Origin of the sequence: Tenacibaculum pelagium (assembly GCF_014062345.1) — a bacterium.
Taxonomy (GTDB): Bacteria; Bacteroidota; Bacteroidia; order Flavobacteriales; family Flavobacteriaceae; genus Polaribacter; species Polaribacter pelagius.
Map to the genome: position 1 here is coordinate 57672 of NZ_JACGLS010000007.1, position 40545 is coordinate 98216.

General features: G+C 31.2%; 41 protein-coding genes (1 of these 41 cut by a window edge). 26 read left to right on the forward strand and 15 right to left on the reverse strand.

The genetic code is table 11. The features are described 5' to 3' along the window. Positions 1-674, forward strand: partial view of a class I SAM-dependent methyltransferase gene (locus tag H3Z83_RS12095; RefSeq protein WP_182125757.1) — the 3' portion only. The gene continues 97 nt to the left of window position 1, outside the view; 674 of the gene's 771 nt are visible here — the last part of the coding sequence; its start codon lies off the left edge, out of view; it ends in the stop codon at positions 672-674. Here H3Z83_RS12095 and H3Z83_RS12100 read toward each other — a convergent pair. Beyond that, entirely contained in the window at positions 671-1648 is a 978-nt protein-coding gene (locus H3Z83_RS12100; protein ID WP_182125758.1) for an FAD:protein FMN transferase, read from the reverse strand. The two genes, H3Z83_RS12095 and H3Z83_RS12100, sit on opposite strands and share 4 nt — an antisense overlap. Positions 1649-1778: 130 nt before the next feature. Between H3Z83_RS12100 and H3Z83_RS12105 the strand changes: the two genes are divergently transcribed. The 3 genes from H3Z83_RS12105 (at position 1779) to H3Z83_RS12955 (ending at position 4617) form a co-directional block, all read left to right on the forward strand. After that, positions 1779-2627, forward strand: coding sequence for an OmpA/MotB family protein (locus tag H3Z83_RS12105; RefSeq protein WP_182125759.1), 849 nt, complete (start codon positions 1779-1781; stop codon positions 2625-2627). Between the two features lie 114 nt (positions 2628-2741). Further along, positions 2742-4217, forward strand: a complete 1476-nt coding sequence (locus H3Z83_RS12110) for an LTA synthase family protein (RefSeq protein ID WP_246337570.1) — start codon at positions 2742-2744, stop codon at positions 4215-4217. A gap of 31 nt (positions 4218-4248) precedes the next feature. Next, on the forward strand, positions 4249-4617 hold the full coding sequence (locus H3Z83_RS12955) for a hypothetical protein (protein WP_246337572.1): 369 nt from the start codon (positions 4249-4251) through the stop codon (positions 4615-4617). A 73-nt stretch (positions 4618-4690) separates the two neighbouring features. Here H3Z83_RS12955 and H3Z83_RS12115 read toward each other — a convergent pair whose 3' ends face one another. Then, complete coding sequence (locus tag H3Z83_RS12115) at positions 4691-7363, reverse strand: DUF5916 domain-containing protein (RefSeq protein ID WP_182125760.1); 2673 nt, start codon at positions 7361-7363, stop codon at positions 4691-4693. A gap of 190 nt (positions 7364-7553) precedes the next feature. Between H3Z83_RS12115 and rplM the strand changes: the two genes are divergently transcribed. The 10 genes from rplM to H3Z83_RS12165 all read left to right on the forward strand — a co-directional run bounded on the left by rplM (position 7554) and on the right by H3Z83_RS12165 (position 17991). Continuing rightward, complete coding sequence (gene rplM / locus H3Z83_RS12120; protein WP_182125761.1) at positions 7554-8009, forward strand: 50S ribosomal protein L13; 456 nt, start codon at positions 7554-7556, stop codon at positions 8007-8009. Further along, positions 8009-8395: a 30S ribosomal protein S9 gene (rpsI, locus tag H3Z83_RS12125; protein WP_182125762.1), complete on the forward strand. Its 387-nt coding sequence runs from the start codon at positions 8009-8011 to the stop codon at positions 8393-8395. The genes rplM and rpsI overlap by 1 nt, the downstream gene beginning before the upstream one ends. A gap of 149 nt (positions 8396-8544) precedes the next feature. Beyond that, the gene (rpsB, locus tag H3Z83_RS12130) at positions 8545-9312 is read left to right on the forward strand and encodes a 30S ribosomal protein S2 (RefSeq protein WP_394366244.1); all 768 of its coding nucleotides are present in this window, start codon (positions 8545-8547) and stop codon (positions 9310-9312) included. Positions 9313-9392: 80 nt separating this feature from the next. Then, a complete protein-coding gene (tsf, locus tag H3Z83_RS12135; RefSeq protein ID WP_182125764.1) occupies positions 9393-10361 on the forward strand; it encodes a translation elongation factor Ts in 969 nt (322 codons plus the stop codon). Between the two features lie 203 nt (positions 10362-10564). Next, complete coding sequence (gene pyrH, locus H3Z83_RS12140) at positions 10565-11275, forward strand: UMP kinase (RefSeq protein WP_182125765.1); 711 nt, start codon at positions 10565-10567, stop codon at positions 11273-11275. Positions 11276-11325: 50 nt separating this feature from the next. Then, positions 11326-11880: a ribosome recycling factor gene (gene frr, locus H3Z83_RS12145; protein WP_182125766.1), complete on the forward strand. Its 555-nt coding sequence runs from the start codon at positions 11326-11328 to the stop codon at positions 11878-11880. 96 nt (positions 11881-11976) lie between these two features. Then, positions 11977-14340, forward strand: a complete 2364-nt coding sequence (locus tag H3Z83_RS12150; RefSeq protein ID WP_182125767.1) for an efflux RND transporter permease subunit — start codon at positions 11977-11979, stop codon at positions 14338-14340. Positions 14341-14414: 74 nt separating this feature from the next. Then, positions 14415-15848: an asparagine--tRNA ligase gene (gene asnS, locus H3Z83_RS12155; protein ID WP_182125768.1), complete on the forward strand. Its 1434-nt coding sequence runs from the start codon at positions 14415-14417 to the stop codon at positions 15846-15848. A gap of 83 nt (positions 15849-15931) precedes the next feature. Then, complete coding sequence (gene rpoN / locus H3Z83_RS12160; protein ID WP_182125769.1) at positions 15932-17392, forward strand: RNA polymerase factor sigma-54; 1461 nt, start codon at positions 15932-15934, stop codon at positions 17390-17392. Continuing rightward, a complete protein-coding gene (locus H3Z83_RS12165) occupies positions 17392-17991 on the forward strand; it encodes a hypothetical protein (protein ID WP_182125770.1) in 600 nt (199 codons plus the stop codon). The genes rpoN and H3Z83_RS12165 overlap by 1 nt, the downstream gene beginning before the upstream one ends. On the opposite strand, the gene H3Z83_RS12170 is transcribed toward H3Z83_RS12165, so the two are convergent. The 6 genes from H3Z83_RS12170 to H3Z83_RS12195 all read right to left on the reverse strand — a co-directional run bounded on the left by H3Z83_RS12170 (position 17986) and on the right by H3Z83_RS12195 (position 22318). Further along, on the reverse strand, positions 17986-18657 hold the full coding sequence (locus H3Z83_RS12170) for a porin family protein (protein ID WP_246337574.1): 672 nt from the start codon (positions 18655-18657) through the stop codon (positions 17986-17988). The two genes, H3Z83_RS12165 and H3Z83_RS12170, sit on opposite strands and share 6 nt — an antisense overlap. An 85-nt stretch (positions 18658-18742) precedes the next feature. After that, complete coding sequence (locus tag H3Z83_RS12175; protein ID WP_182125771.1) at positions 18743-19213, reverse strand: ExbD/TolR family protein; 471 nt, start codon at positions 19211-19213, stop codon at positions 18743-18745. 18 nt (positions 19214-19231) lie between these two features. Further along, positions 19232-19858 (reverse strand): ExbD/TolR family protein, encoded by a 627-nt coding sequence (locus tag H3Z83_RS12180; RefSeq protein ID WP_182125772.1) that lies wholly within the window; start codon positions 19856-19858, stop codon positions 19232-19234. A 6-nt stretch (positions 19859-19864) separates the two neighbouring features. Beyond that, positions 19865-20302 carry a hypothetical protein gene (locus H3Z83_RS12185; protein WP_182125773.1) on the reverse strand — a complete coding sequence of 146 codons (438 nt, stop codon included), beginning with the start codon at positions 20300-20302 and terminating at the stop codon, positions 19865-19867. A 9-nt stretch (positions 20303-20311) separates the two neighbouring features. Then, positions 20312-21031 carry a MotA/TolQ/ExbB proton channel family protein gene (locus tag H3Z83_RS12190; protein ID WP_182125774.1) on the reverse strand — a complete coding sequence of 240 codons (720 nt, stop codon included), beginning with the start codon at positions 21029-21031 and terminating at the stop codon, positions 20312-20314. A 255-nt stretch (positions 21032-21286) separates the two neighbouring features. Beyond that, positions 21287-22318, reverse strand: a complete 1032-nt coding sequence (locus H3Z83_RS12195; RefSeq protein WP_182125775.1) for an asparaginase — start codon at positions 22316-22318, stop codon at positions 21287-21289. A gap of 94 nt (positions 22319-22412) precedes the next feature. Here H3Z83_RS12195 and H3Z83_RS12200 point away from each other — a divergent pair, with 94 nt between their 5' ends. The 5 genes from H3Z83_RS12200 (at position 22413) to H3Z83_RS12220 (ending at position 28013) form a co-directional block, all read left to right on the forward strand. Next, a complete protein-coding gene (locus H3Z83_RS12200) occupies positions 22413-23111 on the forward strand; it encodes a zinc metallopeptidase (RefSeq protein WP_182125776.1) in 699 nt (232 codons plus the stop codon). Between the two features lie 197 nt (positions 23112-23308). Beyond that, positions 23309-25687 carry a TonB-dependent receptor domain-containing protein gene (locus H3Z83_RS12205; RefSeq protein ID WP_182125777.1) on the forward strand — a complete coding sequence of 793 codons (2379 nt, stop codon included), beginning with the start codon at positions 23309-23311 and terminating at the stop codon, positions 25685-25687. Positions 25688-25695: 8 nt separating this feature from the next. Beyond that, positions 25696-26256 (forward strand): hypothetical protein, encoded by a 561-nt coding sequence (locus H3Z83_RS12210; RefSeq protein ID WP_182125778.1) that lies wholly within the window; start codon positions 25696-25698, stop codon positions 26254-26256. Beyond that, the gene (locus H3Z83_RS12215; RefSeq protein ID WP_182125779.1) at positions 26240-27238 is read left to right on the forward strand and encodes a sensor histidine kinase; all 999 of its coding nucleotides are present in this window, start codon (positions 26240-26242) and stop codon (positions 27236-27238) included. The genes H3Z83_RS12210 and H3Z83_RS12215 overlap by 17 nt, the downstream gene beginning before the upstream one ends. A 10-nt stretch (positions 27239-27248) precedes the next feature. After that, a complete protein-coding gene (locus H3Z83_RS12220) occupies positions 27249-28013 on the forward strand; it encodes a LytR/AlgR family response regulator transcription factor (RefSeq protein WP_182125780.1) in 765 nt (254 codons plus the stop codon). A gap of 38 nt (positions 28014-28051) precedes the next feature. Here H3Z83_RS12220 and lepA read toward each other — a convergent pair whose 3' ends face one another. Further along, positions 28052-29848, reverse strand: coding sequence for a translation elongation factor 4 (gene lepA, locus H3Z83_RS12225; protein WP_182125781.1), 1797 nt, complete (start codon positions 29846-29848; stop codon positions 28052-28054). A 102-nt stretch (positions 29849-29950) separates the two neighbouring features. Between lepA and dusB the strand changes: the two genes are divergently transcribed. Further along, a complete protein-coding gene (gene dusB, locus H3Z83_RS12230; RefSeq protein ID WP_182125782.1) occupies positions 29951-30952 on the forward strand; it encodes a tRNA dihydrouridine synthase DusB in 1002 nt (333 codons plus the stop codon). A gap of 2 nt (positions 30953-30954) precedes the next feature. Here the strand turns inward: dusB and H3Z83_RS12235 are convergent, their stop codons facing one another. The 5 genes from H3Z83_RS12235 to H3Z83_RS12255 form a co-directional block, all read right to left on the reverse strand. Beyond that, positions 30955-32157 (reverse strand): ABC transporter permease, encoded by a 1203-nt coding sequence (locus H3Z83_RS12235; protein ID WP_182125783.1) that lies wholly within the window; start codon positions 32155-32157, stop codon positions 30955-30957. 37 nt (positions 32158-32194) lie between these two features. Beyond that, a complete protein-coding gene (gene rbfA, locus H3Z83_RS12240) occupies positions 32195-32590 on the reverse strand; it encodes a 30S ribosome-binding factor RbfA (RefSeq protein ID WP_182125784.1) in 396 nt (131 codons plus the stop codon). Between the two features lie 21 nt (positions 32591-32611). Then, a complete protein-coding gene (locus H3Z83_RS12245; RefSeq protein WP_182125798.1) occupies positions 32612-33259 on the reverse strand; it encodes a response regulator transcription factor in 648 nt (215 codons plus the stop codon). Positions 33260-33310: 51 nt separating this feature from the next. Then, positions 33311-34060 (reverse strand): sensor histidine kinase, encoded by a 750-nt coding sequence (locus tag H3Z83_RS12250; protein WP_182125785.1) that lies wholly within the window; start codon positions 34058-34060, stop codon positions 33311-33313. A gap of 599 nt (positions 34061-34659) precedes the next feature. Then, a complete protein-coding gene (locus H3Z83_RS12255) occupies positions 34660-35343 on the reverse strand; it encodes a hypothetical protein (protein WP_182125786.1) in 684 nt (227 codons plus the stop codon). 234 nt (positions 35344-35577) lie between these two features. Here H3Z83_RS12255 and mce point away from each other — a divergent pair, with 234 nt between their 5' ends. From mce to H3Z83_RS12285, 6 genes are all read left to right on the forward strand, one after another. After that, a complete protein-coding gene (gene mce / locus H3Z83_RS12260; protein WP_182125787.1) occupies positions 35578-35979 on the forward strand; it encodes a methylmalonyl-CoA epimerase in 402 nt (133 codons plus the stop codon). A gap of 62 nt (positions 35980-36041) precedes the next feature. After that, positions 36042-36920, forward strand: coding sequence for a cell division protein FtsX (locus H3Z83_RS12265; RefSeq protein ID WP_182125788.1), 879 nt, complete (start codon positions 36042-36044; stop codon positions 36918-36920). A 6-nt stretch (positions 36921-36926) separates the two neighbouring features. After that, entirely contained in the window at positions 36927-37169 is a 243-nt protein-coding gene (locus tag H3Z83_RS12270) for a DUF3098 domain-containing protein (protein ID WP_182125789.1), read from the forward strand. A gap of 2 nt (positions 37170-37171) precedes the next feature. Beyond that, complete coding sequence (locus H3Z83_RS12275; RefSeq protein ID WP_182125790.1) at positions 37172-37966, forward strand: undecaprenyl-diphosphate phosphatase; 795 nt, start codon at positions 37172-37174, stop codon at positions 37964-37966. Position 37967: 1 nt separating this feature from the next. Further along, positions 37968-38663 (forward strand): tRNA pseudouridine(55) synthase TruB, encoded by a 696-nt coding sequence (gene truB, locus H3Z83_RS12280; RefSeq protein WP_182125791.1) that lies wholly within the window; start codon positions 37968-37970, stop codon positions 38661-38663. 34 nt (positions 38664-38697) lie between these two features. Continuing rightward, on the forward strand, positions 38698-39234 hold the full coding sequence (locus H3Z83_RS12285; RefSeq protein WP_182125792.1) for a hypothetical protein: 537 nt from the start codon (positions 38698-38700) through the stop codon (positions 39232-39234). A gap of 84 nt (positions 39235-39318) precedes the next feature. Here H3Z83_RS12285 and H3Z83_RS12290 read toward each other — a convergent pair. After that, positions 39319-40545: T9SS type A sorting domain-containing protein (locus tag H3Z83_RS12290; RefSeq protein WP_182125793.1), on the reverse strand; the 1227-nt coding region annotated here is incomplete at its 5' end.

The following is a 40545-nucleotide window of genomic DNA, read 5'->3' on the forward strand; positions in this document are numbered from 1 at the left end:
GTGATAAGTTTACCGACCCTATTAATGGGAAATCTTTCCGTAAATTTTTATCTTATGGTTATGGAATACAAAGAGAAAATGCACTTTCTCCTTCTACACTGTCTTTAGAAAGACACCGTTTATTATGGTTGTACTTACAAAACGAAACTGATTTTTTTTCTACAGATAAAAAGCTAAAAGTATTACATATTGCTCCTGAGCAATGCTTTCTAGATATTTTCAGAAAGCAAAAAAACTTAGATTATATCACTTCAGATATAGAGTCGCCAATTGCAGATGTAAAAGCAGATATTTGCGATTTACCTTTTAAAAACAATGAATTTGATGTTGTTTTTTGTAATCATGTTTTAGAACATATTCCTGACGACACTAAAGCGATGCAAGAATTATATCGCGTATTAAAATCAGGGGGATTTGGAATTTTTCAAATTCCACAAGATTTAAATAGAGAAACTACTTTTGAAGACGATACTATTACCGACCCAAAAGAACGAGCTAAAATTTTCGGACAATACGATCACGTAAGAGTATATGGTCGTGATTATTTTGACAAACTTCGTTCAATTGGATTTGAAGTAGAAGAAGTTGATTTCACAAAAAAAATCGCTCCAGAAAAACTAGAACGATTTGCTTTAATGAAAGGCGAAATTTTGCCTGTGTGTTTTAAGAATTAATTAGAAAACTCTGCTATTTTTCCATCTTTATCCGCATATAACAACACCGCTTTTATTCGTGGGTATTTATTTAAAAACTCTTTAGACTTTTCTAAACCCATTGCCATAAATGCAGTTGCATAAGCATCAACATCTGCACAATCAACTTCTCCGTAAACTGTAGCGCTTAATAAATTACTTTCTGTTGCAAAACCTGTTTTAGGATTTATGGTATGCACATATTTTTGTCCATTTTTTCCAACTCTAAATTTTCTGTAATTACCAGAACTTGCCATCGATTGATTGTTTAAGTCAATAAATCTTGACACACTTCTTGTGCCATCAGCATTTGGGTCGTCAATAGCAACTTTCCAATAGGCACCTCTACTATTTTTACCTTTTGCTCGAATCTCTCCTCCAATTTCAACTAAATAATTGGTTACGTTTTTACTTTCTAAAAATCGTCCAACAACATCAATTCCATATCCTTTAGCAATCGAATTAAAATCTAAACAAGCATCTTTAAATTGTTTCTGAATATTTCTTCCTTTTAAACTTACTTTATCCAAACCTACTTGCTTCATTAATTCATTTACTTGTAAAGTATCTAAATCTTTCTTCTCTCTTTTATAACCAAAACCCCAAGCATTAACCAAATTACATACAGTTGGATCGAAGTACCCATCAGTTTCTTTATAAATGCGTTTAGATTTTTGAAAAACTTCTAAAAATAAATCGTCAATAACTACTGTAGAATCCCCTTTGTTGATTTTTGAAATATCAGAAGTAGGTATATAAGTCGACAATGATTTATTCACTATATAAAACAAGCTATCAATCGATTTCTGATAGTCTACATTATCTAGATAAGTAATATGATAAGTAGTTCCAAAAACCAAACCTTGTAACTTAGTTTTGTTTACCTTTTTTTCTTGTTTACAAGCAGTTATAAAAAACAGCAGTAAACTTGCTATAAAAAATATCTTTTTTGTCATCTTTTTAATTTAATCACAAAAATAATTGATTCTTACTTCATAAAAGATTGTTAATTCTCTTTTTTGTGTACTCATTTTTTTAAATTTGCTTTAATATTGTTTTAATAACTCATCTGAAAAATCAGAAAAAATGAAGAAAATAATTGCATTCCTTACCGTTTCAATTTTATTAGCATCTTGTGCTTCAACAAAAGAACTGGAAGCTTTAAAAGCTAAACACTCTCAAACAAAAGAAGAATTATTAGCTGTAAAAGCTAATTTAACTAAGTGTTTGGTTGAAAAAGAAAGTTGCCAAGACAAAGTAGCTAATCTAGAGACTTCAGTAAGCGACTTAAAAAAAGACAAAGAAAACACATTACAACAAGTTGAAAACTTAACTGTTTTAACGAAAGGAGCTAATGACAATATTAAAGAAACATTAACTCAATTAAGTAAAAAAGACAAATACATTAATAGAATTAGAGCTGCTGCTTCTAAAAAGGATTCTTTAAATTTAGTAGTTGCCTTTCACTTAAAGAAAGAATTACAACAAGGAATTGACGATGAAGACATCGAAGTAAATGTTGAAAAAACAGTAGTATTTATTTCTATTTCTGATAAATTATTATTCAAGAGTGGAAGCTACACTGTTTCAGACAAAGCATCTAAAGTATTAGAAAAAGTTGCTACTGTAGTAAACGGACAGCCAGAAATGGATGTAATGATTGAAGGTCATACTGATGACACTCCTGTAACTGCTGGATCAGCTTTAAAAGACAACTGGGGTTTAAGTGTTTTAAGAGCAACATCAATTGTTCGTGAATTACAAAACAAATACAGTGTAGCACCTAGTAGATTAATTGCCGCAGGTAGAGGTAGTTTCGCTCCATTAGTAGCAAACGACTCACCAGTTAACAAAGCAAAAAACAGAAGAACAAAAATTATAATTTTACCTCGTTTAAATCAATTCTTCGAATTGTTAGAGCAAAAAGCTGAATAATTTTTTCTTCAATAGATATTTAAAAAGACTACTCTAAATGAGTAGTCTTTTTTTATTCAAAAAAACTAACGTTCTTTGCTCTCTATAACCAGATTAACTATACTGAATATTCTTTTGCCTAAAAGGTTTCAACTTCTAAAAACGTTTAGCTTAACAGTTTTATTCTTTGCTTTTATAGTAAGAACAATACTTTATATTCTAGCTTTTAAATATGTTGATTTTTCAATAATCAACTTCATAAAAATATTTTTTATAGGATTCTTTTTTGACATCGGTAACCTACTATATCTCTTAGGTATTTATGTAATATATCTATTAATTACACCAACAAGATTTCATGGTAGCTTAGTAGACAAGGTTATAACCAAGTTCTTATATGGTCTTTTTCTTTTCGTCTTTATTTTCTCTTTTTTAGCAGAAATCCCTTTTTGGCAAGAATATCAGAGAAGGTACAATTTCATTGCAGTAGATTATTTATTGTACACCTATGAAGTCGTTCAAAATATCCACCAATCCTTCCCACTGCCATTGTTAATTGGAGTTATTGTTTTAATTCTGATTCTTAGCATTCGTTTTGCTTCAAAAAAAGAGGCTTACAAAAAGACATTTAATAATTCCGACTCTTTTAAATCTAAACTTATTCCTTCTTTTATTATTTTAATTAGTTTAGGCCTTTACCACAATTTTATTACTAACAGTAAAGCTGAAGTTTTTTCTAACATTAATGAAAATGAATTAGCAAAATCTGGCATGTATTCTTTTTTCGCTGCCTATAAGAGTAACGAATTAAACTATAATGAATTCTACCCAACCTTACCTAATAATAAAGTTTACAATCTTTTATTAAGAAACATACAAAGCCCTAATGATAGTTTATTCACTAAAGACAACATTTTAAGGTACACAAAAAATGACAGTACCGAGTTAAAACCTAATGTAATATTTATCGGATTAGAAAGTCTTAATGCTAGGTTTATGGAAGCTTTTAACGGCAAGAAAAATTGGACTCCTACTTTAGATTCACTTGCAAATAATTCTATCTTTTTCACCAACCTCTACGCTACCGGAACTAGAACCATAAGAGGTATTGAAGCTATTAGTTTAGCAATACCACATACTCCAGGAAGAAGTATTTTAAAAAGAGAGAACAATGACAACCTTTTTACTATTGGTGAAATTTTCAAGAAAAAAGGATATAGCAGAACTTTTTTCTATGGAGGAGATGGTCATTTTCATAACATGACAAATTATTTTAGTTATAACGGATTTGATATTGTTGATAGAAGAAAACTACATCGATTAAAAGAAGAACTACCTACAAACAGAACTCGTATTGAAGATGATGAAATGGTTTTTGAGAATGCATGGGCTGTGTCAGATCAAGACCTATATAATAAAGTTCTAAAGTATGCTGACAAGCAACATCAACAAAAAGAACCTTTCTTCGACTTTATAATGACAAGCTCTAATCATAAACCTTATACATACCCGGATAATGTTGTTGACATTCCTTCTGGAACAAACATGCATGGATCAGTAAAATATCTTGACAAAAGTTTAGATGAATTTCTTAAAAAAGCAAAAAAATAAGCCCTGGTTTAAAAACACTGTTTTCGTAATAATGTCTGACCACTGTGGGTATAGTGCTAGAAAAACAGAAATAAATGTAAAAAACCATCACATACCTGCTTACATTTTTAATTTAAAAAACGAAACTTCAAAAGAAATTGATAAATTATCATCTCAAATAGACATTTTCCCTACACTATTCGGATATTTAGGTTGGTCTTACAACACTAGCTTGTATGGAAAAGATATTAATAGAATGACTCCTAAAGAAGAGCGTGCTTTTATTGGGAATCATCGTAAAGTAGGCTTGCTAAAAAAGGAAAACTTATGTTACTTGAAACAAATAAGCAACATATATTTTATGATTGGAATAAAAAAGAAAACGAAATTACTCCAATACAAACCGATTCTTTATTTTTAGATGAAACAATATCCTATTACCAATCTGCTTTTGAGTTATTTAAAAACGGAAAATTAAAGGTTAAATAAAAACATTACCTAACAAATCGGTAGGTAGCTTTTATTAAAAAGGTATTTTCTAATTGCTGATTTAAAATTTGATCTTGTAAACCTCTAGTTAATGATTCTCTAGGATCTGCTCCTCCTGCGCCTCCTTGAGACCAAACAAAAAACAATTCCGAACCTGGTATATATTCCCATCTAACAACTAAGTTAGACCTAAATTGTACTGCTGAAAAATCTGGATTCCCAAATGCATAATCTAAATTTCCATCTCCATTGTCATCTACCTGATAACCTCCATTAGCAAGATCATACTCTAACTCTCCATCATTATTTAAATCTATAGCTATAGGATTGTTAGTTTTTGAAATCTGATTAGCACCATACCAAGTTACTCTATCATTTAAATTCTCCGCAATAGAATTATTTACAAAATTAAAATCAGAATATCTTCCTCTTGATATAAATGGCTGACCATAAAACTGAATAGATAAATTAGGATTGATACTATAATTTAATCGTAATGTGGTTGCCCAAGTTTTTTGATCGATATTACCTAAAATATATCTTTTCCCTCCATTATAATCTGTTTGGGTTACATATTGTGTTTTATTAGGATTTTCATTAAAAGTTGCTTCTAAAGAAACATTCAATGCATCAAGTGGTTGATAATTTAACCCCAAAACATACCTTCTAAAAGCAAAATTATCTTGCTTAGTTGTACTTTGTACCGTTCCTCCTCTAAAACTAAATTTCTTACTTCTATCTGACCCAAAAAATAATACTGCGAAATTTTCTTCTGAAAATCGCCAACGTGGTCCACCTCTTAAAAAAGAATTAATGAAAATTCTAGGCTTATGACCAAATTCTAATTCTGTCCACCAATTATTAATCCAATTAACATTACCTCTAGCCGTATATTGAATTCGATTATAATTTCCTTCAAAATCAAACGATGTAGAAACTCCCATTCTAACATTTGCTTCTCTATATATTTTGGTTGGGTTTTGCCATAAATAACGAACGTTAGCAAATTGTCTTATTTCATCTGCCTGCCTTAAAAAACCTATATCGTTTAGTTCTAACTCAGGAGATCTCCAATTTAAACCTCCCCAGTAACGCCAGTTTCCACCACCTCTTTTTCCTCCAAAAATCCTTCCCCCTGTACCAGTTAATGACGTTCTATTCGGATCTACCTCTACATGGCTTGCATCAACTCTTTGAAATAAATGTGTTAACGATCTTTGTGTAGCCTCTATAGATTCCTTACTACCTGTAACATGACTTGCTACAAAATCCCCTTGAACAAAATAATTTCGATCGTCCCACTCGTGCCTAAAATCCATACCTCCTGTATAGGCAGCTTTTCGCAAACTATTTAACCCTTGTAAATTTCTATTAGTAGCTGTAAAAATTCCTCCAACATATGACTTCCTATCATTAAAATCTTTTTGTGCTCTCGCTACAAAATAATTGGTCAAAGGCTCTACTAATTCTTCTCTACGAGTTCCATTAGCATCAATTTCAGCATATTCATTAGATGTCAATGTTTCTAAAACTCCAATAGACCAACCATTTCTTGTTTTTCCAGAAAACTTAGCAGCCCCTAAAATTGATGTATTAATCGGTACATCAGCATATTCTCCTACTCCTACACTAGGATTCGTTTGAGGACTTCTACCTATTCTTCTACTATAAAAAACATTATCGGGTCCGTTAGCAAATCGAAAATCAAAAATATTTTTATTTTCAACAAAAAACGGTCGCTGTTCATTAAAGAAAATTTGAAAACCATCAAGAGCGATAGCTCCTGGGTCTGCTTCTACTTGTCCAAAATCTGGATTTATCGTTAAATCTAATGTCAAATCATTAGTTACGCCTATTTTAGCGTCTAATCCTCCATTTATCTTAAAATCACTTCCATCTCTAAAAGGATTCGATCCTTCTTTTTTATATGAATCGTATTGTAATACCGTAAATGGTTGAATTTCTAACTGTTTTTGAGATTTCAAATCTACCAAACCGTGAAGCTCTCCTGCTTCAGATACAAAACCTGCTACATTATTGGGAATGCGTTGCCATAAAGATCGTTCTTGCTCTCTAAAAAATTGACGAATAATATTTAATCCCCAAACTTGTTCTTTTGCTTTTCCAAATCGAAGTTGACTAAATGGAATTTTCATTTCTGCTGTCCAACCTTTATCATCAATTACAGCATTTGTATACCAAATAGGATTCCAACTTGCATCCCAATTATTTCCGTTTCTAGTTACAATTTCCTCACCTTTAACTCCAGCAGCTGTTGTTGTAAAAACAAAAGCTGTTCGTTTATCATGATAACTATCAATTAGTACATTTACTCTATCTCCAGCAAAACCATCTCTTCTAGAAAGTCTTCTTTCTATTTTTTCAGGTTCATCATCAAAAGCTCTAATAGCAATGTATAAATACTTTTCATCATACCCTATTTTAAACTTCGTTTGATATGTAGGCGCTATTCCTTCTGTAGGAGCTTTTTGGGTAAAATCTACACCCCAATCCAAATTTTGCCATACAGCATCATTAATTTTTCCATCAATTTCTGGAGATTCATTAATAAATTTTGTAGTATATGTTTTCTTTTTTAAAACTTTATTTTCTTCTTGAGCTTTTGTTGCTTGAATATAAAGTAAGGTAGTGATGAATAGTACTAATTTTATTTTCATTATAAATGTTCAAAATACCATTCAAAAATACCATAGTTTTATCTTAATAATATGTTAATTCAGTACTTCCATTTCACAAAATAAAACAAAAGCAGCTGCTTATTTGTTAATCAAAGAATTAGTTGTACATTTGCACACCTTTTTTAAGGACAAAATTAATTAATAATAAACAAAAACTAATCGTGTAATTATGAACACATTAAGTTACAAAACAGTATCAGCTAACAAAAACACTGTTAACAAAGAGTGGGTTTTAGTTGATGCGGACGGGCAAACGTTGGGTCGTCTAGCTTCTAAAGTAGCTATGCTAATTAGAGGTAAGTACAAACCAAACTATACTCCTCACGTAGATTGCGGAGATAACGTGGTTATCATCAACGCAGAAAAAATTAACTTAACTGGTAAAAAGTGGACTGATAAGTCTTACATCCGTCACACAGGATATCCAGGAGGGCAAAGATCATTAACTGCTACAGAAATGTTCGAAAAAGATCCTACAAGATTAATCGAAAAAGCAGTAAAAGGAATGTTACCTAAAAATAAATTAGGTAGTGCGTTATACAAAAACTTGTATACTTACGCAGGTACTGAGCACCAACAAACTGCTCAAAACCCTAAATTGATTAACCTTAACGATCTTAAATAATGGAAACTGTACACAAAATAGGTAGAAGAAAGACAGCTGTTGCTCGTGTTTATCTTTCAGAAGGTAAAGGGAACATTACTGTAAACAAAAAAGATTTAAATAACTATTTAACAACTCCTACTTTACAATATAAAGTAAGACAGCCTTTAATGTTAACTGAGAACTTAGAGTCTTATGACATTAAAGTAAATGTTTATGGTGGAGGTGTTACTGGTCAAGCAGAAGCAATTCGTTTAGCAATTACTAGAGCATTAGTATCAATTAACGAAGAGTACAGAGCAGTATTAAAGCCAGAAGGTTTATTAACTCGTGATCCTAGAATGGTTGAACGTAAGAAATTCGGTCAGAAGAAAGCACGTAAGAAATTCCAGTTCTCTAAACGTTAATATTTACATTCTTGCCTTACAAAAGGCATGCAATGTTTATTTTCTAAAGAGACTGTTATTTATAAAACAATTTATAACAGTTTAGTATCTAAATATTTCAGACTTTATAACTACTGAAATATTGCGAAAACAGAACGTAAACACATTTTATTAAAATGGCAAACATTCAAGAATTATTAGAAAGTGGCGTACACTTTGGTCACTTAACAAGAAAATGGAACCCAAACATGGCTCCATACATTTATACTGAGCGTAATGGTGTTCACATCATCGACTTGTATAAAACTTCAGCTAAAATTGACGAAGCTTCTGCTGCGTTAAACAAAATAGCTAACTCTGGACGTAAAATCTTATTCGTTGCTACTAAGAAGCAAGCTAAAGATATCGTTGCTGAGAAAGCTAAAGCTGTAAACATGCCTTATATTACTGAGCGTTGGCCAGGTGGTATGTTAACTAACTTTGTAACTATCCGTAAAGCTGTTAAGAAAATGGCTCATATTGATAGAATGAAGCAAGATGGTTCTTTTGATGCATTATCAAAAAGAGAAAAATTACAAATTAACCGTCAACGTGAAAAATTAGAAAAGAATTTAGGTTCAATTTCTGATATGACTCGTTTACCAGGAGCTTTATTTGTAATTGACGTAAAGAAAGAACACATTGCTATTGCTGAAGCACAGAAATTAAACATTCCAATCTTTGCAATGGTTGACACAAACTCTGATCCAAGACCAGTTGATTTTGTAATTCCTGCAAACGATGATGCTTCTAAATCAATCGATAAAGTTTTATCTTATGTAACTGATGCTATCGCAGAAGGTTTATCAGAAAGAAAAGCTGATAAAGAAAAAGCTAAAGCTGCTCCTAAAGCAGAAGAAGCTAAAACTGAAGCACCAGCTAAAGAAGAAGCAAAATAATTTATTTTTAAAGGCTTCAAATTAATTTGAAGCCTTTAATTTTTATAACAAAATATTTACAACTAAAAATAACAATAGAGATGTCAGTAAAAATTAGCGCTGCAGACGTAAAAAAATTAAGAGAAACTACCGGAGCTGGTATGATGGATTGTAAAAATGCATTAGTAGAAGCAGAAGGAAACTTTGATAAAGCAATTGAAATTTTACGTAAGAAAGGACAAAAAATCGCTGCTAAAAGAGCAGATAGAGAGTCTACTGAAGGTGTGGCAATTACTAAAATTAGTGATGACAACACTTACGGTGTAGCTATTGTATTAGCATGTGAAACAGATTTCGTATCTAAAAACGATTCTTTTAAAGCTTTAGCTTCAGAATTTGTTGATATTGCTTTTACTACAAATAGTAAAGAGGAATTTTTGGCTGCTGATTTCGGTGGAATTACTGTTGCTGAAAAATTAATCGAGCAAACTGGTGTTATCGGTGAGAAGATTGATATTACTTCTTTCGAAAAAATTGAAGCACCATATGTAGGAGCATATACTCACGTTGGTAAGATTGCTGCTATGGTAGGTTTATCATCTGCAATTGATAATGCTGCTGTTTTAACTAAAGATTTAGCTATGCAAGCTGCTTCTATGGGAGCAACTTCATTATCTTACAAAGATTTCGACCCAGCTTATGTTGCATCTGAAACTGAAGCAAGAATTGCTGCTATTGTAAAAGATAACGAAGAATTAGTACGTTTAGGTAAAACTTTAAAAAATGTACCTCAATTCGTATCTAGATTACAATTAACTGATGAAGCTTTAGCTAATGCTGAAGAAGCTGCTAAAGAGCAATTAAAATCAGAAGGTAAACCAGAGCAAATTTGGGACAAAATCTTACCAGGTAAAATGGAAAGATTTATTTCTGACAATACAACTTTAGATCAAGAACAATGTTTATTAGATCAAAAGTTTATTAAAGACGAAAAGAAAACTGTTGAAGAATACGTTACTTCTTTTGGTGACGTAGAAGTTAAAAACTTCGTAAGAGTTACTTTAGGGTAATTCTCAACAAACATTTTATATAAAAACCATCCATTTTTGGATGGTTTTTTATTTTATATATAGTAAGCTATTCAATCTACAAAGTATAGCTTCTAAAAAAAACTCCTTTATCTAAAACAAACTTTAAGAATTCAATTCTTGATTATCACCCTGTGATTAAACTCAAAAAAAATACGTAGTTTTGCACAACTTTCAATAAGACTATGCAATACAAAAGAATCCTATTAAAATTAAGTGGAGAAGCCTTAATGGGCGATCGTCAATACGGTATCGACCCTAAGCGCTTAAAAGAATATGCTCAAGAAATTAAACAAGTAGTAGATAAAAATATTGAAGTTGCCATAGTGATTGGTGGTGGAAATATTTTTAGAGGTGTAGCCGGAGCTAGTAATGGTATGGATCGTGTACAAGGAGACCATATGGGTATGCTAGCAACTTGCATAAATGGTTTAGCTTTACAAAGTGCTTTGGAAGACGAAGGAATCCATACACGTCTACAAACTGCTATTGAAATTAAAGAAATTGCAGAACCTTATATTAAAAGAAGAGCTAATCGTCATTTAGAAAAAGGACGTGTAGTAATTTTTGGAGGAGGAACAGGTAATCCTTATTTCACTACAGACACAGCTGCTGTATTAAGAGCTATTGAAATTAATGCAGATGCAATTTTAAAAGGAACAAGAGTAGATGGTATTTACAATGTAGATCCTGAAAAGGATAAAAATGCTGTAAAGTTTGAATCTATTACTTTTAAAGATGTTATTGAAAAGGGGTTAAAAGTAATGGATATGACTGCCTTTACTTTAAGTGAAGAAAACAAACTTCCAATCATTGTTTTTGATATGAATACTAACGGAAACTTATTAAAGTTAGTTTCTGGTGAACAAATTGGAACAATAGTTGATAACGAATAAATTGAAATAACCTCAAACAATATTTTAGAGGTTTTATAAATACGAACAAAATGAACGAAGAGATAGATTTTATTTTAGATTCGGCAAAAGAATCAATGAATGGTGCTGTAGAACACTTAGTAAAAGAGTTACGTAGTATTAGAGCTGGAAAAGCTTCACCATCTATGTTAGCAAATGTTCAAGTAGATTATTATGGATCTGCAACTCCATTAGGACAAGTAGCCAATGTTAGTACTCCAGACGCTAGAACAATTACAATTCAGCCTTGGGAAAAAAACATGTTGCAAGAAATCGAAAAAGCAATTATGATTGCCAACCTTGGTTTTAACCCAATGAACAATGGTGATAATATTATCATTAGCGTACCACCTTTAACAGAAGAGCGTCGTAGAGATTTAGCTAAACAAGCAAAAGCTGAAGCAGAGCATGCTAAAGTAGGTGTTCGTAATGCACGTAAAGATGCTAATAATGAAATTAAAAAGACTGAAGCTTCTGAAGATATGAAAAAAGGAGCTGAAGAAAGTGTACAAGATTTAACAAACTCTTTTGTAAAAGATATTGACGAAAAATTCTTAGTCAAAGAAAAAGAAATTATGACTGTATAATTTTCTTTAAACATATATTAAAAAGAGTGTTTTTTAAAACACTCTTTTTTTTACTTAATTATTACATTTACCATAACTTTGCTAAAAATATTTTAAATGACTTTTTGGACTAAAATCGCAGGATTCATCTTACGAAACCGATATCTGGTATTAATTACCATAGCTGTTATTACTGGGCTTTTAGTTACTCAAATAAAATATATGCGCTTCTCATACACAGAAGCAAACCTATTACCTGCAAACCACGAGGTAAATATAGAATACAACAAATTTTTAGAAATTTTTGGAGAAGAGGGTAATTTAATCATCCTTGGTGTAAAAGACACTACAATTTTTACGCCTCAAAAATTTAATCATTGGAACTCATTAGTTAAGAGTTTTGATAGCTTACCAGAAATAGATTTTTCTGTTTCTATTGCTGATGTAAAACAGTTAAAGGCTGATCGAAAAACTCGTAAATTTATTGTAGAACCTTTATTTAAAGAACTTCCAAAAACAAATGAAGAAGTTCTTAAAATAAAAGAACAACTTTTTGACAAACTCCCTTTTTACGAAAATTTGCTTTATAACGACAAAGGAACTTTACAAACAGCCATTTATCTTAATAAGGACATTGTAAACACCCCAACAAGAGCGAATTTCATCAATCAAATATTAATACCTAAAATTAAAGCTTTTGAAAAAGATAATGGTATGGATATTCGTGTTTCTGGAATGCCGTATATTCGAACTTTAAATTCTCAAAACATTACCAATGAAATGGGGATTTTTGTAGTGGGAGCTTTATTAATAACTGCCATTATTTTCTTTTTCTTTTTCCGCTCATTTAGAGCAACTTTCATTACACTCCTAGTCGTTTGTATTGGAGTTGTTTGGGCTTTAGGTTTTATTGGATGGTTTAGATACGAGATTACTGTTTTATCTGCTTTAATACCTCCATTAATCATTGTTATTGGGGTACCCAATGCTGTATTCTTAATTAACAAATACCAGCAGGAAATAAAGAAACATGGTAACCAAGCTAAGTCATTACAGCGTGTAATATCAAAAATTGGTAACGCTACTTTAATGACGAACATTACTACTGCATCTGGTTTTGCAACTTTTGTATTTGTAAAAAGTCAATTATTAAGAGAATTCGGAATTTTAGCTTCAGTAAATATTATTAGCATATTTATTTTAGCTCTATTAATCATTCCGATTCTTTATAGTTTCATGCCTCTTCCTGAAAAGAAACATTTAAATCACTTAGAAAAAAAGTGGATGGGAAATGTAGTTTCTTGGATGGAAAGAATGGTAAAAAAACAACGTATTTCAATATATATAACCACAGTTGTTGTTATTATATTAAGTATGATTGGATTATTTCAAATTAGAGTTTCTGGTAGTTTAATCGAAGACATGCCTAAAGGAATGCAGTTTTACAAGGATATTAAGTTTTTCGAAACTGAGTTTGGTGGAATTATGCCTTTAGAAATTTTAATTGATACTAAAAGAGAAAAAGGAGTAATGAAGCTTTCCACTTTAAAAAAGATGGAAAAGTTAAATGAAACTATTGAAAGTTTTCCAGAATTATCAAAACCAATTTCGGTAACAAACCTAGTTAAATACTCTAAACAAGCGTATTATAAAGGTAATCCAAAATATTATCAGCTACCTACGAGTCAAGAAAAAGCGCATATTTTTGCTTACACAAAAAATTCTGACAGTAATGCTGGTATGTTAAATAATTTTGTAGATAGCACAGGTCGTTATGCTCGTATCACAACCTTTATGAAAGATATTGGTACTGATAAAATGGATATCATCCAAGATCGTTTACAAGCTGTTATAAAAAAGCAATTTCCAGAAGAAAGGTTTAATGTTTCTTTAACAGGTAAAGCATTGGTATTCTTAAAAGGAACGAATTACTTAATCAAAAACTTAGTTATTTCATTATCGCTTGCCATTTTATTGATTTCAATTTTTATGGCTTGGATGTTCCGTTCTTATAAAATGATTTTTATATCATTAATACCAAACATGCTGCCTTTATTAATTACTGCTGGATTAATGGGCTTCTTCGATATTCCTATTAAACCTTCAACAATATTAGTATTTAGTATTGCTTTTGGTATTTCTGTTGATGACACTATTCACTTTTTGGCAAAATACAGGCAAGAATTACTTGCTAATAACTGGAAAATTAAGCCTGCAGTATATTCTGCACTTCAAGAAACTGGAGTAAGTATGTTTTATACTTCTATCGTATTATTCTTTGGATTCTTAGTTTTTACCGTTTCTAGCTTCGGTGGTACTATTGCTTTAGGTGGATTAGTTTCTGTAACCTTATTATTAGCTATGGTTTCAAACTTATTATTGTTACCTTCTCTTCTACTTTCATTTGAGAAAAAAATTGCTAATAAAAAAGTACTAAAAGAAACTAAATTTAAAATCTTACCTCCAAAAGAAGATAAGTAGTATTCTTATATTTCTTCGTTGCCCAATTAACATCAAAAAAGTATCTTTGCTTGATTTTATTGAAGATATAAGAGATGAAAAGAAGTAGCGTTAAAGAACTATTACAGTCGGATAAATTTTTACAAGAAGTCCACCTTAAAGGATGGGTAAGAACTTTTAGAAGCAATCGTTTTATTGCTTTAAATGACGGTTCTACTATTAAAAATATTCAATGTGTAGTAGATTTCGAAAACACAGATGAAGATTTATTAAAAAGAATAACAACTAGTGCTGCTGTCAGCATTACTGGAACTTTAGTTGAAAGTCAAGGTAAAGGACAAACTGTAGAAATAAAAGTTACGAATTTAGAAATATTAGGAGATTCTAATCCTGATGAATATCCTATTCAACCTAAAAAACACAGTTTAGAGTTTTTACGTGAAAATGCGCATTTACGTGTAAGAACGAATACATTCAGTGCTGTGATGCGTGTACGTTCGGCATTATCTTTTGCTGTGCATCAGTATTTTCAAAAAAATGGATTTTACTATGTAAACACTCCTATCATTACTGGATCTGATGCTGAAGGTGCTGGAGAAATGTTTCACGTTACGAATTTCGAAGCAAATAAAGCTCCGCTAAACGAAGAGGGAAATGTAGATTATACGCAAGATTTCTTTGGAAAAGAAACCAACTTAACGGTTTCTGGTCAATTAGAAGCTGAGACTTATGCCATGGCATTAGGTAAAGTATATACTTTCGGACCTACTTTTAGAGCTGAGAACTCAAATACTACACGCCACTTAGCAGAATTTTGGATGATTGAACCTGAGGTTGCATTTAACGATTTAGATGCGAATATGGATTTATCAGAAGATTTTATCAAAGATGTTTTACAATATGTCTTAGACAACTGTAAAGATGATTTAGAATTCTTAGATAATCGTTTAGCACAAGAGGAAAAAACAAAACCTCAAGCACAAAGAAGTGAAATGGGCTTAATTGAAAAATTAAAGTTTGTTGCTGAAAATAACTTTAAGAGAGTTTCTTATACAGAGGCGATAGACATTTTACGTAATTCTAAACCTAATAAAAAGAAAAAATTCCAATTCCCTGTTAACGAATGGGGAGTTGATTTACAATCTGAACACGAGCGTTATTTAGTAGAAAAACACTTTAAGTGCCCAGTAATCTTATTTGATTATCCTGCAAATATTAAAGCATTTTACATGCGTTTAAACGACGATGGAAAAACTGTTCGCGCAATGGACGTATTATTCCCTGGAATTGGTGAAATGGTTGGGGGTTCTCAAAGAGAAGAACGTTTAGATGTTTTAAAAACTAAAATGGCTGAATTAAATATTGAAGAAGAAGAATTATGGTGGTATTTAGACACTCGTAAATTCGGAACTGCAGTACATTCAGGATTTGGTTTAGGTTTTGAACGTTTAGTGTTATTTACAACTGGAATGAGTAATATTCGTGATGTTATTCCTTTTCCAAGAACACCACAAAACGCAGAGTTCTAAAAAAATCATAAAACTTATAATTATCAATCGTCATTCCTCAAAGAATGGCGATTTTTTTTATCCTATTTCATATATTTGTAAATATGCTAAAACAAAGTTTACATCACAAATTACTTCAGAAATTATCTCCTCAACAAATTCAGTTGATGAAGCTAATTCAATTGCCAACACAAGCTTTTGAAGAACGTTTAAAACAAGAAATTGAGGAAAATCCTGCATTAGATACTGGTAAAGAAGAACCAGAAAACTTTGAGGACACACTAACTAATGAATCAGATCATGATGATGCAAATGAAAAGATTGAAGCTGATGACATTAATATTGATGAATATTTAAGCGACGACGAATACCCGAGTTATAAAACGCAAGCAAATAATTATTCTGCTGACGATGACGACAAACAAGTTCCTTATGCAGCAGGAACCACCTTTCATCAATCACTAAAAAATCAATTAAGTACTTTTAGAATAGATGAAGAAGAAAAAGCTATTGCTGAGTTTTTAGTTGGTAGCATTGATGATAGCGGATATATTCGTAGAGAAATAATTGACTTAGTTGATGATTTAGCATTTACTCAGAACGTTTTTACTACTGAAGAGAAAGTAGAGAGTGTTTTAAAAAATGTTGTTCAAAGGTTAGACCCTATCGGTGTAGGTGCTTTAGATTTAAAGCAATGTTTAATCATTCAATTAAAATCTAAACCAGAGAAAGAAAGTAGGGATTTAGCGATAAGAGTTTTAGATGAGGCCTTTGATCATTTTGTGAAAAAGCATTACAAAAAGCTTCTTGAAAAATTCGATATTAATGAAGAAAAATTAAAAGAAGTTATTACCGAAATAGGGAAACTAAATCCGAAACCTGGAAGTTCTTATGCTGGTAATAACAAAATAGCCGAACAAATAGTTCCTGACTTCTCTATTAAAATTATTGATGGTGTTTTAGAGTTAACTCTAAACTCTCGAAATGCTCCAGAACTACATGTTTCCCGTGAGTACAACAACATGCTTAAGGGTTATAGCGACTCTAAAGAAAAAAGCAAGAGTCAGAAAGATGCTGTAATGTTCATCAAACAAAAATTAGATGCTGCTAAGTGGTTTATCGACGCTATTAAACAACGTCAACAAACGCTGTTAATAACCATGAATGCGATTATGCATCGTCAAGAAGAGTATTTTTTAACTGGTGATGAACGTAAGTTAAAACCAATGATTTTAAAAGATATTGCAGACGAAATTAACATGGATGTTTCTACAGTATCTAGGGTTGCAAACAGCAAGTATGTATCTACACCTTACGGAACAAAATTGATTAAAGAGTTTTTCTCTGAATCAATGAAAAACGATCAAGGTGAAGATGTTTCTACTCGAGAGATTAAAAAAATACTAGAAACCGTTATAAAAGAAGAGGATAAAAGAAAACCTTTAACAGACGAAAAGTTATCTAAAATATTAAAGGAAAAAGGATATCCTATTGCAAGGAGAACAGTTGCAAAGTATCGTGAGCAATTAGATATTCCTGTTGCTAGATTACGTAAAGAAATTTAATGCGTTGGCATAAATTCATATCTACTGTTTTACATCCAATTGTTATGCCTACAATTGGCATCTTAATCTATTTTATTTTTACACCTGTTTATTTAAGCCGTAAACAGCAACTTAGCTTGTTAGCTGTAGTTTTTATTGCAACTTATATCATTCCTTTATTGCTTTTAATCTTGTTAAAATCTATTGGATATATAAAATCTTTTCAAGCGCATACTATTAATGAGCGCAGATTACCCATTTTTTTTATGATGACACTTCTATTTGTGTTAGGTAAATTTTTCTCTGAGATAAGTACTATAAAGGAATTGAGCTATTTGTTTTTTGGTGTAGTTTTCGGTCTTGGTATTATATACCTTCTTTTCTTAGCTAAAATAAAAGCTAGCCTACATTTATTATCAATTGGGTCTGCAATTGGTTTTTTCTTATTATTTCAACAACTTCAAAGTATAAACACTTTACCTGTAGTTATCACCTTAATATTCCTTTCAGGCTTATTAGCAAGCTCTAGATTGCATTTAAAAGCCCATACCGCAAAAGAAGTTTATATTGGTTTTTTTATTGGCGTTTGCTGTCCTTTTTTAGCTTATTATATTTTATAATAAATAGAAACTTAGCCCGAAACGCAATATCTTAGTGTCTATAGGATTTCCATTTATTGATGCATTTTTAAAAAGTGGGCTTAAACCGTAATAAACATGAAAGTTAAAAGTTCCATATCCAGCCGACATAATTAACCCTGTTTGCCATTTATTATATTCAGTAATATTATTGATACTTACCGACGTATTATTATCTGTATAAGAAAATGTATTACTTAAGTTATAACTCAGTTTTAGACCTGCATAAAATCGCCAAAACGAATAAGTATTTACAGTAGAAGATCGCCACCTGAACTGAATAGGCATTTCTAGGTTATTCAGTTTTATTTTGTTTGATGCGATATCGCTGCCAGATTCAAAGCTATTTAATGTACCTTCTACAACCTTTAAATTATGATTAAAAGAATCAAAACTATAACCTAAACCCAACCCTACAGCTATTTTTCCGTTCTTTTTAAGCGGAATATCTTTGATATACCCTCCAGAAAAACCATATGAAAATCCGCTTCGATTAATAATACTTGGCTGATTATTTAAAACATTATACGTTACATTTATATATAATTGATCTTCCCAATATTTATCTCCTACTTGTAGTGAATCTTTCTGTGCTTGAATATTAAGCATAGAAAATAACATGAAAAAAGTTATAAAATATTTCATCATAATTAACTAACGTTAAATATAGTTTATTTTGTATAAAAAAAGAGCAATCATTATGATTGCTCTTTTTAATAATATTTAAAAGTAATTACTTACTAATTTCACTCGCTTTATGCGTAGATAAACTTAATTTAAGAGCATTTACATCTCTTAACTTTTCACGAATATCAGCTAATGTACCAACACTCGATTCTTTATCTGCCTTAATAGATGTTGTCATGAAAGGAATGTCACCTTCAGCTTGATTTCCTCTTTCAATAAATATAAAAGCAGGTACATCATCTGGTGTAGCAATCTTATCATTTAACTGTATTCTATTATAAGTAGTACCATATTTAGGATCTTTGGCTTTACCAACATAAATTGTACTAACTAAACTTTTACGTTCTAACTTCTTTACTTCAGATGCACTTGGTAAACGAGGAGACTCAACTTGTAGGTCAGTTTCTCTCATTACCGTCGTTACCATGAAGAAGAATAATAACATAAAAACAATATCAGGTAGTGAAGACGTGTTCACCGCTGGCATCTCTTTTTTCTTCTTTTTAAATTTAGACATACTTAAATTGTTTTAATACTATTGAACATCAGTTGGTTCAGAATCAGATATAATTTGAGGATAACTCGATTTAATATCTAAAACTTTCTTTCTTAATGCTTCATCTTTTCTTCCACTATCTTTAAAAGCTTGATCTAATTCAGTAAAGCTAATACCGTATTTCTCTTGGCTTAGTCTATTACGTAATTCAGCGTATGCTTTTAACAACTCGTTTTGAACAGCTACATATACTCCAAACTCAGTACCTCTATCACTTTCTACAGCAATAATTGCTTTATTTGGATGATCTGAAGAAGCTGGATCTTTAGCTCCCTTACAATAATCGCAAGGAGCTCCTGCTTCTTTATCTGGCATTGGGTTACCAACACCTCCACCGTTATCTATAAATTTGATAGCAGCTTCTTTCAAATCTTTTAACTCCATAACAGCATCCTCTACGAATAAATCGTTATTACTGTTAATACTAATTTGAAAAATGTTCTTCTCTTTTACAATTGGTGGTTTAACTTCTGTTTTTTCAGCTAGCTTTTTAGGGATACCTGAATCAACATCCATTGTAGTTGTTACTAGGAAAAAGATAAGTAGCAAGAATGCAATATCTGCCATCGAACCTGCATTAATTTCTGGGTTTTCTCTTCTTGCCATAATAACTTACGATTTAACGATTCCTTTTAATAAATCCCAAACAAAAAACACACTAGCAATAGCTCCTAAGATCATGCTAAAAGTAATTCCTGTTCCTACCCATTTAGAAGTACTACCTGCAGCTACTAATTCAGCTCCATCAGCTCCCATTACTTGTCCGTTTGAAGACATAAAATAAGAAACTAAGAAAAGTACACCTAATGCTAATACACCTAGTAATGCTTTTTTAAGAGCAGCTGGATTTTTAAACATCCCTAATAAAGATGCTACAACAGCTACTACAACTACGGCGATTAATAACCAATATGAATAAGTTACTAACGGAGAAACAGCATCAGAAAGCGCTTGCTTATCTTCTATATCTATTCTTGTAACGTTTACAAATAACCCAATACCAATAAGTGATATCGCTGTTATAAGCAATGTTAATATTTTATTATTCATACTGTTTTATTATTTTTTATACTTAGCTAATAAGTCAATTAAAGAAATTGACGCATCTTCCATGTTGTTTACAATACTATCAATTTTAGAAACGATATAGTTGTAAAAAATCTGTAAGATAATTGCTACAACAAGACCAAATACTGTTGTTAAAAGTGCAATTTTAATACCACCTGCTACTACCGCTGGAGAAATATCGTTTGCAACAGCAATCTTATCAAATGCCTCAATCATACCAATTACAGTACCCATAAATCCTAACATTGGCGCTAATGCGATAAATAAAGATAACCAAGAAACGTTTTTCTCTAATAATCCCATTTGAACTCCACCGTAACCTACTACAGCTTTTTCAGCAGCCTCTAAACCTTCGTCAGCTCTTTCTAAACCTTGGTAAAAGATAGAAGCAACAGGTCCTTTTGTATTTCTACAAACTTCTTTAGCAGCCTCAACACCACCAGAACTTAAAGCATCATCAACACTAGCTACTAATTTCTTAGTGTTAGTTGTTGCCATGTTTAAATAAATAATTCTTTCAATTGCGATAGCTAAACCTAAGATTAAAGCTACTAATACAATCCCCATAAATTTAGGATCCCCTTCAATAAAACGTTGTTTTAATTCTTGGTGAAAAGTTTTATCAGCTTCAGCTGCTTGAGCATAAGTTGACTGAACAGCTCCTAAAAACATAAATCCTGTAACAGTTAGGATATTTACTACTTTTTTCATTTTGTTATAATTAATTTTAAATAGTTAACGGGTTAAAAATACAAATTTTACTATGAAATACTTAATTTTTTATCAATAAGTAATTCTTTACTTGCACTTATTACACTTTTTTATTTTTTCAGAGTGCCAAGTAACAAAAAAATGTTGGGACATTAAAAAAAAACTATGGTATTTATACACTCACAGCTTTTTTTTATTCTTTCTTCTACTTATTCAAGTAGTTATATGGGGTAAATTTAACGATAAATTTACAAACTAACCTATTTCACCTCTTAAAGAAGTCTCAAAATAACGCTTAAAATCTTCTTTTGGGAGTTTTTCTCCAATTAAATACATCATTTTTGCAACTGCTGTCTCTGTAGTTATGTCTTTTCCTCCCACTACTCCAATGCGTTTTAAGTCAGAACTTGTTTCATAATGACCTAAAATTACACTACCTCCTGTACATTGAGTCACATTAACTATGTAAATATTTTTTGCAATAGCCTCTTCTAACAAATTAATAAACCACTTTTCGGTTGGGGCATTTCCAGAACCATAAGTTTCTAATACAATACCTTTTATATTAGGTATGTTTATAAAGCTCCTCACTACTGCTTCTGTAATCCCTGGAAATAATTTTAAAATAGCCACATTATTATCTAACTTTTTCCTAAAAACAAGCTTGCTCTCGTTTAGTTTTGGTTTTAACAATAATGGATGATTGAAGTTTAAATGCACTCCACTCTCTGCTATAGGCGGATAATTCATTGACGCAAATGCCTCAAACTGATCAGCATTTATTTTAGTAGTTCTATTAGCCCTATACAGTTTATATTCAAAATACAAACCGACTTCTTGAATAATAGGTACTCCTTTTTTATTTGCTGAAGCTACTTGAATTGAGGTTATTAAATTCTCTTTAGCATCAGTTCTCAAATCTCCAATTGGTAATTGCGATCCGGTAAAAATTATTGGCTTTTGTAAATTCTCAAACATAAAACTAATTGCTGAGGAAGTATACGACATTGTATCCGAACCTGTTAAAACTACAAAACCATCATATTCTTCGTAGTTCTCAGAAATAATCTCAGCTATTTTCACATAATAATTCACATTCATGTTTGACGAGTCGATAGGCTCATCAAAAGAAATAGTAGAAATACTACAGTTTAATTGTTGCAACTCTGGGATTTTACTTGAAATCTGACTAAAATCAAACGCTTTTAAAGCACCTGTTTTATAATCTTTCACCATACCAATAGTCCCTCCTGTATAAACAATTAAAATATTAGGTGTGTTTGTCATTTTGACATTTTTTAATTCCGTTTTTTATTTGGAATAATTTATGTTGTAAATTTATCAAACAAATTTGATACAAAATTTTTAAACTAAAAATATTATGATAGGATTTTATGCTTTAATAGGTGTTATTTCTTTATTCAGCTGGATTGTAAGCAACACCTTAAAAAGAAAATTTGAAAAATATTCGAAAGTCCATTTACGAAATGGCATGAGTGGTGCAGAAATTGCATCGAAAATGCTTGCGGACCATGGAATTTCTGATGTCCAAGTAATTTCTACTCCTGGTAGACTTACCGACCATTATAATCCACAAAACAAAACTGTAAACTTAAGTGAAGCTGTATACAATCAACGTAATGCCGCTGCCGCAGCTGTTGCAGCTCACGAAGTGGGACATGCTGTACAGCATGCTAAAGCTTATCAATGGTTACAAATGCGCTCAAAACTAGTACCTGTTGTAAGTATTTCTTCTCGATTTTCTCAATGGATGATTATTGGAGGAATCGCAATAGGAATTGGATCAGGAAGTTCAAGTATTGGACTTATGATTGCTGTAGCTGGATTAATATTTATGGCCTTAGGTACTTTATTTAGTTTTATTACTTTACCTGTTGAATATGATGCCAGTAATAGAGCTTTAGCTTGGTTAGAAAGCAAACACATGGTAACTCGCGAAGAACTAGCAGGATCTAAAGATGCATTAAAATGGGCTGCGAGAACTTATTTAGTAGCTGCTCTAGGGTCTCTTGCAATGCTTTTATATTGGGGACTAAGAGTTTTAGGAAGTAGAGATTAACATCAAAACAAATTACACAAAAAAGCTTCAGAGTATTCTGGAGCTTTTTTTATTGAGCAAACCATATCTATTTAAAAAGCGTCTATTAGTTTATGGAAAATCAATATCTATTCATCGGAAATTTATCCCATTTCGTCTGATTTAGATTTTCTCACAATAACTAATCATGCACTTTTGAAGTGTAAAACAAAAAAGATATGAAAACTCTTATTACTACATTTATTTTATTCTTTATCGGAATTACTACTGCATTGGGTCAATTTAACATCAAAGGAAAAACCGTAGATGAGCAAAACCAAGCACTACCTTTTACCAATGTAATCTTATACAAAATAGGAAATGAAGCAACCCCATCTGGAACTATTACAGATGAGAACGGTAATTATCAATTTAAAAACATTGAAAAAGGAAATTATAAAATCACCATTTCTAGCATCGGGTTTAAAACAGAAAAAATCAAGGAATTTGAATTAAACTCTAACAAAACTTTTAATATTACTTTAAAAGAAGATAATCAAACACTAGATGAAGTTGTTGTTAAGTCTACTAGACCTGTAATAAAACAAACAGCAGAAAAACTAATTGTTGATTTAGAAAAAACAGAAATGTTAAATTCAAATCTACAAGATGTAATGAGAAAGGTTCCTGGTGTTTTAGTAACCAATAACGGAATTACAATTGCTGGTAAAGGCGGGGTAAGAATTCTTATCAATGGCAAAACTACAGAATACATGGACGTTGACACTTTATTACGCGATTTTCCTGCAGATAATATTGCTAAAATTGAAGTAGTTGAACAGCCAGGTGCTGAATATGAAGCTTCTGGATCTGGCGCAATTATAAATATTCTTTTAAAGAAAAATGTTCGATTAGGAACTCATGGAAGTATTACTGGTTGGATTGGTGAGGATGAAGGTTTTGAATATGGAACAAGAGCTTCTATTGCTAGTTACAAAAACAAATTAAATTGGCAAACAAGCATCAGTCATTCTAAACCAACATGGAGAGATGATTTATTTTTAGTAAGAACTGTTGACTCTGAAACTTACGATCAAGTAAGTAAATCTCCTTACGACCCAAACAATCTTAGTTTTAGTGGAAATGTTGATTATTATATTAATGACAACAATTCATTTGGAATAGGAGGACGTTGGAACAAAAGAACCTCTGATAGAATAACAACTAGCAGAACTATTGTTTCTGATGCAACTAACACAAGTACATTATTTTCTGAAAATAACTTTGATAGAGAAAGAACTAATTTTAATATCAATCCTTATTACGAATATAAATCAGATACAGAAAAACTAGTAGTAGACTTTAACTATATCAATTACAATAACGACAACACAAATACTCTTTACGATATTGCAGGAAGTACACGTTCGTTTACTGACAGACAATATATTCAAGACGGAAAATATGCTATTAAAACTTACAAAGCAGATTACAGTAAAAACTTCTCTGATAATTTTAAACTAAGTGTGGGTAGTAAATACGCAATGGTGAATACTGATAATGATTTACAATCATTTTTAGAAGATCAAACTACAAGTGCTTTTGTTTTAGATCCAGAAACTAGTAGTCAATTTTTAATTGACGAAACTATTTTCGCAGTGTATTCTAAAGTAAACGCAACTATGGGAAAATGGTCATTTTCTGGTGGGTTACGTTATGAAGATAGTAATACAAACGGAACTTCTCATTTTATAGAAAACAATCAACCTACCACTAAAGTTAAAAAAAGACCGATTAGTAAATTATTTCCAAGCGCTTCTATTAGTAGAAAGGTAACTGATAAAATTGGTGCTAGTTTATCTTATAGTTATAGAATTAGAAGGCCATCATACAACAGCTTAAATTCTTTTCAAGAATTTTTAGATCCGTTTTCTGCTGAAGAAGGAAACCCTAATTTAAAACCTGCATTTACAAACAACTATCAATTTAATTTAACTCACCAAGGTCAACCTTTTTTTACTGTTGGCTATAGCCAAACCAACGACGTTATTTTCGATTTAATAAAACAAGATAACACAACCGCTCAAATTAGACAGCAAGCTGTAAATGTTAAGAATTTTACGAACTGGAACTTTAGATTATTTGCTCCGTTAAGTTTTACAAAAGGTTTAGAAGGCTATACAGGATTTATTGCAAACAAAAACATGTACAACTCAGATCTACATGGAGTAGATTTATCTAAATGGAGTTTATTTTGGTTTGTACAAGCAAGTTATAAATTACCTTGGGATGTTAACTTTGAAATGAGTGGAAATTACGGAACTGGTGCTTTAGAAGGTCAAATTGACGTAGATTGGCTAGCAGGATTAGACTTCTCTTTTGGTAAGAAGTTTTTAGACGAAAAACTAAAAGTAAATCTTGGATTTAATAAAATGCTAAATCGTGGATTTAATGGAACAATAGATTATGGTAACGGAACAGCTAAAGTAGAAAGCAATGGCTCTCGTCAAAACATTCAATTAAGACTAGTATATAGTTTCGGTTCTAAATTCGGGAAGAAAAAATCGAGACGTAACTCCTCTAGAGACGAAGAAAATAGAATTGACGACAATAATTAAACAATATTATGAAAACATACTATCAAATACTTTTTGTTATAGGCCTATTATTTGAATCAATCGGGCAAATATTGCTATCTAAAGGAAATGATTTTGTTTATGCTTTAAAACCTATAGATTTTGCGCACTGGTCTTTACTTACAGGAGTTGTGTTATTAATACCACAAATTGGTTATTTTAGAAAAAGTATATTTACTTATATAGGAGTACCTTTTATTATGATAGGAATCACTTGTATTATAGGAATGTGTGTTTTAGATTTTATCTGGTGGAGTCAGCCAACACAAGAAATTAGAAATCAATTTGCAGGTCAAATTTCAAAAGTCCCTTCAATTTGGAAACCTTTTATTACAACTGGACCCAACTTTTTAAATGTCGGATTATTTTTATTAGCCTTAAACTATTTTAAACAAAATAAAGTTGGTGTTTTATTAATAATACTCGCAACATTAATAGTCTTTTTTATTAGATTTATTCCATCAAGATTAATTTATGCATATTTAATTACTGCTATTGGTTACGGATTAATCTTTTTTAATCATAAAACAAGCAATGAACACCAAACTTAATAAATCTGACATAATATTATTAACTATTTATTTTATAATCTCTTTTATAATGCAAGGAAGAGATTATTATAATAGAAATGCTTTAATACGTGAATATTTCATTGATTTTCCTATAGAAATATTCATGATTGGCTCTATCGTATTCCTATTTATTTTTTGGTTGATTCCAAAATTTATGATAAAAAAACAATATTTATTATTTACAATTATTGGGGTTTTTATTTTAGTATTTTTTGCAGGTATAGATTATGTTATTGGTTATTGGTCTGGAAATAATGATTGGTCTAAATTTCCGAAACCAGTTGATTTCTTTTTTAAAATGATAGATAGGTCGACCTATTCCACTGCTTTTCCTTTTGCTCTTTTATTAACCAAAAAATTTTATGAAGGACAAACACAGTATTTAAAAATAGAAAAACAACAAAAGGAAAACGAGTTAAAATTATTACGCTCTCAAATAGACCCTCATTTTTTATTCAATAATCTAAATACATTAGATAGTTTAATAGATTCTGATTCTGAAAAAGCAAAGGAATACATTAACCGATTATCGTTAATTTATCGTTATTTAATTCAGACAAAAGATGCTGAAGTAATGGAACTCTACAAAGAAATTCAGTTTGCAGAAAACTATATTTTCTTAATTGAAACTCGTTTTGGAAATGATTATGAATTTACCATTGATAAAAATGTACAAATTACGGATAAGTTTATTCCAACTGGTGCTTTACAAGCATTATTAGAAAATGTGGTAAAACATAACAAAGCGAATGGTAAATCAATACAAACTAAAATCAGTATTTCTGATGATTGGTTAACTGTAAACAATACTATATCTTACAATCCTAATAAAGAAAGCTTAGGAACTGGATTGCAAAATTTACAAACTCGTTACGAGTTATTATCAGACAAAAAAGTAGAGATTAAAGGCTCAAGCAATAGTTTTACTGTATCTATTCCAATCATTAAATTAAGTGAATAAAAATAGCATTATGAATATCTTAATTCTAGAAGACGAAATACCAGCTTATCAAAAATTGATAAACTATTTAACCAATTCTTTTGGTGAAGATTTTACGCATGACATTGCGCGTTCTAATACTGATGGAAAAGAGTTTCTACTAAAAAATAAATACGATTTTATTTTATCGGACATCCAGTTACTTGATGGAATATCATTTGATTTATTTGATGAAATAAACATCGATTGTCCTATTATTTTTTGTTCTGCACACGACGAATATTTATTCAAAGCATTTAACACAAACGGAATTGCATATATCTTAAAACCTTATTCGAAATCTGACTTTAACAAAGCTATTGAAAAGTATCAATCGCTATTCAACCAAGGAAATTACAACAAACTAAATTCCGACACTTTATCTAATTTAAAATCTGCTTTACAAGAAGAAAACACTTCATACAAAAAACGATTTGTAATAAAAAAAACTAAAGGAATTCAACTTTTAAATGTTGTTGATATTAGTTTAATTGAAGCTTCAGGAGATTTTTGTATTGCAACAGACAATTCTGGTAAAAAGCATACTATTTCTCAAACTTTAGGAAGCATCTTACAGCAATTAAACCCTACTAAATTTTTTAAAATTAATCGAAGTGAAATTGTTTGTATAGATTATATCGAAAATATCGAGAGTCATTTTAAAAACAGACTTTTAATCTCTATGAAAGGTGTTAAAGAAAAACCTATGACTAGCTCTTCTTCTACTTCCGATTTTAGAAAATGGTTAGAACAATAAAAAAACCTTCAGAATATTCTGAAGGTTTTTTTTATAATTTAATCATTTAATTTAAGAACCGCCATAAACGCCTCTTGTGGAATTTCAACATTACCAACCTGACGCATACGTTTCTTCCCTTTCTTTTGTTTTTCTAATAATTTACGCTTACGAGAAATATCTCCACCATAACATTTTGCTGTTACATCTTTACGTAAAGCTTTCGTAGTTTCTCTAGCAATAATTTTTGCTCCAATAGCTGCTTGAATAGGAATATCAAATTGTTGGCGTGGAATTAAAGTTTTTAGCTTCTCAACTATCTTCTTACCTATTGTGTAGGCATTATCGGCATGTAATAATGCAGAAAGTGCATCTACAGAATCACCGTTCAATAGAATATCAACTCTAACTAATTTAGATTCTTTCATTCCTATAGGTGCATAATCAAATGAAGCATACCCTTTAGAAACTGTTTTTAAACGATCATAAAAATCGAATACAATTTCTGCTAAAGGCATTTCAAAGATTAACTCAACACGCTGTGTTGTTAAGTAGGTTTGATTAATAATTTGCCCACGTTTTTCAATACATAAACTCATTACCTGTCCTACAAAATCAGATTTTGTAACAATAGATGCTTTTATAAATGGTTCTTCTACTCTATTTAATTTAGAAGGCTCTGGCAAATCTGATGGATTATTTACAATTAAAACCTCATCTGGCTCTTTATTTGTAAATGCGTGATACGACACGTTAGGAACTGTAGTAATCACCGTCATATTAAACTCACGCTCTAAACGCTCTTGAATAATTTCCATGTGTAACATTCCTAAGAATCCACAACGAAAACCAAAACCTAAAGCCGCTGAACTTTCTGGCTGAAATACTAATGAAGCATCATTTAACTGTAACTTTTCCATTGAGTTACGAAGTTCTTCGTAATCTTCAGTATCAACCGGGTAAATCCCAGCAAAAACCATTGGTTTTACATCTTCGAAACCATCAATACTATCGGTAGTTGGGTTTACAAAATCTGTAATTGTATCTCCAACCTTTACTTCTTTTGCTGCTTTAATACCAGTAATTAAATAACCTACATCACCTGTTTTAACCTCTTTTTTAACTACTTGTTCTAGTTTTAAAGTACCAACCTCATCAGCTGCATACTCCTTACCAGTAGCCATAAACTTGATTCGTTGATTCTTTTTAATTGAACCGTCGATTACTCTAAAATAAGTCTCAATCCCTCTATAAGAGTTATATACTGAATCAAAAATTAAGGCTTTTAGTGGAGCTTCGGGATTTCCGCTTGGTGCCGGAATTTTATCAATAATAGCTTGTAAAATATTATCAACCCCAAAACCTGTTTTACCACTTGCATGAATCACTTCTTCAGGATCACATCCTAACAAATCAACAATATCATCTGTTACTTCTTCTGGATTTGCCGATGGTAAATCAACTTTATTTAAAACTGGAATGATCTCTAAATCGTTCTCTAATGCTAAATATAAGTTAGAAATTGTTTGCGCTTGAATACTTTGCGCAGCATCAACAATTAACAAAGCTCCTTCACAAGCAGCAATAGAACGAGAAACCTCGTAAGAAAAATCTACGTGACCTGGAGTATCAATTAAATTAAGAATATACTGCTCTCCATTTAATTCAAAATCCATTTGAATAGCGTGCGACTTAATGGTAATACCACGCTCACGCTCTAAGTCCATATTATCTAAAAGCTGATTTTGCTTTTCCCGCTCTGTAACCGATCCTGTATAATCTAATAATCTATCAGCAAGAGTACTCTTACCGTGATCAATATGTGCAATGATGCAAAAATTTCTAATATTCTTCATTCGTCGTATTTCTAACCTCTTATGACCGACAAAGATACTTTATTGAAAAACGTTGTACAATTAAAAATTTATTCAATAAAAAATAAAAAGTAACTTTGCAGCATGGTAAAAATTGGCAACATAGAACTTCCGGATTTTCCGCTATTATTAGCACCGATGGAAGATGTAAGTGATCCACCGTTTAGAGCTTTATGTAAAGAGAACGGTGCTGATGTAGTTTATACTGAATTTATTTCTTCGGAAGGCTTAATTCGTGATGCGGCAAAAAGCGTTATGAAATTAGATATTTATGAAAAAGAACGCCCTGTTGGAATTCAGATTTTCGGAGCGAATTTAGATTCTATGTTAAAAACCGTAGAGATTGTTGAAAAATCGAATCCTGATATTATTGACATCAACTTTGGCTGCCCTGTTAAAAAAGTAGTTTCTAAAGGTGCTGGTGCTGGTATTTTAAAAGATATTGATTTAATGGTGAAGCTTACCAAAGAAATGGTAAAACACACCAATCTACCTATTACTGTAAAAACTCGTTTAGGTTGGGATCATGATTCTATTCGTATTGTGGAAGTTGCTGAACGACTACAAGATGTTGGCTGTAAAGCAATTTCAATACACGGTCGTACACGTGCACAAATGTATAAAGGAGAAGCTGATTGGAAGCCTATTGCAGAAGTAAAAAACAATCCAAGAATGCACATTCCTGTTTTTGGAAATGGCGATGTTACTTCTCCTGAAAAAGCAATGGAAATGCGTGATGTATACGGATTAGATGGTTGTATGATTGGTAGAGCTTCTATCGGTTACCCTTGGTTTTTTAATGAAATAAAACATTATTTCAAAACAGGAGAATATTTAGCGAAACCAACTATTGCAGAAAGAGTTGAAATGGCACGTAGACACTTACAGATGTCTATCGATTGGAAAGGACCTATTTTAGGGGTTTATGAAACTAGAAGACATTATACCAATTATTTTAAAGGGATACCACATTTTAAGGAACACAGAATGAAAATGGTTACTTCAGATGACGCAAAAGATGTTTTTGCTGCTTTTGATGAAGTTGAAAGAAAGTTTGGTAATGCTACTATTCCTGAAATAGGATAAGTTTATTTTTCTATAAAATCTTTTGAAATTCTACTACTTGCAATTTTAGCTGCTATATAACCTAGTACCGAAATTGTAAGTGTTACTATTAATAAATTTGACCACCTAAATTCAACTGGATAGGGCAGGTTTTGTGTAATCATAAACAACCCAAAACGTTGTTGGACTAACACCAAAATAATTCCTATTAGCAAGCCAACACTCATCCCTACCAAGGTTAGTAAAAAACCTTGAAGTACAAATATCTTCTTTATATCACTAACGCTTGTTCCTAAATTAAATAAGGTTTTTAAGTTATTGCGTTTATCTATAATCATCATAATTATTGAGCCTATTACGTTAAATAATGCTATTGCTACTATTAAAGTAAATATTAAATATGTTATAAAACCTTCTGTTTTAAGCACCTTATAATATAACGAATTTAATTGCCCTCTGGTTTGCACTCTATATTTACTTCCTAATTTTTCCTGTAAAATATTTTGAAAGTTATCAGAATCTATTCCTTCTTTTAATTTTATTTCTATTCCAGAAATTTGATTCTCTTTGTACTTTAATAAATCTTGTGCTAAATAAAGATCGGTAAATACATATTTATTCTGAAAATCTTCAGCCCCTGTGTACACTCCGATAATTTGAACTGCTATAGAACGAAATGCATTATTCGGATTTACAAAACCTTTTCCTGGTTTAGGCACCATAATCTGTAAAGGTTCTCCGAAATTCATAACTCCCAACGAGAGCTTATATGATACTCCATAACCTATAACTGCAGTGTTTTTAAATTCAGGATCTAACCAAGTACCAACGGTTAAAATTGAATCGGCTGGAATTATTTTACTATAATTTTGATCTACTCCTTTTATATAAGCAATGTGTTGTTTATTCTTATAACTCAAAAAAACACGTTCTTCAACTACTTTTGATATTGTAGATATTGCATTACTATTAATCAATTTTTGGTGTATAGTATCAGTATATTGAAATGATTTCCCTTTTACAACACTAATCTTAATATCTGGATCAGAATTACCGAGTAATGAATCATTAAATACTTTTAACCCTGAATAACCAGATAAAATTATAAATAACGCTAACGCACCAATTAGCACACCAAATACTGCAATAAACGTAATAACATTAATTGCATTGGTTCCTGTTTTAGAAAACAAGTATCTTTTAGCTATGTAATATGAAAAGTTCAAGTATCAACAAAAAAGTACTAATGTAACGATTTAATAGTTACATCTTTTTTCTACGTGGAAGAATACTTGGATTTTTAATAGGATCGACATCCTTTCCTTTTAAAGACTTATCTATTTCTTCGATATAATCTAAACTATCATCTCCAAAAAACAATAATTCAGGCATTCTTCGTAATTGATTTCTTGTTCGTTTTGCTAATTCATGACGAATTAAAGGTGTATTAGAAATAACTCCTTCTAAAACTTCTGTTCTTTTTTCTGATGGAAAAACACTTAAGTAAACTTTAGCTACTCCTAAATCGGCAGTAACCGAAACTTTAGATACTGATATAATCACCCCTTTCATTCCATCTTGTGCAGCACGCTGTAATACATCTACCAAATCCTGTTGCAATACCCCTGCAATCTTTCGTTGTCTATTTGTTTCTTCCATGCTGCAAATTTAGGGATAAAATTACGGAGTGTAAATTTTATTTTTAATTGCATACATTACCAAACCAACACGATTTCGAACATTTAATTTTGTGAATAAACTATCGCGATACCCATCAATAGTTTTAGGGCTTAAAAACATTTTATCTGCGATTTCTTTATAGGTTAATTCTGAACACGCCAGTTTCATAAAAGTAACTTCATTGTCTTTAAAAGTCACACTATTTTTCCCATTCTTTCCTGAAACAGAATCAAGCAATAAGGTTGTTACATTTCTTGTATGATAAAACCCATTATCCATCATTTCTAGTAATGCTTTCTCTAGCACTTCTTTTTTGGTATCTTTAAGTAAATAACCAACGGCGCCCGCTTTTAACATTTTTAAAATAGTGCCATCGGCATCTTCTACAGATAGCGCCATCACATGGACGTGCGGGTGGTGTTCAACAATCCATTCGGTTGTTTCAATACCATTCATTACTGGCATATTAACATCTACCAAAACTATGTCTGGAATATTTTTTGGTGAAGCGGAAAATTTTTCGGCGACTTCTTTACCGTTTTTGCATGTATATAATACTTTAAACTTATCAAAAGTATTTACCATGCCTTCTATAGCCTGCGATAATAATGTATGGTCGTCTACAACAACAACTGAGTATTTCATAATCTGGGTAGGTTTGGTGTTTTTTTGCTGTTGGGGGTGTGTACACTAGGTTCTCTAAATATAGTAATTTATTATTAAACTTGTCCCCTTTTCTGGTTCTGATTTTAGTTTTGCTTTCGCATTTATCAATTTCGCTCTTGCTTTAATATTCTGTAAACCAATGCCTTTTAGCCTTATTTTTCTCATTTCAAAACCAACTCCGTTATCCTTTGCTATAATTTCAATGGAATCTTCTGAGTAGCTTATAAAAACATCTAATTTAGAGCCTTTAGAATGTTTAATTGTATTAGAAAAAAACTCTTGGAGCATTCTAAAAATTACAATTCCATGTTTTTGATTTATCTCTTGCTCTTTTCCTGAAATAGTTAAGCTAGCATCTATATAATTTAATCGATTAAAACGTTCAACCTCTAATTCAACAGCTTCTTTCAGCTTTATATTCTTAATAAAATCTGGATTAATTATCTTAGATAAAGCCCTTATTTCTTTTAAGCTTTTTGTTATAGTTTCTGATATTTCTCCAATATTTTCAGGAGATGCATGCTGCATCTGTATTTTAGCTAAAGTTAAGAGTTGCCCAATATTATCGTGCAACTCCCAACTTATATTTCTTAAAGTTTCTTCTCGTATTTCTATTTGAGTTTCAGCCATTTCTTTTTCAAAACGTTTTCTGCTTTCTACTTGATTCAACAATAATTTGTTTTTACGTTGTTGAAAAACCGTGAATAAAACTATTACAAACAGTACAATTAAAACGATTACTAATGTTGAAACAATTAGTATTAAATTCTCTTCTTGCTGCATATTAAACCATAAATAATGAATAAATTCATTAGAGCAATAAGAATATACAATATAAAAAAGAGTCCTCTATCTTTCATATGTTTAATCAGTGAAAAAAAAGGAATTGACGGTAAGTAAAAAGCTATAAAACCAACTGAAACCCAGAAAGGAAGCATTCTTTTATAATTCAACACTTCATTTGACAACAACAATTCCCTTAAATACAAAAAAACATATAGGCTTGTATTTAAAGCTCCAAATATTATTAAATATATAAATGATGAGGTTTTAAAAAATACTGTACCAAAAAAAACAATAAATAAAACCATTAAGAATAAAATAACTTTTTGTGATTTCTTATCTTTCATTAACTTAAAATACATTATAGCTATTATATTGAATTGAAAAAAAGCATAAATTAAATGATAGATTTGTCCTCCTGTTTTTTTTACAAAAACATGATATAAACCAATTAACTCATTTATAGAAGTTACCAGTAGTAAAGCTGTTAACAGATACAAAAACTGTGACTTATACTTTTTTAATCTAAAAACAGCTATAAAAAAAGCTAGTAGTTGGAGCCCTATAAATGAGTATTGAAAATACATTAATAAATAATTTTAAAAAGGAGGTGTTAAAGTACCAAAATTTCCTGCCCCACTATCTACTGGTGGTGGTGGTAAACTAATAAACCCAGCTTTATTTTGCTTTACAATTTTTATACTATAATTATTATCCGCTCTTTTCCCTGCCTCAAATTCTTCTTTTGACTTGTAAATCCAATTGTAACCATTCTCAGCTAAAGCCTCTTTAAAAGTGACTAATCTATTTTGCTCAACAGATTGCACAGCATCAAACTGTACTTGCTCACCATTTATAGTAGTTGTTGGTATATAAATTAAATCTTGATAACTCTTTCCTGTTCCGTTGTAATCAAGTTTAGCTGCAGAGATGAAGCTTATTCCTGATATTGTAATTCCAGCTTTCTTACTCAACTTCTTAACATAATTTAAGTATTGAATAAAACTGTCGAAATTATAGGTGTTAATTCTACTATCTGGATAACCTAAAGCTTTTTCAAGAGGTTCAATCCTTGTCGTATCGTAAGCTCTAAGCATTGTCACAATTTCTGGATAATTTAGTGACACATCTGGTCTAGAATCTACTGCTGGATAACAAAAATACCCATCAATATCCTCAGGGTCAATTTCTTGTTTATCATCACACTTATGCTTTTCACATGAAGTAATAAAACTCATTGCAAAAACAATGATTAACAATTGTAGTAGGTTAGTTTTTTTCATTGTAAATTAATTTTAAATTTATGTTTAAATATAACGGTATATTATTTAATCTAAAAAACTCAAAAGCAAAAACATTATTAAAAACTAAATAATCAAATACTTATCTAAATATTAGAAAATAGCAAAACAGGAAAAACACCCTAGCAACTAGAATGATTAAACTCTTTATTTATTAAGTTATTTACTCTTGTTTTTAATTCAATAAGAAAAAAGAGTTTTTCTTATTTTTACCACATGAAAAAAATAGAACATATTGGTATTGCAGTTAAAAACTTAGAAAAATCAAATCAACTCTTCGCTTCTTTATTTGGAGAGCCACATTATAAAATAGAAGAAGTAGCTAGCGAAGGTGTAAAAACTTCATTTTTTAAATCTGGGCCTAATAAAATTGAACTATTAGAAGCTACTAAGCCAGAAAGCCCAATCGCCAAGTTTATCGAAAAAAAAGGAGAAGGCATACATCATATTGCCTTTGCTGTTGATGATATAAAATCAGAAATTAAAAGATTACAAAAAGAAGGTTTTACTGTATTAAACAAAATACCTAAAAAAGGCGCAGACAATAAATTGGTTGCTTTTTTACACCCAAAAACTACCAATGGAGTTTTAATAGAATTATGTCAAGAAATCGAATAAATCATCGGTTTTCAAAACAGTAAATATTTGTATCTTGCAAGCATAAAAACCTACATTAAATAATGACAACCTCTTTTGATTCTTTTCAAAAACGACGCTTACAATCCTCATATGTTTCTGTTGTAGTAAGTATTGCCTTGGTGTTATTTATGATTGGTGTTTTAGGCTTAATCTTATTAAAATCAACAAAAGTCGCCAATCACTTTAAAGAAAAAGTGGTAATGACATTGTTTTTAAAAGATGAAGTTACCGATAAACAAACTGCAAGTTTTAAAGAAGCTATTAAAAAAGAAACATACACCAGTAAAGTTGTATATATAACTAAAGACGAGGCGGCTAAAACTTACAAAAAAGATTTAGGAGAAGATTTTCTAAAGTTTTTAGGTGATAATCCATTAAAAAATGGAATAGACGTATACTTAAAAGCAGAATACGTTACGCCAGAAAAAATGGCTGAGATTGAAAAGTCTTTTGAGAAAAATAAATTTGTAGTTGAAGTAAATTACGACAAGCCTTTAGTAGAATTACTAACCAAAAACATTCAACGAATCAGTTTTTGGTTGTTAGTTTTAAGTGGTTTCTTTGGTTTAGTTGCTATTATTTTAATTAACAGCTCAATCCGATTATCAATCTATTCAAAAAGATTCAATATTAAAACCATGCAAATGGTTGGTGCTACCAAAAGTTTTATCCGTCGTCCTTTTATTTGGCAAAGTATAAAGCTAGGATTATTAGGAGCTTTTATAGCTTTAAGCGGATTGGCAATTTTAATTTATTATGTAGCAGAATACATTCCAACTTTAGAGCTATTAACCGATTACATTACTTTAGGATATGTAGCTGGAGGTGTTTTATTTATTGCTTTTTTTATTACTTGGATAAGCACATTTTTTGCAACTCAGCGTTTTTTAAATTTACAAACTAACGATTTGTATTACTAAGATTTTATGAAAAAAGACAATTCACCAAAACAAGAATTCTTATTCGGTAAACGAAATTATATCATCATGCTAATAGGTTTAGCTGTAATCGCTTTAGGCTTTATTTTAATGGCAGGCGGCGGTAGCGACGACCCAAATGTATTTAATCCAGAAATATATAGCTGGCGTAGAATTCGTTTAGCCCCTACCTTAGTAATTATTGGTTTAGGAATAGAAATTTATGCTATTTTTGCCAATCCTAAAAAATAAGCATGGATTTATTAGAAGCAATTATTCTTGGAATCATTCAAGGACTTACCGAATTTTTACCTGTATCATCTAGTGGACATTTAGAATTAGCAAAAGCTATTTTAGGCGACACTTCTGTTCCTGAAGAAAGTTTAACTTTTACTGTTGTTTTGCACTTTGCTACCGCATTAAGCACCTTAGTTGTGTTTAGAAAAGAAGTAGCAGAAATTTTTAAAGGATTGTTCCAATTTAAATGGAATGAAGAAATGAAATTTTCTTTAAAAATTATCCTTTCTATGATTCCTGCAGTAATTGTTGGATTACTTTTTGAAGAGCAATTAGAAGCTTTTTTTGGCGGAAAAATACTTTTTGTTGGTGCTATGTTATTAGTAACAGCGGTATTACTTTTATTGGCCGACAAAGCAAAAAATACCACTAAAGATGTTTCTTTTTCAAACTCAGTAATTATTGGTGTTTCTCAAGCCATAGCAATGCTACCAGGTATTTCTAGATCGGGCGCAACCATATCAACTTCTGTTTTATTAGGTATTGACCGTACTAAAGCTGCTCGCTTTTCATTTTTAATGGTTGTACCTCTTATTTTTGGAAAAATAGCTAAAGATTTATTAAGCGGAGATATTAACTTTCAATCATCAGAAATCGCACCTATATCTGCTGGATTTATCGCTGCATTTCTTGCTGGTTTATTGGCTTGTAACTGGATGATTGCTTTAGTTAAAAAAAGTAAATTATCTTATTTTTCTATTTACTGCGCCGTAGTAGGTTTAATTGCTATCGGATATTCTTTATTAAGCTAATATGAAAACTGCTGAAGATTACAAAAACGGACAAGTTTTATTAATTGATAAACCTTTAGAATGGACTTCTTTTCAAGTAGTGAACAAACTACGTTGGCACATTCGCAAACGTTTTGATATTAAAAAAATAAAAGTAGGACATGCGGGAACATTAGACCCGTTAGCTACTGGGTTATTGATTATCTGCACAGGTAAACAAACCAAAAACATTAACGAGTATCAAGGTCAAATTAAAGAATATACAGGTACATTTGTATTAGGTGCAACAACACCTAGTTATGACCTAGAAACTGAAATAAACGAAATTTTTCCTACCGAACATATTACGGAAGAATTATTACATAAAACAACTGAACAGTTTACTGGTAAGATTCAGCAAAAACCACCTATTTTTTCTGCAATTAAAAAAGATGGAAAACGTCTTTACGAATTAGCACGAAAAGGTGAAACTACCGAAATTAAAGCTCGTGAAGTAGAAGTAAATACTTTCGAAATCACTAAAATTGATTTACCAAAAGTAGACTTTAGAATTGTTTGTAGTAAAGGAACTTACATCCGTTCTATAGCAAACGATTATGGTGAAGCTTTAAACTCTGGAGCACATTTATCTGTTTTAAGAAGAACAAAAATTGGTGATTATTCAGTAGACAACGCATTAAACGTTGATGAATTTATAAAATCTTTAGAAGTGGAATAGTTTTTGCCTTAATGTGCTAAAATTATTTGCCACTATGAAAAAACTACTACTATTAATAGCAGTAATATTACTTGCTAACTTAACAGCTAACGCCCAAGAAAAAAGTCCTTTTTTCACTGGAGCTTTAAATTTCACTTTTGCTTTAAACGACAATTATGTTTTGTTTGAACCTGATGACGATGAAGAACTTTTAGAGTTTTCTGCGCTGATGACTCGTTTCGGTTTCGGCTATCAGTTTGATAAAAAATGGGCAGGAATTGTAAACTTAGGATACGATCATCACACTAAGTTTGATATAAATGCGATACCAATGTTTGGTACTTTACGCTATAACATTTCTGAGGATGGCTATGATACCTTTTTCACACAGGTAAGCTACGGTAACTTATGGAGACCTTCCAACAAATACGAAAACGGAAGGTATTATGCCTTTGGTGTTGGAGCACAAATAGAAGGCTCTGGCAGATGGCATGCTGTTATCCATTTAGACTTTCATCGAAAAAAAATTAATGATTTTAAAAATGGTAATTTAGATAGCGTATCGCTAGGAATAGGGTTTAGCTTTTTTTAAAAATGAAAGAATATAATCTTATTTTTCAAAGATCATTACAAATTTATATCTCTTAATAAATTTATTAAGAGATTTTTTCTTTTATCAACTCTTAATAAACTTGAATGGTTTATATTCTTTTATCTTTAAGAAATATACTCCTTTCCCTAATTTTTTAATACTAATTTGGAAATTAGATACTTTTCCCTCATCAACAACACTCCCTAGTGTGTTTAATATTTTAAACTCTTTTCCCTCAAATTTTGCAGGTAATTTTATTTCCTTAACTGCTGGGTTCGGATAACCATTTATACTGTTTTTATTTCCTTTACTAATTAAATCTCCAAATCCATCCAATCCATCAACACTATCTGGAATACCGTCACCGTCTGTATCGGCTCCGCTATCTCCTACTACTCCGTTTCCTCCACTATCTGGATCGGTTGGATCTGAATCATTATCTGGATCGTTTGCATCTCCATGACCATCTAATCCATCAACACTATCGGCAATACCATCACCATCTGTATCTGCTTGTGAATTGTCTACTTGACCATCGCCATCAGTATCGCTATTACCTCCTTCTTCTACATCATTTACTCCATCATCATCACTATCTAAATCTTGATAATCTGATACGCCATCTCCGTCTGTATCTACAGTATTTACTTCGCCTCCGTTTCCTTCACCAAAGTTATTATCATCTACATCAACACTATCAGATATACCATCACCATCATTATCTCCTCCGTTTGTATCGTTTGAATCTATTACACCATCTCCATTTGCATCTGAAGCAGCATTACCTCCTTCAATCACATCATTCATTCCATCGTTATCTGAATCTAAATCTTGATAATCTGGTACATCATCTCCATCAGTATCTGGCTCTTCATTTGTATCTACTGAGCTATCTGCTTGACCATCGCCATTTGAATCTGAGAATCCTGAATCATTTGAATCGATTACTCCATCTCCGTTAGTATCTAAATCTCCATTCCCTCCTTCATCTACATCTAAAATACCATCGTTGTCTGAATCTAAATCTAAACTGTCTAGAATGCCATCACCATCTGTATCACCTGTACCTTCAGCTGAATCTGGAATACCATCATTATCATCATCTAAATCATCAGTATCTATAATTCTATCGCCATCTGTATCTACCTGAACTGTAATTGTTACTATTGATGTAGCACATACTGCTGGTGATACCGCTGTATTACACACTTGATATTCTACCGTTACCGTAGTTCCCTCTTCACCTGCTAACGGTGTATAACTCATCTCTCCTGTTAATGGATCGAAGCTTATTGTTCCGCCTGCTGTAGT

What these genes read in the sequence shown, in the direction of transcription:
- H3Z83_RS12150 (WP_182125767.1), top strand. Translation starts at nt 11,977, where the DNA reads ATGACTTTTTGGACTAAAATCGCAGGATTCATCTTACGAAACCGATAT.
- rpoN (WP_182125769.1), top strand. Translation starts at nt 15,932, where the DNA reads ATGCTAAAACAAAGTTTACATCACAAATTACTTCAGAAATTATCTCCT.
- tsf (WP_182125764.1), top strand. Translation starts at nt 9,393, where the DNA reads ATGTCAGTAAAAATTAGCGCTGCAGACGTAAAAAAATTAAGAGAAACT.
- lepA (WP_182125781.1), bottom strand. Translation starts at nt 29,848, where the DNA reads ATGAAGAATATTAGAAATTTTTGCATCATTGCACATATTGATCACGGT.
- H3Z83_RS12195 (WP_182125775.1), bottom strand. Translation starts at nt 22,318, where the DNA reads ATGACAAACACACCTAATATTTTAATTGTTTATACAGGAGGGACTATT.
- H3Z83_RS12170 (WP_246337574.1), bottom strand. Translation starts at nt 18,657, where the DNA reads ATGATGAAATATTTTATAACTTTTTTCATGTTATTTTCTATGCTTAAT.
- mce (WP_182125787.1), top strand. Translation starts at nt 35,578, where the DNA reads ATGAAAAAAATAGAACATATTGGTATTGCAGTTAAAAACTTAGAAAAA.
- H3Z83_RS12190 (WP_182125774.1), bottom strand. Translation starts at nt 21,031, where the DNA reads ATGAAAAAAGTAGTAAATATCCTAACTGTTACAGGATTTATGTTTTTA.
- H3Z83_RS12215 (WP_182125779.1), top strand. Translation starts at nt 26,240, where the DNA reads ATGAACACCAAACTTAATAAATCTGACATAATATTATTAACTATTTAT.
- H3Z83_RS12285 (WP_182125792.1), top strand. Translation starts at nt 38,698, where the DNA reads ATGAAAAAACTACTACTATTAATAGCAGTAATATTACTTGCTAACTTA.
- H3Z83_RS12165 (WP_182125770.1), top strand. Translation starts at nt 17,392, where the DNA reads ATGCGTTGGCATAAATTCATATCTACTGTTTTACATCCAATTGTTATG.
- dusB (WP_182125782.1), top strand. Translation starts at nt 29,951, where the DNA reads ATGGTAAAAATTGGCAACATAGAACTTCCGGATTTTCCGCTATTATTA.
- H3Z83_RS12205 (WP_182125777.1), top strand. Translation starts at nt 23,309, where the DNA reads ATGAAAACTCTTATTACTACATTTATTTTATTCTTTATCGGAATTACT.
- asnS (WP_182125768.1), top strand. Translation starts at nt 14,415, where the DNA reads ATGAAAAGAAGTAGCGTTAAAGAACTATTACAGTCGGATAAATTTTTA.
- H3Z83_RS12115 (WP_182125760.1), bottom strand. Translation starts at nt 7,363, where the DNA reads ATGAAAATAAAATTAGTACTATTCATCACTACCTTACTTTATATTCAA.
- H3Z83_RS12955 (WP_246337572.1), top strand. Translation starts at nt 4,249, where the DNA reads ATGTCTGACCACTGTGGGTATAGTGCTAGAAAAACAGAAATAAATGTA.
- H3Z83_RS12100 (WP_182125758.1), bottom strand. Translation starts at nt 1,648, where the DNA reads ATGACAAAAAAGATATTTTTTATAGCAAGTTTACTGCTGTTTTTTATA.
- H3Z83_RS12105 (WP_182125759.1), top strand. Translation starts at nt 1,779, where the DNA reads ATGAAGAAAATAATTGCATTCCTTACCGTTTCAATTTTATTAGCATCT.
- H3Z83_RS12220 (WP_182125780.1), top strand. Translation starts at nt 27,249, where the DNA reads ATGAATATCTTAATTCTAGAAGACGAAATACCAGCTTATCAAAAATTG.
- rpsI (WP_182125762.1), top strand. Translation starts at nt 8,009, where the DNA reads ATGGAAACTGTACACAAAATAGGTAGAAGAAAGACAGCTGTTGCTCGT.
- H3Z83_RS12200 (WP_182125776.1), top strand. Translation starts at nt 22,413, where the DNA reads ATGATAGGATTTTATGCTTTAATAGGTGTTATTTCTTTATTCAGCTGG.
- truB (WP_182125791.1), top strand. Translation starts at nt 37,968, where the DNA reads ATGAAAACTGCTGAAGATTACAAAAACGGACAAGTTTTATTAATTGAT.
- H3Z83_RS12275 (WP_182125790.1), top strand. Translation starts at nt 37,172, where the DNA reads ATGGATTTATTAGAAGCAATTATTCTTGGAATCATTCAAGGACTTACC.
- pyrH (WP_182125765.1), top strand. Translation starts at nt 10,565, where the DNA reads ATGCAATACAAAAGAATCCTATTAAAATTAAGTGGAGAAGCCTTAATG.
- H3Z83_RS12265 (WP_182125788.1), top strand. Translation starts at nt 36,042, where the DNA reads ATGACAACCTCTTTTGATTCTTTTCAAAAACGACGCTTACAATCCTCA.
- frr (WP_182125766.1), top strand. Translation starts at nt 11,326, where the DNA reads ATGAACGAAGAGATAGATTTTATTTTAGATTCGGCAAAAGAATCAATG.
- rplM (WP_182125761.1), top strand. Translation starts at nt 7,554, where the DNA reads ATGAACACATTAAGTTACAAAACAGTATCAGCTAACAAAAACACTGTT.
- H3Z83_RS12270 (WP_182125789.1), top strand. Translation starts at nt 36,927, where the DNA reads ATGAAAAAAGACAATTCACCAAAACAAGAATTCTTATTCGGTAAACGA.
- H3Z83_RS12255 (WP_182125786.1), bottom strand. Translation starts at nt 35,343, where the DNA reads ATGAAAAAAACTAACCTACTACAATTGTTAATCATTGTTTTTGCAATG.
- H3Z83_RS12210 (WP_182125778.1), top strand. Translation starts at nt 25,696, where the DNA reads ATGAAAACATACTATCAAATACTTTTTGTTATAGGCCTATTATTTGAA.
- H3Z83_RS12175 (WP_182125771.1), bottom strand. Translation starts at nt 19,213, where the DNA reads ATGTCTAAATTTAAAAAGAAGAAAAAAGAGATGCCAGCGGTGAACACG.
- rbfA (WP_182125784.1), bottom strand. Translation starts at nt 32,590, where the DNA reads ATGGAAGAAACAAATAGACAACGAAAGATTGCAGGGGTATTGCAACAG.
- H3Z83_RS12250 (WP_182125785.1), bottom strand. Translation starts at nt 34,060, where the DNA reads ATGCAGCAAGAAGAGAATTTAATACTAATTGTTTCAACATTAGTAATC.
- H3Z83_RS12180 (WP_182125772.1), bottom strand. Translation starts at nt 19,858, where the DNA reads ATGGCAAGAAGAGAAAACCCAGAAATTAATGCAGGTTCGATGGCAGAT.
- H3Z83_RS12185 (WP_182125773.1), bottom strand. Translation starts at nt 20,302, where the DNA reads ATGAATAATAAAATATTAACATTGCTTATAACAGCGATATCACTTATT.